The sequence below is a fragment of the Kosakonia sp. H7A genome (genome assembly GCF_003028445.1).
Classification (GTDB): domain Bacteria; phylum Pseudomonadota; class Gammaproteobacteria; order Enterobacterales; family Enterobacteriaceae; genus Kosakonia; species Kosakonia radicincitans.
Genome location: NZ_PYTZ01000005.1, coordinates 282813 through 325487 on the forward strand (window position 1 = coordinate 282813; position 42675 = coordinate 325487).

General features: G+C 53.7%; 39 protein-coding genes, 1 tRNA gene and 2 rRNA genes (1 of these 42 cut by a window edge). 24 read left to right on the forward strand and 18 right to left on the reverse strand.

Features of this window, described 5'->3' with window-relative positions:
* On the reverse strand, positions 1–854 hold the 5' portion of the coding sequence (gene zapE, locus CWM66_RS18470) for a cell division protein ZapE (RefSeq protein ID WP_107147038.1). It extends 274 nt beyond the left edge of the window; only the first 854 of its 1128 coding nucleotides appear in the window; it begins with the start codon at positions 852–854; its stop codon lies off the left edge, out of view.
* Positions 855–1044: 190 nt separating this feature from the next.
* On the opposite strand from zapE, the gene zapG reads away from it, so the two are divergent.
* From zapG to degS, 3 genes are all read left to right on the forward strand, one after another.
* On the forward strand, positions 1045–1443 hold the full coding sequence (zapG, locus tag CWM66_RS18475) for a Z-ring associated protein ZapG (RefSeq protein WP_007369882.1): 399 nt from the start codon (positions 1045–1047) through the stop codon (positions 1441–1443).
* Between the two features lie 171 nt (positions 1444–1614).
* Complete coding sequence (gene degQ, locus CWM66_RS18480; RefSeq protein WP_007369881.1) at positions 1615–2988, forward strand: serine endoprotease DegQ; 1374 nt, start codon at positions 1615–1617, stop codon at positions 2986–2988.
* 87 nt (positions 2989–3075) lie between these two features.
* A complete protein-coding gene (gene degS, locus CWM66_RS18485) occupies positions 3076–4143 on the forward strand; it encodes an outer membrane-stress sensor serine endopeptidase DegS (RefSeq protein ID WP_007369880.1) in 1068 nt (355 codons plus the stop codon).
* A gap of 56 nt (positions 4144–4199) precedes the next feature.
* On the opposite strand, the gene mdh is transcribed toward degS, so the two are convergent.
* Entirely contained in the window at positions 4200–5138 is a 939-nt protein-coding gene (gene mdh / locus CWM66_RS18490) for a malate dehydrogenase (protein WP_007369879.1), read from the reverse strand.
* A 408-nt stretch (positions 5139–5546) separates the two neighbouring features.
* Between mdh and argR the strand changes: the two genes are divergently transcribed.
* The 3 genes from argR to yhcN (CWM66_RS18505) all read left to right on the forward strand — a co-directional run bounded on the left by argR (position 5547) and on the right by yhcN (CWM66_RS18505) (position 7021).
* Positions 5547–6017, forward strand: a complete 471-nt coding sequence (gene argR, locus CWM66_RS18495) for a transcriptional regulator ArgR (RefSeq protein ID WP_007369877.1) — start codon at positions 5547–5549, stop codon at positions 6015–6017.
* A 378-nt stretch (positions 6018–6395) separates the two neighbouring features.
* Entirely contained in the window at positions 6396–6659 is a 264-nt protein-coding gene (gene yhcN, locus CWM66_RS18500; protein WP_007369876.1) for a peroxide/acid stress response protein YhcN, read from the forward strand.
* Between the two features lie 98 nt (positions 6660–6757).
* Positions 6758–7021 carry a peroxide/acid stress response protein YhcN gene (gene yhcN, locus CWM66_RS18505; protein ID WP_035887996.1) on the forward strand — a complete coding sequence of 88 codons (264 nt, stop codon included), beginning with the start codon at positions 6758–6760 and terminating at the stop codon, positions 7019–7021.
* A gap of 57 nt (positions 7022–7078) precedes the next feature.
* Here yhcN (CWM66_RS18505) and CWM66_RS18510 read toward each other — a convergent pair whose 3' ends face one another.
* The 5 genes from CWM66_RS18510 to aaeX all read right to left on the reverse strand — a co-directional run bounded on the left by CWM66_RS18510 (position 7079) and on the right by aaeX (position 12047).
* Entirely contained in the window at positions 7079–7348 is a 270-nt protein-coding gene (locus CWM66_RS18510) for a barstar family protein (protein WP_007369874.1), read from the reverse strand.
* A 45-nt stretch (positions 7349–7393) separates the two neighbouring features.
* Positions 7394–8848 carry an NAD-dependent succinate-semialdehyde dehydrogenase gene (locus CWM66_RS18515; protein WP_072439294.1) on the reverse strand — a complete coding sequence of 485 codons (1455 nt, stop codon included), beginning with the start codon at positions 8846–8848 and terminating at the stop codon, positions 7394–7396.
* Positions 8849–8930: 82 nt separating this feature from the next.
* Positions 8931–10898, reverse strand: coding sequence for a p-hydroxybenzoic acid efflux pump subunit AaeB (aaeB, locus tag CWM66_RS18520; protein WP_007369872.1), 1968 nt, complete (start codon positions 10896–10898; stop codon positions 8931–8933).
* A 5-nt stretch (positions 10899–10903) separates the two neighbouring features.
* On the reverse strand, positions 10904–11836 hold the full coding sequence (gene aaeA, locus CWM66_RS18525) for a p-hydroxybenzoic acid efflux pump subunit AaeA (RefSeq protein ID WP_007369871.1): 933 nt from the start codon (positions 11834–11836) through the stop codon (positions 10904–10906).
* Between the two features lie 7 nt (positions 11837–11843).
* The gene (gene aaeX / locus CWM66_RS18530; RefSeq protein ID WP_007369870.1) at positions 11844–12047 is read right to left on the reverse strand and encodes a p-hydroxybenzoic acid efflux pump operon protein AaeX; all 204 of its coding nucleotides are present in this window, start codon (positions 12045–12047) and stop codon (positions 11844–11846) included.
* A 175-nt stretch (positions 12048–12222) separates the two neighbouring features.
* Here aaeX and aaeR point away from each other — a divergent pair, with 175 nt between their 5' ends.
* A complete protein-coding gene (gene aaeR, locus CWM66_RS18535) occupies positions 12223–13146 on the forward strand; it encodes an HTH-type transcriptional activator AaeR (protein ID WP_007369869.1) in 924 nt (307 codons plus the stop codon).
* A 39-nt stretch (positions 13147–13185) separates the two neighbouring features.
* On the opposite strand, the gene tldD is transcribed toward aaeR, so the two are convergent.
* From tldD to csrD, 8 genes are all read right to left on the reverse strand, one after another.
* Positions 13186–14631 (reverse strand): metalloprotease TldD, encoded by a 1446-nt coding sequence (tldD, locus tag CWM66_RS18540; protein WP_007369868.1) that lies wholly within the window; start codon positions 14629–14631, stop codon positions 13186–13188.
* A gap of 84 nt (positions 14632–14715) precedes the next feature.
* On the reverse strand, positions 14716–18528 hold the full coding sequence (gene yhdP / locus CWM66_RS18545) for an AsmA2 domain-containing protein YhdP (RefSeq protein WP_107147039.1): 3813 nt from the start codon (positions 18526–18528) through the stop codon (positions 14716–14718).
* Positions 18529–18582: 54 nt separating this feature from the next.
* Entirely contained in the window at positions 18583–20052 is a 1470-nt protein-coding gene (rng, locus tag CWM66_RS18550; protein WP_007369866.1) for a ribonuclease G, read from the reverse strand.
* The gene (locus tag CWM66_RS18555; protein ID WP_007369865.1) at positions 20042–20635 is read right to left on the reverse strand and encodes a nucleoside triphosphate pyrophosphatase; all 594 of its coding nucleotides are present in this window, start codon (positions 20633–20635) and stop codon (positions 20042–20044) included. The genes rng and CWM66_RS18555 overlap by 11 nt, the downstream gene beginning before the upstream one ends.
* An 8-nt stretch (positions 20636–20643) precedes the next feature.
* Complete coding sequence (gene mreD, locus CWM66_RS18560) at positions 20644–21132, reverse strand: rod shape-determining protein MreD (RefSeq protein WP_007369864.1); 489 nt, start codon at positions 21130–21132, stop codon at positions 20644–20646.
* The gene (gene mreC, locus CWM66_RS18565) at positions 21132–22130 is read right to left on the reverse strand and encodes a rod shape-determining protein MreC (RefSeq protein ID WP_007369863.1); all 999 of its coding nucleotides are present in this window, start codon (positions 22128–22130) and stop codon (positions 21132–21134) included. Before mreC ends, mreD begins: the two co-directional genes overlap by 1 nt.
* Positions 22131–22194: 64 nt before the next feature.
* A complete protein-coding gene (mreB, locus tag CWM66_RS18570; RefSeq protein ID WP_006818047.1) occupies positions 22195–23238 on the reverse strand; it encodes a rod shape-determining protein MreB in 1044 nt (347 codons plus the stop codon).
* Between the two features lie 307 nt (positions 23239–23545).
* On the reverse strand, positions 23546–25489 hold the full coding sequence (gene csrD, locus CWM66_RS18580; RefSeq protein ID WP_090397658.1) for an RNase E specificity factor CsrD: 1944 nt from the start codon (positions 25487–25489) through the stop codon (positions 23546–23548).
* A gap of 291 nt (positions 25490–25780) precedes the next feature.
* On the opposite strand from csrD, the gene msrP reads away from it, so the two are divergent.
* The 17 genes from msrP to CWM66_RS18670 all read left to right on the forward strand — a co-directional run bounded on the left by msrP (position 25781) and on the right by CWM66_RS18670 (position 42103).
* The gene (gene msrP / locus CWM66_RS18585; protein ID WP_007369861.1) at positions 25781–26779 is read left to right on the forward strand and encodes a protein-methionine-sulfoxide reductase catalytic subunit MsrP; all 999 of its coding nucleotides are present in this window, start codon (positions 25781–25783) and stop codon (positions 26777–26779) included.
* Positions 26780–27379: a protein-methionine-sulfoxide reductase heme-binding subunit MsrQ gene (gene msrQ, locus CWM66_RS18590; RefSeq protein ID WP_007369860.1), complete on the forward strand. Its 600-nt coding sequence runs from the start codon at positions 26780–26782 to the stop codon at positions 27377–27379.
* A gap of 234 nt (positions 27380–27613) precedes the next feature.
* Positions 27614–28066 (forward strand): type II 3-dehydroquinate dehydratase, encoded by a 453-nt coding sequence (aroQ, locus tag CWM66_RS18595; RefSeq protein WP_007369859.1) that lies wholly within the window; start codon positions 27614–27616, stop codon positions 28064–28066.
* 21 nt (positions 28067–28087) lie between these two features.
* Positions 28088–28549, forward strand: a complete 462-nt coding sequence (gene accB / locus CWM66_RS18605; protein WP_107147040.1) for an acetyl-CoA carboxylase biotin carboxyl carrier protein — start codon at positions 28088–28090, stop codon at positions 28547–28549.
* Positions 28550–28559: 10 nt separating this feature from the next.
* Positions 28560–29909, forward strand: coding sequence for an acetyl-CoA carboxylase biotin carboxylase subunit (accC, locus tag CWM66_RS18610; protein WP_035888007.1), 1350 nt, complete (start codon positions 28560–28562; stop codon positions 29907–29909).
* Between the two features lie 108 nt (positions 29910–30017).
* Positions 30018–30260 carry a YhdT family protein gene (locus tag CWM66_RS18615; protein WP_007369856.1) on the forward strand — a complete coding sequence of 81 codons (243 nt, stop codon included), beginning with the start codon at positions 30018–30020 and terminating at the stop codon, positions 30258–30260.
* Positions 30250–31701, forward strand: coding sequence for a sodium/pantothenate symporter (gene panF / locus CWM66_RS18620; protein ID WP_072439290.1), 1452 nt, complete (start codon positions 30250–30252; stop codon positions 31699–31701). The genes CWM66_RS18615 and panF overlap by 11 nt, the downstream gene beginning before the upstream one ends.
* Positions 31702–31712: 11 nt before the next feature.
* Positions 31713–32594, forward strand: coding sequence for a 50S ribosomal protein L11 methyltransferase (prmA, locus tag CWM66_RS18625; RefSeq protein ID WP_007369854.1), 882 nt, complete (start codon positions 31713–31715; stop codon positions 32592–32594).
* A 454-nt stretch (positions 32595–33048) separates the two neighbouring features.
* On the forward strand, positions 33049–34014 hold the full coding sequence (dusB, locus tag CWM66_RS18630) for a tRNA dihydrouridine synthase DusB (protein ID WP_035888013.1): 966 nt from the start codon (positions 33049–33051) through the stop codon (positions 34012–34014).
* 25 nt (positions 34015–34039) lie between these two features.
* Entirely contained in the window at positions 34040–34336 is a 297-nt protein-coding gene (gene fis, locus CWM66_RS18635) for a DNA-binding transcriptional regulator Fis (protein WP_000462905.1), read from the forward strand.
* A 163-nt stretch (positions 34337–34499) separates the two neighbouring features.
* Positions 34500–34661: a DUF2556 family protein gene (locus tag CWM66_RS18640; protein WP_107147041.1), complete on the forward strand. Its 162-nt coding sequence runs from the start codon at positions 34500–34502 to the stop codon at positions 34659–34661.
* A 164-nt stretch (positions 34662–34825) separates the two neighbouring features.
* On the forward strand, positions 34826–36904 hold the full coding sequence (locus tag CWM66_RS18645) for a bifunctional diguanylate cyclase/phosphodiesterase (protein WP_079517285.1): 2079 nt from the start codon (positions 34826–34828) through the stop codon (positions 36902–36904).
* Between the two features lie 341 nt (positions 36905–37245).
* Positions 37246–37467, forward strand: a complete 222-nt coding sequence (locus CWM66_RS18650) for a hypothetical protein (RefSeq protein WP_035888016.1) — start codon at positions 37246–37248, stop codon at positions 37465–37467.
* Between the two features lie 476 nt (positions 37468–37943).
* Entirely contained in the window at positions 37944–38969 is a 1026-nt protein-coding gene (locus CWM66_RS18655; protein WP_007369848.1) for an amino acid ABC transporter substrate-binding protein, read from the forward strand.
* Between the two features lie 72 nt (positions 38970–39041).
* On the forward strand, positions 39042–40223 hold the full coding sequence (locus CWM66_RS18660; RefSeq protein ID WP_035888020.1) for an amino acid ABC transporter permease: 1182 nt from the start codon (positions 39042–39044) through the stop codon (positions 40221–40223).
* A 9-nt stretch (positions 40224–40232) separates the two neighbouring features.
* Positions 40233–41336 carry an amino acid ABC transporter permease gene (locus tag CWM66_RS18665; protein ID WP_043956345.1) on the forward strand — a complete coding sequence of 368 codons (1104 nt, stop codon included), beginning with the start codon at positions 40233–40235 and terminating at the stop codon, positions 41334–41336.
* A gap of 8 nt (positions 41337–41344) precedes the next feature.
* Positions 41345–42103 carry an amino acid ABC transporter ATP-binding protein gene (locus CWM66_RS18670; protein ID WP_007369845.1) on the forward strand — a complete coding sequence of 253 codons (759 nt, stop codon included), beginning with the start codon at positions 41345–41347 and terminating at the stop codon, positions 42101–42103.
* A 207-nt stretch (positions 42104–42310) separates the two neighbouring features.
* Here the strand turns inward: CWM66_RS18670 and rrf (CWM66_RS18675) are convergent.
* The 3 genes from rrf (CWM66_RS18675) to rrf (CWM66_RS18685) all read right to left on the reverse strand — a co-directional run bounded on the left by rrf (CWM66_RS18675) (position 42311) and on the right by rrf (CWM66_RS18685) (position 42670).
* Positions 42311–42426 (reverse strand): 5S ribosomal RNA (rrf, locus tag CWM66_RS18675).
* Positions 42427–42464: 38 nt separating this feature from the next.
* Positions 42465–42540 (reverse strand) — tRNA-Thr (locus CWM66_RS18680).
* Between the two features lie 14 nt (positions 42541–42554).
* Positions 42555–42670 (reverse strand): 5S ribosomal RNA (gene rrf / locus CWM66_RS18685).
* Positions 42671–42675 lie beyond the last annotated feature (5 nt).

Here is a 42675-nt window from a genome sequence, read left to right on the forward strand (position 1 = left end):
CTGCGCGCATCGACGCAGAGCGTGGCAAACGACACTGCCAGCGTCTGGTTTTCCACACCCAGCGTCGGCAGCGCACGGTGATTAATCTCCAGTTGTGGCGCATGCTCACGCTTTGCGCCCGCCAGCGCTAACCACAACGTCTCCATTTGCCGCGCGGTCTCGCTATCCAGTGGAGTCAGCCATAAGTGCGCCTGGGTTAATGTGCGCAGACGATAATCGACGCCCGCATCGACATTCATCACATCGCAAAACTGCTTGATGGCATCGATAGCAGGTAAAAAGCGCGAACGCTGCAAGCCGTTGCGGTAGAGCTCATCCGGCGGAATATTCGACGTCGCCACCAGCGTGATACCACGGGCGAACAGCGCTTTCATTAGCCCGCCCAGCAGCATGGCGTCGGTAATATCCGAAACGAAAAATTCATCGAAGCACAGCACATCGGTTTCAGCTTTGAAGCGATCGGCAACAATTTCCAGCGGATCGCTATGCCCCTGAAGTGAAGTCAGTTCTTCGTGCACGCGCAGCATAAAACGGTGAAAGTGCAGACGTTGTTTACGCTCACCCGGCAGGCTCTGATAGAACATGTCCATCAGCCAGGTTTTGCCACGGCCAACGCCGCCCCACATATAAAGACCGCGCACTGGCGCGCTTTCACGCGGTTCTCGTTTTCCCAGCAGTTTGCCGAACTTCGCCAGCAAACCACCGTTTGTCGGTGCACTGTTGTCGCTGCGGGTAATAAGTTCTTGATAGATATGTTCCAGCCGCTGAACGGCTTCTTTTTGCACATCATCCGGCTGATGGCTCCCCTCGTTGAGGGCGCTGTTGTATCGCGATGTCGGGGTAAGGCTTTGCATGGTGTTATGGTTGTTCCTTGAAAATCGATCCGCCCCCACAGGGTTGACGAAAAAAAGGCCGTTCTACACTACGCGATGATTTGTCAGGATTCCACTTCTACACCAGAAGCGGTTATAGTGGCACTATCAGGCGCAGGCAAGGAGCTTGCAGCCCACACCCTACGGAATCACAAAATAACGGGAGAAGTACATGACCTGGGAATACGCGCTAATCGGGTTGGTTGTCGGCATTATCATTGGTGCCGTGGGTATGCGTTTCGGAAACCGTAAATTGCGCCAGCAACAGGCCTTGCAGTATGAGCTGGAAAAAAACAAAGCGGAACTGGAAGAGTATCGCGAAGAACTGGTGAGCCATTTTGCCCGCAGCGCGGAACTGCTGGATAACATGGCGCATGATTATCGCCAACTGTATCAACACATGGCGAAAAGCTCGTCCAACTTGCTGCCGGAAATGTCGGCAGAAGAGAATCCGTTCCGCAACCGTCTGGCCGAATCTGAAGCCAGTAACGATCAGGCGCCGGTGCAGATCCCGCGTGATTATTCTGATGGCGCTTCCGGCCTGCTGCGCGGCGGCGCAAGCCGTAAATAATTCCGCCCTGTCATCTGTTTTTTTCGGGCGCGTTCCCCGCGCCCACCCCATCTTCCGCATCATAGCTATTATTTAGTCATTCACCTCATTGTTACCCGGTTGAAATTTCAATAACATCAAACTGTTTTGGGGCGTCATTCCTTTCACTTCAGGTTACGAGAGCCAGCATCAATGAAGAAACCAACCCTGCTGTTGAGTGCATTTGCGTTAAGTGTCGGGTTAACTCTCTCGGCACCGTTTCAGGCGATGGCCGCCATGCCATCACAAGTGCCCGGTCAGGGCGCGTTGCCAAGCCTTGCGCCCGTGCTGGAAAAGGTACTGCCTGCGGTGGTTAGCGTGCAGGTAGAGGGGACAACGACACAAGGTCAGAAAGTTCCGGAAGAGCTTAAGAAGTTTTTCGGCGACGATGTGCCGGATCAACCGCAGCAACCGCAACCTTTTGAAGGGCTGGGCTCCGGGGTGATCATTGACGCCGCGAAAGGCTACGTGCTGACAAACAATCATGTGATCAATCAGGCGCAAAAAATCAGCGTGCAGTTGAACGATGGTCGCGAGTTCGATGCCAAGCTGATCGGCGGTGATGATCAGAGTGATATTGCTCTGCTGCAATTACAGAACGCCAGCAATCTGACGCAAATTGCGATTGCCGACTCCGATAAACTGCGCGTCGGCGACTTTGTCATTGCCGTAGGTAACCCGTTCGGCCTTGGGCAGACAGCCACTTCCGGGATTGTTTCCGCGCTGGGCCGCAGCGGCCTGAATCTGGAAGGGCTGGAAAACTTTATCCAGACGGATGCCTCAATTAACCGTGGTAACTCCGGCGGCGCGCTGCTTAATCTCAATGGCGAGCTTATCGGCATTAATACTGCTATCCTCGCACCAGGCGGCGGTAGTGTAGGGATTGGCTTCGCCATTCCGAGCAATATGGCACAAACCCTCTCCAGGCAATTGATTCAGTTTGGCGAGATCAAACGCGGTCTGTTGGGCATCAAAGGCACGGAAATGAGTGCGGATATCGCCAAAGCCTTTAACCTTAACGTCCAGCGCGGCGCCTTTGTCAGCGAAGTGCTGCCTAACTCCGGCTCGGCAAAAGCCGGGATCAAATCCGGTGATGTTATCGTCAGTCTGAACGGTAAGCCGCTGAACAGCTTTGCCGAACTGCGTTCACGTATTGCCACGACGGAACCCGGCGCGAAAGTGAAGCTCGGCCTGCTGCGCGATGGCAAGCCGCTGGAGGTGGAAGTCACGCTGGATAAAAGCACGTCTTCGTCCGCCAGCGCCGATCTGATTTCACCGTCATTGCAGGGTGCAGAACTGAGCGACAGCCAGCTCAAAGATGGCACCAAAGGCATCGCGATAAATAATGTCGAAAAAGGCAGCGCCGCCGCGCAGGCCGGTCTGCATAAAGATGATGTGATCATTGGCATCAACCGTGAGCGCGTTCAGTCGATCGCTGAAATGCGTAAATTGCTGGAAACGAAACCTTCGGTAATGGCGCTGCATATCGTGCGCGGCAACGACAGCATCTATCTGCTGTTGCGCTAGGTCCCTCACTCTCCGGACATCATCATGTGATGTCCGGAGAACTCATGTTATGCTGCTGCCGTTCTTCCTTTTAGCGATAATCCCATCATGTATGTGAAGATTTTACGTTCAGTTGCAATCGGTTTGGTTGTGGGTGGCCTGATCATCGTCGCCATGCCTTCGCTGCGCAAAAACATCCCACTTAGCGCTCCCCAGCTTGAAAGCGCTGACGAAACGCCAGCCAGCTATAACCCGGCTGTACGCCGCGCAGCGCCGGCGGTGGTCAACGTCTATAACCGCAGCCTGAATAGCTCCACTCATGATCGTCTGGAGATCCGTACGCTTGGTTCCGGCGTGATTATGGATCAGCGTGGCTACATCATTACCAACAAGCACGTCATCAATGATGCGGACCAGATTATCGTCGCCCTGCAGGATGGCCGGGTGTTTGAAGCATTGCTGGTTGGCTCGGATTCCCTGACCGACTTAGCGGTGCTGAAAATCAACGCAACCGGCGGTCTGCCGGTGATCCCCATCAATACGAAACGCACGCCACATATCGGCGATGTGGTGCTGGCAATCGGAAACCCGTACAACCTTGGTCAAACGACAACGCAGGGGATTATCAGCGCTACCGGGCGTATCGGCCTGAACCCGAGCGGACGGCAGAACTTTTTGCAGACCGATGCTTCTATCAACCACGGGAACTCCGGCGGCGCACTGGTCAACTCACTGGGCGAGCTGATGGGCATCAACACGTTGTCATTTGATAAGAGCAACGACGGCGAAACACCGGAAGGCATCGGTTTTGCCATCCCTTTCCAGCTGGCCACCAAGATTATGGATAAGCTGATCCGCGATGGTCGGGTGATCCGGGGTTACATTGGTATCGGCGGGCGAGAAATTGCGCCTCTGCATTCGCAAGGTGGCGGTATCGACCCAATTCAGGGGATTGTCGTTAACGAAGTTTCGCCTGGCGGTCCTGCCGCGCGTGCCGGGATTCAGGTCAATGACGTTATCACCTCCGTCAATGGTAAAGCGGCCGTTTCCGCGCTTGAAACTATGGATCAGGTCGCCGAGATCCGCCCGGGTTCCGTCATTCCGGTTGAAGTGATGCGTGACGATAAGAAACTGACCCTGCAAGTCACCATCGAAGAGTATCCGGCAACTAACTGATTGCCATAAAAAAACCGGAGCACAGGCTCCGGTTTTTTTATGGCGGCGATAACACGTTAGCGGTTAACGAAATCCACGCCCAGTTGAATATCTTTTTTCAGCGTGTCCAGCATACCTTCCAGCGACTGTTGTTCATAAGCGCTAAGCTTGCCGATAGCATGGCGCTCTTCAATGCCGTTTTTCCCCAGCAGCAGCGGCTGTGAGAAGAAGCGCGCATATTCGCCATCGCCTTCAACATAGGCGCATTCAACCACGCCTTTCTCGCCTTGCAGCGCACGAACCAGCGACAAACCAAAACGCGCAGCGGCCTGCCCCATCGAGAGCGTAGCCGAACCGCCACCCGCCTTCGCTTCCACCACTTCAGTACCAGCATTCTGAATGCGTTTTGTCAGTTCTGCGACTTCTTGCTCGCTAAAGCTGACGCCCGGTACCTGCGACAGCAGCGGCAGAATGGTAACGCCGGAATGGCCACCAATCACCGGCACTTCGATATCGCCCGGTGATTTATGTTTCAGTTCGGCAACAAAAGTATTGGAGCGAATAATGTCCAGCGTAGTGACGCCAAACAGTTTGTTCTTGTCGTAGACACCCGCTTTTTTCAGCACTTCCGCCGCAATGGCGACGGTGGTATTAACCGGGTTAGTAATGACGCCAATACAGGCTTTCGGCGCGGTTTTCGCCACCTGGGTGACCAGGTTTTTCACAATGCCCGCGTTGACGTTAAACAGGTCGGAACGATCCATACCCGGTTTACGCGCCACGCCAGCGGAAATCAGTACGACATCGGCCCCTTCCAGCGCAGGAGTCGCATCATCGCCGGAGAAACCTTTAATGCTCACATCAGTTGGAATATGGCTGAGATCAACAGCAACCCCGGGGGTTACAGGAGCAATATCATAGAGAGAGAGTTCTGAACCAGAAGGCAGTTGTGTTTTCAGTAGTAGGGCTAGCGCCTGACCGATACCGCCGGCCGCGCCGAGGACTGCGACTTTCATCCTAAACTCCTTATTATGGTTAGCTAAATATCTTGTTACTCCGTTGCGGCGACCTTAATTCACCCTGATAATTATGGCAATGCATGCGCAAAAATTCTGCAGCACACTCCACTTTAAGATCTTATAAGAAGGTAAATACGTCGTCAGATCGGCAAACTAAGCAACTAACACTGAGAGTTTATAATATAGCTGCGATATCCACCAAAATAACATCAACTTTATAACATTTAATTTACTTTTTAATGTTATTTGCGACGTAAGACACATGTGCCTGTCCTTCAGCGCAGGATTTGGTAAACTCCGCGCCTTTCAGCATACATTTCAGAATTTCCCAGACGAGATTGTTTGCATAAAAATTCATTAATATGCATAATAATGTTGTTTTCACGGCCATATTACGGGTGACTTATGCGAAGCTCGGCAAAACAAGAAGAATTAGTTAAAGCGTTTAAGGCGCTTCTTAAAGAAGAGAAATTCAGTTCTCAGGGAGAAATTGTCCAGGCTTTACAAGATGAAGGCTTCGACAATATCAATCAGTCTAAAGTCTCCCGCATGCTGACCAAATTCGGTGCGGTGCGTACGCGCAACGCAAAAATGGAGATGGTCTACTGCCTGCCGATTGAACTGGGCGTCCCGACAACCTCCAGCCCGCTGAAGAACCTGGTGCTGGATATCGATTACAACGATGCCGTTGTGGTGATTCACACCAGCCCGGGCGCAGCGCAGCTTATTGCACGCCTGCTGGATTCCCTGGGTAAAGCAGAAGGTATCCTCGGCACCATTGCTGGTGACGATACGATTTTTACCACCCCAGCCAGAGGTTTCACCGTTAAAGATCTCTACGAAGCGATCCTCGTGTTGTTCGAGCAGGAACTCTGATATCACTTCCCCCCGCTTCGATTGCGGGGGAATGTTCTGCCGCCTCCCCCTTCGTTCACGACTTTTCACTCACATTAATTTAACAGTTAGTGCGATTTCCTGTTTCAAACCCCCGGCGCAGTGAATGCCATCGCACAAAAAATCAAATTCAAATATCTATATGATTTTCTTAGATATCACCAATCATTTTTTAATCGCATCCAGGTTTTTTATGCTTTCTTGTTATAAAAAATGATTTCAGAGAGGCCTAATTACCATAGAAACAATTAGCATGGTATTAATTTTTTCTGTGACTAGTGTATACTTGGTTTTGTGATGAGGGTCACGAAACAAGGCCCCAATGAATTGAAGTAAAAGAATACGACGAGGTGAAGAATCATGAATATCAAATCAACTGTTGCAACACTCGGCATTCTCTCAGCACTGTCATTTGGCGCTTTTGCTGCCGATTCCATCAGCGCAGACCAGGCGCAATCACGCCAGTCTCTGGGCACAGTATCCGTAGGATCTGTCGCCTCCTCTCCGATGGATATGCGTGCTGAACTGAACAAAAAAGCGGAAGAACAAGGTGCTTCTTCTTATCGCATTATCGAAGCACGTACCGGTGACAACTGGCACGCAACAGCCGAACTGTACAAATAAGTTTTACCGATAACCCTATGCCATCACTCAACGGCGCCAGGCACAAAAATAGCAGTTCAATCCTCCCTGCCGTTGAGACTCTCTTAAGGAGACAAACTATGAAACGCAATCTAATCATCGCATCCCTTGGCCTTGCATCCCTGATCTCTTTCGGCGCAAGCGCTGCAACGCTGGTTAACAGCGAACAAGCAAGCAACCTCCAACCTATGGGCAGTGTTTCTGTTTCACAGGTTGCCGGTGTACCGATGGATATTCGCCAGGAACTCTCTGCGAAAGCTGACCAGGCGGGCGCCAGCAGCTATCGCATCGTTGAAGCACGTACGGGTGACCACACCCACGTCACGGCGGAACTGTATAAATAAACCCTCGTCGTCTAGTCCGACGACTTGCCCCTGCCTGTCAGGGGCTTTTTTTTGCCTTTAACGCACATTAAAACGCAGCTCGCCTTCCAGCTCCTCTTCCGCTTCATCAAACAACAGGATCAATGCGCCAAAACGGCGGCGCTGTCGCTCCGGCAGATGAACAAACTCTATCTCCAGCGGCAAAGGTAATGCTCCCGCCATCACCGCGTCCCACAGTGAATCGAGATCGCGAATTTTGCCGCTTCCCAGCTCGAACTGGCGCGAGAACTCCCGGTAGAACGCGCCCTGATCGTCGATGTTTTTAAAATCGAAAGTGTAGGTATTCATTATTTCCGCCACCAGCCCAACAGGGCGGCATCCGCCGCCGACGCGTTATAATCCGCCGAGATGCAGGGTTTTCACCTCAAGAAACTCCTCCAGCCCCAGCACCGACCCTTCGCGACCGAGACCCGACTCTTTCACTCCGCCGAACGGCCCCAGTTCGGTGGATACTGCGCACTCGTTAATACCGATCATTCCACTCTCAATGGCCTGCGAAACGCGGAACACCCGCTGCAAGTTTTGCGTATAGAAGTAAGCAGCCAGGCCAAACGGCGTCGCATTCGCACGCTGGACGACTTCTTCCTCGCTGGTAAAGCGGAAACAGGCAGCAACCGGACCAAATGTCTCTTCCTGCGCCAGCTTCATGCCATCGCTACAATCGCCCAGTACGGTTGGTTGCCAGAAGTTACCGCCAAGGCTGTGCGCTTTACCACCAGCCAGCACTTTAGCGCCTTTGGCCACCGCATCTTCCACATGCTCACGCACTTTCTCGACGGCGGCCGGCTCAATCAACGGCCCCACTACCACGCCCTCTTCCAGACCATTTCCCACTTTCAATGCGCTTACCGCCGTACTCAGCTTTTGCGTGAAAGTATCGTAGACAGACTCATGAATATAGAAGCGGTTTACGCTAACGCATACCTGGCCAGCATTGCGGAATTTGTTAGCAATCGCCCCCTGAACTGCCGCATCGATGTCGGCATCTTCAAAGACGATATACGGCGCGTTGCCCCCCAGTTCCATCGACACTTTTTTCATGGTTTCGGCGGCGTTGCGAACCAGGGTTTTCCCTACCGCAGTCGAACCGGTGAAAGAGATCTTACGTACCTCGTGGCTGGCCATAATCGCATCGCTGATTTCTGCCGTGTTACCGGCAATAGCATTGAGCACACCATCCGGTACGCCCGCCTTCTTCGCCAGCGCCAACAAGGCAAACGCGCTGAGCGGGGTATTGTTCGCCGGTTTGATAACGCCGGTACACCCTGCCGCCAACGCAGGCCCCAGTTTACGGGTCAGCATTGCCATCGGGAAGTTCCACGGCGTGATGGCAGCCACCACGCCTACCGGTTCCCGGGTCGCCAGAATGCGCGACCCCGGCTTGATCGGCGGGATAATTTCACCGTTGGCGCGTTTTGCCTGTTCGGCAAACCACTGAATAAAGCTGGCGGCATACTCGACTTCCCCCTCAGCTTCTTTCAATGGTTTCCCCTGCTCGGTGGTCATTAAGCGCCCTAACCAGCTTTTATTTTCAATGATCAATTCATACCAACGATAGAGGATGGCGGAACGCTCTTTCGCGGTTTTCGCCCGCCAGCCCGGAAAAGCCCGACTCGCCGCAGCAATGGCATCTTCGGTCTCTTTTTTCCCTGCTTTCGCGACGCTGGCGATGACTTCACCGGTGGCCGGATTCAGAACGTCAAATGTGGTGTTCAGGGATTTCCAGACGCCATCCACCAGATAGCCGGTCTGAAAAAGTGGGTTGTCCTGCAATACCTGCGTTGTCATTTGTTCTCCCGATCGGTGTGTTATCAGCTTTCACAAAGTATAGCCATAAAAAAACCGACGCTTTTTAGCGTCGGTTCTCTGTTTAGTTGCTGGTCAGCGCATGCTGATATTTGTGAAGCATCCCGGTTAATCGCTGCACCGGTTCCGTCACCTGTGGCGGCGCATCCCAGATGCGCAGTTTCTCCTGGTAGATATCCAGCTCTTCCAGCAGTTGCGTAAAGTAGCGCCGTCGTTTGTTATCCGATCCAGCCGAAATCACTTGCGACGCGGTACGGCGTAACTGGCGATGAAAAGCGGAAAGATCATCGTTGATCGGCACCGGCGCATCGCGCAGACGCTGGTGGGCAATAATCAACGTTAATGCCAGACGAAACTTCGCCACGTCGCCGGGAAATTTGTTCAGCAGTAAAAACAGTTGCTGATACAGTGCGGGCAGATGGTTCTCTTTACGTCGCGCTGTATTGGTGGTCATTGCCGATACCGCCGCCGAAACAAACTGATTCAACAACGTACGCCCGGTGCGCGCCTGCGAGTTATCCCGCACCAGCAGCAGAACCACCATAGCCAGCACCACGCCCACTAACTGGCCAAGCGCATTGTCGAGAAACTGGCTGAATTTAAAGGTCATTGGGTTATCAAGCACCAGAATGTTGATGGTGCCCGCCAGCGTCGCCATCGATCCCAGACGGCGCTTCTGTACCTCAATGCCGATGAAAAAGGCCAGCACCGCCAGACTGATACAAAGCAGCAGCATGCTTTGTTGTGTCGAGGGAATAATCACCAGATAGAACAACGCCCCGATTGGTAGCGCCCACAGCATGCCGTAGATAAAGTCTTTCGCCACCATTTTTGGGTTCGGCAGACGCATCGCCAGCGAGGTAACGACGGCAATCATGACCATTGATCCACTGCCGGATGTCCAGCCGGTCCACAGCCAGAAAAGCGTACCCAGCATGCACGATAAAGTAGTGCGCCAGAAGTTAACCATTGCATGGTGACGTTCGGCGGATTCCGGTTTTACCACCACTTCGCCCTGCAGAACCTCTTCTTCAACCGCACTGATTTTGGCATTACCGATGACACCGCGTTTCAGCAGCAGGTAGCGTGTCGCCGCACCCACCCAACTATAGATGGTTACCGGCGTATCATGCTCACCGGTCCAGGCTAGCACCCGGCGCATGCGTTTCAACTGTTTATGCACATCCTGCACATTGTCGACGGGATCCGCGAACAATTCCCGGAAAGTATCAGTGACCAGTTCCGGGCGCGTATTCTGAATAAGGTAGGTTTCGCAAGCCTGAGTGATCAGCGTTAATGACAGCGTGTTGATGACTTTTAACCGCCGGTTAGCACGCCCCCAGCGGGAGGATTCAATCTTCAGGTTGCTGCGCATGCCTTCCAGCGCGGTGGTACGGCGCACCAGTGCAGCCCACGCTTGATCCACCTCTTCTCTATCGCCGTGCTTGATACACAATCGCATCAATTGATAGTGCGCCACCAGCAGAGCATCCAGTTCACGGTCAATCTCACGTTTGATCGAGCGGGGGGAAAACAGCAGATCGGCAACAATGGCACAGAGGATGCCGACGACGATTTCGCTACAACGCTCCACGGCATATTGCGGTGCCAACAGCGGCTCGGTCTGAATGGTAACGACGATGATTAACGCGGTATACCCGGCCAGCCCCCAGGCATAAGAGTTTTCAACCCGTACCAGCGAGGAGAGCCAGGTACAAAAACCGGCCCAGATACAACACACCATCAGCATCAGCAGCGGCGTGCGGATCAATACAATGATGATCGCCAGACCAGCAATACAGCCGATAAACGTCCCGACAATACGCAACATCCCGCGGTAACGGATAGCGCCGGAATAGGGCTCGCCACCGGCGGCAAACGCCGGGCCAGCCGCAACAATCGCAGCGGTCAGCACCGCCCAGCGCGGTGTTTCAAGCTGAAAGTGAAAACCGACAAACAGAGCCAGCACCACGGCAAAGGCCAGCTTGACGGCAAAGCGCAAATGCTGGCTGGCTATCGACAACAGCCCCATAGCGATTACCCCAGCTCACGCAGGCGGTGGGCCATTTTACGAAAGAAGGAGTCCTGGCTCTCGTCACGATCGGTTTTCCCGGTCACGACAACGGTCGCGGTAGTACCCGCAGGCCAGAGATTTCCCGGCTGTTTATCGAGGCGAATACGTACCGGTACGCGCTGGGCCAGACGCACCCATTCCAGATTGGAGTCGATGGTTGCCATCCCTTTGCTGTCGTTGCTGCTGCTGGAGTTGGTCACACCAGCGGCAATACTGTCTACCGTGCCTTTCAGCACCAGGTTACTGCCGAGCGGCGTGATCTCTGCCCGGTAGCCAGGACGAACGCCCTCGAGTTTGGTCTCTTCCATATAAGCCAGAATATAGAAGGAGTTCTGTTTTACCAGCGCCACAGCGGTGGAACCGCGGGTAATAAACTCACCGGCGTAAACATTCAGGTTGGTGACCCAGCCGTCAGCCGGCGCGCGGATGATAGTGCGCTCCAGATCGAGTTTCGCCAGGTCGCGGGCCGCTTGCGCTTTCGCAAGCTGATGCATCGCCGTTTGCAGTATGTTGTTCGCCTGGTCGATCTCTTCACGCGACATCGCCTGTACGCCTAATTGATTACGTCGACCGGCCTCACGGCGCTTCTCGTTTACCAGCGCGTCGTAATAAGCAACATCCGCTTCATCTTCTGCCAGCGCTTTCTGGTAGCGGGGCTGATCGATGGTGAACAGCACTTGTCCCTCTTTTACCAGTTGGTTGTCATGCACGTTGACCGAGGTCACCAGCCCGGTGACATCCGGCGCAATGGCAACCACATCCGCGCTGAAGCGCGCATCGCGCGTCCAGGGCGATTCGGTGTAATAGACCCAGGCACGGAAAATTGCGATGAACGCCAGGATAACCAGAATGACCGTAATAGCGGTACGGGAGATATTTCTTGTTAGTGTTTTCACTTCAACCTCAAACAAACAGACGCGACAGCAGGTAAAACAGGCAGCAGTACAGCGCAGTATTAAATAACGCGGGATGCCAGACGAAATCATAGATTCCTGTGGGGATCAGCACCCGTCGCACCAACCAGAAAATCGCCAGTGACAAAATCAATTCGAAAAAAATCGGTGGGAACGACAAACCGAACACCACGATTACGGGAAACAGACTCATGTTGACCTTGATTCGAGAACAAGCAGGTGAAATTGTTTTTACGTCACCGCAGGAATAGGACAGGCGTGCCAGGGCGAGAGTGACGTGGATATTCTTAAGAGATAGTATATTAACGTAACTGTTATGCTGTTATCTATATTGTGTGATCTAAATCACTTTTAAGTAAGAATGAATAATGGAACGACTAAAACGCATGTCGGTGTTTGCCAAAGTGGTGGAATTAGGTTCATTTACCGCCACCGCCCGACAGCTGGAAATGAGCGTTTCGTCCATCAGCCAGACGGTGGCGAAGCTGGAGGATGAATTACAGGTCAAGCTGCTAAACCGCAGCACACGCAGCCTGGGGCTGACCGAAGCCGGAAAAATTTACTATCAGGGGTGTCGTCGCATGCTGCATGAAGTGCAGGATGTTCACGAGCAACTTTACGCTTTCAACAACACGCCGATTGGTACGCTGCGCATTGGTAGTTCTTCAACCATGGCGCAAAATGTGCTGGCAAAAATGACGGCAGAGATGCTGAAAGAGCATCCAGGGTTGACTGTTAACCTGGTAACCGGCATCCCGGCGCCGGATCTGATCGCCGACGGGCTGGACGTGGTGATCCGCGTCGGCGCACTGCAGGATTCCAGCCTCTTCTCCCGCCGCCTCGGCGCGATGCCGATGGTGCTCTGCGCGGCGAAAAACTATCTTGCCCAATATGGCGTGCCGGAAAAACCCACCGACCTGGCAAATCATTCGTGGCTGGAATATAGCGTCCGTCCGGATAACGAATTTGAACTTATCGCGCCAGAAGGGATCTCAACGCGGCTGATCCCGCAGGGACGCTTTGTCACCAACGATCCGATGACGCTGACGCGCTGGCTGACCGCTGGTGCCGGGCTGGCCTATGTCCCGCTGATGTGGGTGATCGATGAGATCAACAGCGGCCAGTTGGAGATCCTGCTGCCGCGCTATCAGTCCGATCCGCGCCCGGTTTATGCGCTGTATACAGAAAAAGATAAGCTCCCGCTGAAAGTGCAGGTCTGTATTAACTACATGACGGAATATTTTATTGAAGTGGGAAAGGTGTATCAGGGAATGCAGGGGCGCAGTGCCTGAGCGGATAATCCTCTCCCCGCAGGGAGAGGATTTTAACGATTAAGCCGTACCGCCTACCGTCAGGTTATCTACTTTCAGCGTCGGTTGACCCACGCCAACCGGCAGGCTTTGTCCCTCTTTGCCGCATACGCCAACGCCGTTATCCAGCTTCAGATCGTTACCGACCATAGAGATCTGCTGCATGGCTTCTATCCCGGAGCCAATCAGCGTTGCGCCTTTCACCGCTTTGGTCACTTTACCTTTCTCAATCAGGTACGCTTCCGAGGTGGAGAAGACGAACTTGCCGGAGGTGATATCCACCTGGCCGCCACCGAAGTTTGGCGCGTAGATCCCGTAATCAACGGATTCGATAATCTCCTGCGGCGTCGATTTACCGGCCAGCATATAAGTGTTGGTCATGCGCGGCATCGGCAGATGAGCATAAGATTCACGGCGGCCGTTACCGGTCGGTTTCATGCCCATCAAACGCGCGTTCATCTTGTCCTGCATGTAGCCTTTCAGCACGCCATTTTCGATCAGCACATTGTATTGCCCCGGCGTGCCTTCATCGTCAATTGCCACTGAACCGCGACGATCGGCAATCGTGCCGTCATCAACCACCGTGCAAAGCTCTGAAGCCACCAGTTGGCCCATCTGACCGCTGAATACCGATGTGCCGCGACGGTTGAAGTCGCCTTCCAGGCCGTGACCGACCGCTTCGTGCAACAGCACGCCCGGCCAGCCCGCGCCCAGCACCACCGGCAGCGTGCCCGCAGGCGCCGCAACAGCAGACAGGTTCACCAGTGCCATGCGTACGGCCTCTTTCGCCCACGCATCTGCACGCACATCGCCATCAACGTCTTGCAGGAACCAGTCATAGCCGAAACGACCGCCACCACCGCTGGAACCGCGCTCGCGTTTGCCATCCTCTTCCACCTGCACGCTCACCGAGAGACGCACCAGCGGACGCACATCGGCGGCCAGCGTACCGTCGGTCGCCGCGACAAGAATCAATTCATAAACGCCGGTCAGGCTGGCAGTCACTTCCTGCACGCGCCTGTCGGCCGCGCGCGCCACTTTATCCACGCGGCGCAGAATATCCAGCTTCTCTTCGCGGCTCATGCTTTGCAGCGGATCAAGGCTGGTATAAAGCGCCGTATGTTCCACCGCGCCCAGCGTCTTCACTTTGCCGTCGCCATCTTCACGCACAATGGTACGCGCGGCCTGCGCGCTCTGCTCCAGTGCCAGCAGGCTTATCTGGTCGGCATAAGCAAAACCGGTTTTTTCACCGCTCACCGCGCGAACGCCCACGCCCTGATCGATATTGTAAGAGCCATCTTTAATGATGCTGTCTTCTAAAACCCAGGATTCGTGATAGCTCGACTGGAAATAGAGATCGCCATAATCAAGACGACGTGCGGTCAATTGACCGAGAATGGCAAACAGATCCTGATGACTCAGGCCATTCGCTGCCAGCAGTTGTTCACTCACCAGATTAAGACTCATCATTTTTTACTCATCGTTGCCGCCACATCGGGCAATAAAAAAAGCGATACAAGGAGCTTGAGGCAATTCGCCGATGCCGTCAAATCATTGCGTTTTGTCCGTGCGCGGCTGGCGCAGGACTTCGTTAATCTGCGGCTGATCGACCGGGCCAGTAATGCGGTAGCGCAGAATAGAGACTTTATTCCATAGCGGCCCCAGCACTTTACTGGCGGCAAACACTGCCGCGCCTACAATCGGGTTGACGGCGAAAGCGGCTGCCACACCTACGGTTGCCGAAATTTCCGGTGCCACGACCGCTTCAACATCCAGCTCGCGACGCACCAGATCGACCGAACCTTTCATCGCGATATCCGCTTCCAGCCCGTCCACCAGCGTATCGTCGCTGTGCAGCACGCCATCTTTGATCCATGCGGTGCTGCGGATCGAATCAAACCAGAACCCTTCACTGCTGAAGGTATCGCTAAAATCGAAGCGCAGTTTGCGCAGCAGCGCGTCGACGCTGAACAGGCGCAATACCTGACCCGCATGACCGGTGCTGATATCGGTGATCTGCCCTTTCCCCAGCCGCGTACGCAGAATGCCGTTCAGCGACTCTTCCTGCGGCTGCCACGGCGGGCTGCGCCAGTGCAGGTCATAGTTGATATCAAAAGAGGAGCCACGTACCGGCGTCGGCACGCCAAAGAAACTCATCGCCGAATCGAGCTTCTCGCCGCGCAGCACGCCTTTCAGCGATGTGCGTTCCGCTCCTTCCCGGTTCACCCATTCGCCGTCTGCCGTCAGACGCGCGGTGCCGCTGTCCACCAGGCCGTTTGCCAGCGTCATCGTATCGCCATTGATCGTGAAATCACCGTCGATGCGCCCATATTTTTGCCCCCACAGCCAGCATTCAGCACAGCGCAACTGCAAATCCGGCCAGCCGGTAAAATCAATACGGGTTTTGCCACGCAACAACGTCGACGGCGACGAAATATCATCATCATTCGGCTGCGTATTCGCCGGATTGTAATAGAGGTAACGGATGGCCGCCTGCCACGGCGCATTATCGCGCAGCGTCAACGTACCACTAATTTCCCGTGCCTGCGCCTCAATGGTTGAGCCGGAAAGCTGCGGCTGCGAGACGATACTCAGGTTATTCCACTGCTGCCCGCCCAGCGTCAACGCTGGCGTGCGTAACGTGATGCTGGACGGGAAGCTCGTTGAATTACTGACATTATTCGCCACGCCCTGGCGGAACAGCGCCAGCCACTGCGCGCCGTTCATCGCGGGGAGATTTAGCTCCAGCCCGGCCTGCTCCGGCAATGGCGGAAGGGTGCGGCTATCCGACGCCCAGATCCCACGATCGAGAGTGAGTTTGTTGTTAAGCAGCCAACGGCTGTTGAAGTGATTATTGCTACCGGCGTTGCCGGTCAGCGTAAAGCTACGCAGATCGCCATCCACTTTCAGTTTTACCGGCAGCGCTTTACCTGCGGCTTTATCCAGCGGCGGCGGCAAGGTGCTGGCGATGTTACTCAGATCGCCATCAATATTGACCTTGTAAGTCGCACCGCCACGATGCGGCAGCTCAATACCAACATCCCCTTTCCACGCCACGCTGCCGCCGAGCGCAGACTCAAGTTGAGCGGGTAATACGCCCGTGTGCGCTGGCTGCCAGTTGCCGTTGAGATTGACCGCAACCTGGTACGCTTTATCGCCTTCGGTGGTGGAAAAATCGAGGTTCAGCGGTTGATTAAACCAGCTCGCCTGTAACGGCTCGCTCTTCAGGGTGCCATTATCAAAACTGAATTTGCCGCTGAGGTTTTTCAGCGTGCTGTTGAGCGGCTTAATAAACAGGCTGTTGTTACGCAACGCCACATCGCCTTTGGCGACAGTCATCTCGCCATCCAGCGGAATATCAAGATGTAAGCGAGCGCTTACGTCGCCATCAAGTTGCAGTTCATCCAGCGCGCTGGCCAGCGTATCGTGTAGCGGCGTCTCTTTGAAATAGGGGCCAACGGCTTTGCCCGGGCCGTTAATATCGGCATCGATCAGCAGCTTCTCTTTTTCATAATCCGGAATAACCGCGGTCAGATTGCTGGCGGTCACGCCGCCGAGGGCCGCCTTATCGCTTTTCATCCACAGACCGTCATTGAGGAAATCCAGCTCGATATCCAGATTTTGCAGCGCTGGCCAGTCAGGTTGAAAAGCAAAGGTCGCATTACGCAGTGGCACCAGTACTTCAAACTGACCTTCATTGTGCTTATAGGGGAATAAGTGCGGGTTACCGCCGTACACCAGCGTGGCATCCTGCGCCTGCCCGCCTTTAATGGCGGCGCTGAGATACGACACCAGCGCTTTGCCCATCAGGTTTTGCGGGAAGTAGCGCCAGGACTGCCCGGCGTCGGAAACATTGATCCCCGCCAGAATGCCAAGCCAGGGTTCATCATCCTGCGGCTGGAGATAACGGAAACCACCGTGCGCATGTAACGCGTTCGCCTGCACATCAATGTTATGCCCATCAAGCTGGAAGCCATGTTCGTTCTTCTGCCAGTTCAGCGTGGCATCCGCTTTCTCAATCTCCAGCGGTGCCGGGAACACACCGACGTACGGCATTTTCGCCTGCATCACTGTGCCCGTTAAGCGCCCGTCAGCGAGGCTGCCTTCCAGCTTGCCGCTGAAATGTTCAACGCCCGGCAACAACTGCCACTGTTTCCAGCGGATATCTTTCCACTGTGCCTGGAAACGCGTTTTGTCGGCTGCCTGCAACGGGATATCCAGCGCCAGTTGCTCCAGCGAACCTTCCGGCTGCATAGTGCGCCAGATGTCGTACAGGGACGGCGAGATCTTCTGCGCAATCGGCAGCAGCCCTTCCAGCCCGCTCAACTCAAGGTTGTTGGCGCGAACGCGCAATTCATCGCTGCGAACGCCGTTCACCCCGCCCGCTTCCTGCGCCGGAACCCAGGCGAAACTCAGAGCGCCCTGCGGCCATGCGCGGTCATCAATAGCGATACGTGTTACCGGTACATCAAACTGCCAGCCTTGCTGTTGACGGGAAACATGGACGGTCAGGTTATCGACCGTCAAATGGTGGGTGGTAGCCTGCTCTCCCTGCCAGCTTGCGCCGCCTTTTTTCAGCCACGCATCGCCGCTTTCCACCACGCCTTTATTCAGCGTCATCCAGCCCTCAAGGCTAAAACGGGCAGAATCGAGCGCCACGTTGTCCTGCATCCATGTGCCGAGCCACGGTTTAACATCGATATCATCGGCTTGCAGCCAGACACGACCATTATTCAGCAGCCCGTTGTCGTCGCGGAGATCCATCCGAACCTGCATCACGCCGTGCTGCCCGGTCAGACTCGAGAGACTGACTTGCCCCTCAGCGCGGTGACGATCGTTGCCATTAAGCCAGGTAAGCTGCGGGATCGCCAGTTCGGCGCGTTGGCCGGAAAGCGTCAGAAAACTGACGCGGCTGTCGCGAAGATCGAAATGATCGAACTGGCGTAAGAAGAGATCGCTGATGCGATCGCTGGCAATCGGCTCACCGTTGTCATTCCGTTGCAGCGGGGTATTGGTGCGCGCGACCAGTTGATAAAAGGTGAGGTTACGGAACTGCCAGCGCAGGTGCAGCAGGCTCTGCCAGACATCCAGCGCCAGCGTCACGCGCTTAACAGAAAGATCGCCGCCGTCATTCAGGCGGGCTTTGATATCGCGCACTTCCAGCTCTGGGCCGAAATTCTCCCAGCGCGCCTGCAACTGGCTGGCCGAAACCGGAATACCGGTTTGCGCCGTGATGCGCGTCAGGATCTCCTCGCGCCAGTTATCCAGGTGCGGCAACACCAGGCGCAAACCGCTCACCAGCAGCGCCGCGATAACAATCAGCGTCGCCCCTGTAAGCAGCAATATCCCCGGCAGTCGCCTCACGCCTCTCTCCTTGTCAACCCAATCAGACCCGCTTGTGTCGCAGCACGCTGCGTATTACATCATGACTACGTCAAACTGCTCCTGATTATAGAGCGGCTCGATTTGCACTTTTACCTGCTTGCCGACAAAGATTTCCACCTCGGCCAGCGCGTGCGACTCTTCGCCTTTCAGGGTTTCCGCTACCGCAGGTGAAGCATAGACCAGGAAGCGATCGGAATCGTAGGCATGGTGGACGCGAACAATCTCGCGCATGATCTCATAGCACACGGTTTCCACGGTTTTCACCGTTCCCCGGCCATGACAGGTGGGACATTCGTTGCACAGGACGTGCTCCACGCTCTCGCGCGTGCGTTTGCGGGTCATCTCTACCAGCCCAAGCTGGGAAAAACCGTTAATACTGGTTTTCACCCGATCTTTGCTCAACGCCTGCTCCAGCGAATGCAGCACGCGGCGGCGGTGATCCTCATTATTCATATCAATAAAATCAATAATGATAATGCCGCCAAGGTTACGTAACCGTAGCTGGCGGGCGATCGCCTGAGTGGCTTCAATATTGGTGTTGAAGATGGTGTCATCAAGGTTGCGATGGCCGACAAATGCGCCGGTATTAATATCGACAGTGGTCATCGCTTCGGTTTGATCGATGATCAGATAGCCGCCCGATTTCAGTTCAACCTTACGCTCCAGCGCGCGCTGAATTTCGTTTTCCACATCGTAGAGATCGAAGATCGGCTGGCGGCCGCTGTAATGTTCCAGTTTGCTGGTCATTTCCGGAATGTATTCGGCCGTGAATTCAAGCAGTGCCTCAAAAGTCAGCCGTGAATCAACGCGGATACGATCCAGATGCGCGTCGGCAAAATCGCGCAGTACGCGCTGCGCCAGCGCCAGTTCTCCGTAGAGCTTGCAGCGCGTCTGCTGGCGCTTCTTGCGCTCCATCACTTTCGTCCAGACACGCTTCAGATAAGCGGCATCAGACGCGAGATCCTCTTCGCACACGCCTTCGGCGGCAGTACGAATAATAAAACCGCCCTGCTCATCGCAGTAGCTGGCCACTACCTGCTTCAGGCGCTCACGCTCGGCTTCACTTTCAATACGCTGGGAAACGCCAACGTGCGCCGCACCCGGCATAAACACCAGATAGCGGGACGGCAGCGTAATATCTGTGGTAAGGCGCGCGCCTTTGGTACCGAGAGGATCTTTGACCACCTGCACCATCAGATCCTGCCCCTGGCGAACCAGTTCGGAGATATCGCGAACGGTGAAGTTTTTCTGTTCTTCTCCGGCGACGCATTCGGTGTGCGGCATAATGTCGGAGGCGTGTAGAAACGCCGCCTTTTCCAGACCAATATCTACAAAAGCCGCCTGCATACCCGGAAGTACCCTGCTGACCCGACCTTTGTAGATATTGCCTACTATCCCGCGCCGTGCTTCGCGCTCGATGTGAATTTCCTGAAGAATACCGCCGTCAATATAGGCGACGCGTGTTTCCGATGGTGTAACGTTGACCAACAATTCAGCCGTCATGATTATCTCTTCCTTCACGCAGTGCGTTAAAATTGCTCAGCAATTCCCAGGTTTCCACCAGCGGTAAACCCACAACGGCATGATAACTACCGTTAATTTTCCTGACGAAACACCCACCCAGCCCCTGAATGCCGTACGCGCCGGCTTTATCCAGCGGTTCTTTGCTTTCGACGTAGGCGGCAATATCCTTTTCTGATAACACTCTGAAGGTCACTTCTGTTTCTACCAGACAATCGAGCAGGTGCTGGCGATCGGCCAACGCCACAGCAGTCATGACCTGGTGTGTTTGCCCGGAAAGCAGACGTAACATACTGGCAGCATGCGAGGAGTCTTTCGGTTTTTCAAGCACTTCACCATTAAATATCACAATCGTGTCCGCGCCTAACACCGGCAGATCGCGCGGTGCCATCGCTACGCCCGCCAGTGCCTTCTCACGCGCAAGGCGCAGAACGTACTGCCGCGCGCTCTCCTGCGGCTGGCGTTGTTCTTCAATTCCCGGAACGATACGTTCAAAAGCCACACCCAATTGGGTGAGCAGTTCCTGACGACGGGGGGAGCCGGAAGCGAGCCAGATATCTGTCATAACAACCTTTATTGCACCGCAAACTGCTGGCGGATCTTACGCATTAACAGGAAGAGCCACGGCCAGAGCACGCCATTTACGAGGCTGCTCCAGAAAATGTCGGGCTTGAACGAAACGTTGATGACCAGGAACTCAGCCCAGAAAACAATCACTTCGGTCGCCAGCGACAACAACATTACCACCAGCGCCTGTTGCCAGAGCGCCAGATTACGGAATAACTGAAATTTCAGTGCAACCAGATAGGCGACAATGCTTAATGACAACGCACGAACGCCAAGGGTGGATCCGCTAATAAGATCCAGTATGGCACCCATAGCGAAACCCGTACCGACATTTACGCGGTGCGGGAGCGCCAGGATCCAGTAAAGCAGAATAAGCAGAACCCAGTTTGGCCGGTAAACAAGAATGTCATCCGGCCAGGGCATGATTTGAAGCAACAGAGCAATGAAAAACGAGAGCCAGATAACCCAGCGCCCCTGGCTACGGTAACTTGCCACTATTGCCCTCCCGGAGAGAGTTGCGGCGGCGGCTGTGTAATACCGGTTGCCGGAGCAGGCATCGGCGCAGGCGGCCCCATCACATCAGGTGAAGGCAGAACCTGCGGCATCATTTGCAGCAGACGTTCATTCGCCACACGGTGCACATCTTCCGGCGTCCGTGGATTGGTGCCGTTACGATCCGCCCCCCACAGCAGCAACAGATAACGTAAACGTTGCAGGCCTGCCGTCGGACGCGCCTGAATCACCGTGTACGCACGCTGCGTATCCAGTTTCACCGATGAAACAACAGCAACCGGATATCCTTCAGGGAAACGACCGCCAAGACCGGAGGTAACCAGCACATCGCCCACGCGAATATCGGTGTTCGCGGGCAGGTGTTCCAGTTGCAGATCATCGGTACAGCCGTTGCCGGCGGCAATTACACGGATGTCGTTACGCAGAACCTGAATCGGCAGCGCATGCGTCGCATCGCAAATCAGCAGCACGCGGCTGGTCAGTTTCGCCACCGCGACTACCTGACCGACGACGCCTTTGTCGCTGATCACTGGTTGGCCTTCGTAAACGCCGTTCGCGCTGCCTTTGTCGATCACCACCTGATCGCTGTACGGATCGTTCACCGTCGAGATCACCTGGGTCACCATTTTCTGCTCATCCTGACGCAGCGGCGATCCCAGCAGTTCACGCAGGCGCGCATTCTCCTGTTTGTACTGCCCTAACATCAGCAGTTCGCTGTTTTTCAGCAGCAGTTCCTGACGCAATGCCCGGTTTTCAAGCTCGAGTTGATCGCGCGATGCCAGCGTTTGTGACACGCTGTCGAGTAATTCACGGGGACCGTTGGAAATAAAATAGAAGGGACTGACGGCAGTATCCATGTACGTTCTGATCTGGCTGAACGTACCGAGGCGGCTGTCGGCGATGATGACTCCAAGCGCCACCAAAACCGCCAGAAAAAGGCGAATCTGTAGCGACGGGCCACGGCTAAAAATTGGCTTCATAGGCTTTGCGTATTCTCAGGCCAGACAGAACCGGAGCGGAATATCACTCCGGTTCTGACGCGGACTATTCTTCGCTGAACAAGTCGCCGCCGTGCATGTCGATCATTTCCAGCGCCTTGCCGCCACCACGCGCTACACAGGTCAGTGGATCTTCTGCAACCACAACAGGAATACCGGTCTCTTCCATCAGCAGGCGATCGAGGTTACGCAGCAGCGCGCCACCACCGGTCAATACCATGCCGCGTTCGGAGATGTCGGAAGCCAGTTCCGGCGGGCACTGTTCCAGGGCAACCATCACGGCGCTGACGATACCGGTCAGCGGTTCCTGCAGCGCTTCGAGGATTTCGTTAGAATTCAGAGTAAAGCCGCGCGGTACGCCTTCAGCCAGGTTACGACCACGCACTTCGATTTCACGCACTTCGTCGCCCGGGTAAGCGGAGCCGATTTCGTGTTTGATACGTTCAGCGGTCGCTTCACCAATCAGGGAGCCGTAGTTACGACGGACATAATTAATGATCGCTTCGTCGAAGCGATCGCCGCCAATACGCACAGAAGAGGAGTAAACCACGCCGTTAAGAGAGATAACCGCAACTTCCGTGGTACCACCACCGATATCCACAACCATAGAGCCGGTCGCTTCAGATACCGGCAAGCCTGCGCCGATTGCGGCCGCCATCGGTTCTTCAATCAGGAACACTTCACGCGCGCCTGCGCCCTGTGCGGATTCACGAATCGCGCGGCGTTCAACCTGGGTCGCGCCAACTGGCACACAAACCAGCACACGCGGGCTTGGACGCATAAAACTGTTGCTGTGCACTTGTTTAATAAAGTGCTGCAACATTTTTTCGGTCACGAAGAAGTCAGCAATAACGCCATCTTTCATCGGGCGAATCGCTGCGATGTTGCCCGGTGTACGCCCAAGCATCTGTTTCGCTTCATGACCTACTGCGGCCACACTTTTCGGTGAACCGGCACGATCCTGACGAATGGCCACCACGGACGGCTCATTCAATACGATGCCTTGTCCTTTTACATAAATCAGGGTATTCGCGGTACCCAGGTCAATGGACAGGTCATTGGAAAACATGCCACGAAATTTTTTCAACATACTAAGGGATAATCCTGAAAGCTGGGGCGGATACAAAATCCGCTTACTTTACCAACCACACGCAGCAGCGACAAGGCGTAAGAATCATCTGCTACGGTGAAAATTAGTGCAGTTTGTTTCCTTTGTTGCAAAACGACACGACTTCAGCCGGAAGCAGAAAAAACTCTTCTGTTCCAGCGTATTGCTTTTGCGTTATTTCAAAGGTCAAACCGGCTTTGTATTACTGTCACAATCCGGCGGGCAGGCAAGCACACCCCCAAAAATGGCAGCGCGCATTATTCTACGTGAAAACGACTCAAACAGCAGTTCAAACCGAGTATCTTTGCGAATATTTTTTCACATTGGTATCGAGCGGTTGAGAAGACGCGAAAAAATCGCCCTGTCCCCCGACAACGCCCCGATCCACCAGCGTCTGCCATTCAGCCCGCGCGCGAACGCCTGTCGCGAAAACGCGTGTCCGTGTGCCTTTGCACGCCTCCACAAGACTCTGAACCAGCAACTGATTTTCGGTACGCTTTTCAATGTTCCTGACCAGTCCCGGATGCAGCTTTAATAACTCCACATCCAACACTTTAATCCAACTGGTGCTCACCAACGTCAGACCCGCCTGCACCACCGCTACGCGCGCGCCCAGAGCGTTAATTAATCGCACCACCGACTGTAACCGGCTGATATGTTGACAAACATCAGCCTCAGCAAGTTCAAAAATAATCCGTTTGCGTTGAGATTTTTCGCATTCCATTAATGTGTCGCGCAGCCAGCGTTGAAAACGCGGGCGTACCAGAGACTGAACTGTCACCTGCATCGCCAAATTCTCTTCCGGCCAGAAACCCAGGAAGGGAATAAGACGGGTGATCTGCTGGCGGTCATACTCTTCAGAGAGACCAAACTGGAGCACCATCGGCATATATTCTTCGGCGATCACCTCCTGTTCACCGTCGAAAATACGACACATCAGCTCCCGGTGATGCACCAGTCCGTCGCGATTAACCGCGGGTTTCTGATAAACACGCGGCCCGCCCCGGCTCAGCATCTGCTCTATCAGCGTCCGCCAGCGCACATTGCCACGCCCTTGCTCGGGCAATGAATCATCATAAACCGACCAGCTGTTACCGCCCTGCAATACCGCATTACGCGCCGCAGCTTCCGCATGCTCCATCACTTGTTCCGTTGACTGGCCGCTACGCCATGCACAAACGCCAATGTGCATAATATCTTCGCGGTTCTGCGCCTTATTGTGCGGCAGCCCATCGACAGATTTCAGGATCTGCCCGGCGATACTTTCCGCTTCCTTTAATGTCCGGTGCGGCAACAGCACGGCAAAATCGCTGCGGTGATAACGTGCGAGCAGCGCGCCAGGGTAACGCATAATAAAAGTAGAAAGTAAGTTGATGAGGGTGAAGAAATACTCTTCCGCCGCCGTAGTCAGCCCCCAGCTTTCGCGCATAAGATCAAAATCCGGCAGGCGGATCATCATCACCACGCCGTGCGAACCGACTTTTTCCTGATCTTCCAGCAGTGTCGCCAGTTGATTATCAAAAAACAGACGGTTATTCAGGCCGGTACGCGTATCTTGCGCCGCATAAGAGCGGATCAGCGTATCCATCCGGCTGCGCTGATCGCTGGCAAACTGGATATCGGTCAGCAGCACATCCAGCGCACTGCTGGTGCGTGATGGCCACTCGTAGATGCTGCCGCGAACCTGCGGGCCTCGCTCACCATTAAGGATCCGCGTCGCTCGCCCTTCCAGCAGTTCTTGTCCGGAAAGCTGACGACGCAGCCAGCGCACAGCAAGAAAGATAATGACGATCATAAAACCGATCGCGAGAGTCAGCGGCGCCGTATTGACCAGCGAACGAAAGTAGTTGGCCATCGGATCCTGGTAGATAAGCGAAATCGTGAGGCCGGGGTTTTTCAGCCCCGAAACGGACAGTTCACGGGTCTGCAAACTACTGCCTGCCGGACGGTAGCTACCATTGCGCGCATAGCTGAGCAGGGTTTTCTTCCCCTGCTTGATCTCAACTTTAATGATATCCAGCGGCACCATCAGCTCATCAAGCTGAGGCGAAAGCTGGTTGACAGGTGTAGAAATCAGTCGGGTATCCACAACCGCTGCGACCGCCGCCACGCGGTTAGCCACCTTGTTTTGTATGGCATTATAAAAGCTCAGTGAGCAGCCGATCAGCGTGACGAAAATCGCCAACGCGGTCAGCAGTGTCACAAAAGCGGAAAATTTCGTCGTTAATCGCATCCCTGTGTTAACTCCGTTGTATTAAAGAACAAGACGATATCGACCCGGAGCTTGTTAAAAAGTAAGCACTAACTTTCAAATCTAACCGCGATATGGAATAGTCAGGAGTAAAGTTAGAAAAATCCGAGGCCGTTTTTACCCCTGCGAGTATAGTCCTCATAAATATTTTTCCAATCAGCAATCATATGGATGATTGTTTCGGCAAATGATCCCAATGTTTGGTAACACACTCCCACTCGCGCTATCGCATCGCTTACACCATGCTTATTAACAAAATTCGCGGAGGATGCAATGAAGAAAAAACTGACTGAAGCCGACGTAACCGCTGAATCCGTATTTATGTTACAGCGCCGTCAGGTGCTAAAAATGCTCGGTATTGGCGCGACAACGCTAAGTTTGTCGCCGATGGCGCAAGCGGATCTGCTGGATTGGTTTAAAGGTCATGACCGTCCGAAAGCGCCAGCAGGAAAACCCCTCGACTTCAGCCAGCCGGCGCAGTGGCAAGCCAAGCTTGAGTTGACACCGGAAGATAAAGTTACTGGCTACAATAACTTTTATGAATTTGGCCTGGATAAAGCCGATCCCGCCGCTAACGCCGGGGGGATGAAAACCGATCCCTGGACACTGACCATTGATGGTGAAGTGGCGAAACCATTAACCCTCGATCACGCAGCGCTGACGTCGCGCTTCCCGCTGGAAGAGCGTATTTACCGCATGCGCTGCGTCGAGGCGTGGTCAATGGTCGTGCCGTGGATTGGTTTCCCGCTGCATAAGCTGCTGGCGCTGGTCGAACCCACCAGCAACGCCAAGTATGTCGCTTTCGAAACCCGTTACGCGCCGGAGGAGATGCCGGGGCAAAAAGATCGGTTTATCGGCGGCGGGTTGAAATACCCCTATGTCGAAGCACTCCGTATAGATGAAGCAATGCATCCGTTAACGCTGCTGACGGTGGGTGTCTACGGCAAAGCGCTACCGCCGCAAAATGGCGCGCCGATTCGGCTGACCGTACCGTGGAAGTACGGTTTTAAAGGCATTAAATCGATTGTCAGCATTAAGCTCACCAGTAAACGGCCCCCCACCACGTGGAACCTCGCCGCGCCGGACGAATATGGTTTTTACGCTAACGTGAATCCACATGTGGATCACCCGCGCTGGTCGCAGGCAACGGAGCGCTTTATTGGTTCCGGCGGCGCGCTGGATGTAAAACGCCAGCCAACATTACTGTTTAACGGCTACGCTGAGGAAGTGGCTTCGCTTTATCACGGGCTGGATCTACGGGAGAATTTTTAAGTGCGTTTAACGGCAAAACAGGTTACCTGGCTTAAAGTCGCGTTACATCTTGCGGGACTACTGCCTTTTCTCTGGCTGTTCTGGGCGGCAAATCAGGGCTACTTCAGCGCCGATCCAGCGAAAGATATTCAGCATTTTACCGGCAGAATGGCGCTGAAATTCCTGCTGGCGACGCTATTGGTGACACCGCTGGCGCGCTATGCAAAACAACCTTTATTGATCCGCACGCGGCGACTGCTCGGGCTTTGGTGTTTTGCCTGGGCGACGCTTCATTTGACCAGCTATACGTTGCTGGAGCTGGGCATCAATAATCTGGCGCTGCTCGGCCAGGAGCTGACCACGCGTCCTTATTTAACGCTGGGAGCCGTAAGCTGGCTGATCTTGCTGGCGCTGGCGGCCACATCAACGCAGTGGGCGCAGCGCAAAATGGGCAAGCGCTGGCAACAATTACATAACTTCGTCTATCTGGTGGCGATCCTCGCTCCGATTCACTATCTCTGGTCCGTAAAGATTCTTTCCCCGCAACCGCTCCTGTACGCCGCTGCCGCGATCGCGCTTTTAGCATGGCGTTACAAGAAGTTCCGCCAATGGTGGCGTTAATGCAGCAATCTGTGCAGTTTCCCGCAAATCTATTATCAACCGCGTCCATATGTTAGCCGGGTGGTTAATAATCTTCCCTGATAAGACCAGTATTTAGCTGCCAAATGCTACGAAATCGTTATAATGTGCGACCTTGGTTTTCACGGCAGGGTTTTCGGACTTTAACAACGTGACAACCACGCAACGAAGGTATATTTTGTTTTTTACCGGAAAATTGCAGGAGATAGCAGCACAATGGCGGACAAATTGCGTATTTTGCTTTTGAACGGCCCCAATCTGAATATGCTGGGAACCCGTGAACCAAAAACCTATGGTTCGCTTACCCTGCAGCAGATTGTTAACCGTTTAACAAATGAAGCGGAAGCGCTAAACGTCACGCTCACGCATTTTCAGTCGAACGCCGAGTTTGCGTTGATCGACCGTATTCATCAGGCAAAAGACACTGCGGACTTCATCCTGATCAATCCGGCCGCTTTTACGCATACCAGCGTCGCGATTCGTGATGCGCTGCTGGCGGTGGATATCCCGTTTATTGAGATCCATCTGAGTAATGTCCATGCGCGCGAGCCATTCAGACATCACTCTTATCTCTCCGATATCGCTGTCGGCGTTATCTGTGGATTAGGCGCCGATGGTTATACATACGCTTTACAGACGGCGGTAAAACGCCTGTCACAAACACACTAAACAAGAGTACGGAACCCACTCATGGATATTCGTAAGATTAAAAAACTGATCGAGCTGGTTGAAGAATCAGGCATCTCCGAACTGGAAATTTCTGAAGGCGAAGAGTCTGTTCGCATCAGCCGCAGCGCGCCGAATGTCGGCTATCCGATGATGCAGCAGGCTTATGCTGCGCCGGTAGCTCAGCCTATGGCAGCCGCTGTCTCACCAGCCGCAACCGCTACGGAAGCACCTGCCGCAGCAGAAATCAGTGGCCACATCGTACGTTCCCCGATGGTTGGAACCTTCTATCGCACCCCGAGCCCGGACGCGAAAGCGTTTATCGAAATCGGCCAGAAAGTCAACGTGGGCGACACCCTGTGCATCGTTGAAGCCATGAAAATGATGAACCAGATCGAAGCGGATAAAGCAGGCGTGGTGAAAGCCATTCTGGTGGAAAGTGGCCAACCGGTTGAATTTGACGAGCCGCTGGTCGTCATCGAGTAACGAGGCGCACATGCTGGATAAAATTGTTATCGCTAACCGCGGCGAGATCGCACTGCGTATTCTTCGTGCCTGCAAAGAGCTGGGCATCAAGACTGTCGCCGTGCACTCCACTGCGGATCGCGATTTAAAACACGTACTGCTGGCGGACGAAACGGTCTGTATCGGTCCGGCACCGTCCGTGAAAAGCTATCTGAACATCCCGGCGATCATCTCTGCTGCCGAAATCACCGGCGCCGTGGCGATTCACCCGGGTTACGGCTTCCTTTCAGAGAATGCCAACTTTGCTGAGCAGGTTGAACGCTCCGGCTTTATCTTTATCGGCCCGAAAGCCGACACCATTCGCCTGATGGGCGACAAAGTGTCCGCGATTACCGCCATGAAGAAAGCCGGCGTACCGACCGTTCCGGGTTCTGACGGCCCGCTGGGCGATGATAATGACGCTAACCGCGCGCATGCCAAACGCATCGGTTATCCGGTCATTATCAAAGCCTCCGGCGGCGGCGGCGGTCGCGGTATGCGCGTTGTGCGCAAAGATGCCGACCTGGCGCAGTCCATCGCCATGACCCGTGCGGAAGCGAAAGCCGCTTTCAACAACGACATGGTGTACATGGAAAAATACCTGGAAAATCCTCGCCACGTCGAGATCCAGGTGCTGGCAGACGGCCAGGGCAATGCCATCTATCTGGCCGAGCGCGACTGCTCCATGCAGCGCCGCCACCAGAAAGTGGTCGAAGAAGCGCCGGCACCGGGCATTACCCCGGAACTGCGTCGCTATATCGGCGAACGCTGCGCCAAAGCCTGTGTCGATATCGGTTATCGCGGAGCGGGTACGTTCGAGTTCCTGTTTGAAAACGGCGAGTTCTACTTCATTGAAATGAACACCCGTATTCAGGTTGAGCACCCGGTTACTGAGATGATCACCGGTGTTGACCTGATCAAAGAACAGCTGCGCATTGCTGCCGGTCAGCCGCTCTCCATCAAGCAGGATGAAGTTGTGGTCAGAGGCCATGCGGTGGAATGCCGTATTAACGCCGAAGATCCGAACACCTTCCTGCCAAGCCCGGGTAAAATTACGCGCTTCCACGCGCCGGGTGGTTTTGGCGTTCGCTGGGAATCGCACATCTACGCTGGCTATACCGTGCCGCCGTATTACGATTCCATGATCGGCAAACTGATCTGCTACGGCGAGAGCCGCGATGTGGCGATTGCGCGCATGAAGAATGCACTGCAGGAGCTGATTATCGACGGTATCAAAACCAACGTGGAGTTGCAGACCCGCATCATGAACGACGAGAATTTCCAGCACGGTGGCACCAATATCCACTACCTGGAGAAAAAACTCGGCTTGCAGGAAAAATAATCTGCAATCATCGCAAAGGGCCGGATTTTCCGGCCTTTTTTCTTTTTCTCTCCCCTCATCTTTTCCATAGGGTACAATCCCCGCTTTCTTCATCCACAAGGGAAAAAAATGGACAACCGTTTTGTTCAGGCCCACAAAGAAGCCCGCTGGGCACTGTGGCTGACCCTTCTCTATCTTGCTGCATGGTTAGTGTGCGCTTACCTACCTGGTACGGAGCAGGGATTTACCGGGCTGCCGCGCTGGTTTGAGCTGGCCTGCCTGTTAACGCCGCTGGTCTTTGTGTTGCTGTGCTGGGCCATGGTGCGCTTTATCTTCCGTGATATTCCGCTGGAGGATAACGATGCAGAGTGAAATTATCGCCGTACTGGTTATCTACCTGATCGTAGTATTCGGTCTCTCCTTTTATGCTATGCGCCAGCGCAGCAAAGGCACGTTCCTGAGTGAATACTTCCTCGGCAGTCGTTCGATGGGCGGTTTTGTGCTGGCTATGACGCTGACGGCAACCTATGTCAGCGCCAGTTCATTTATCGGCGGACCGGGCGCAGCCTATAAATTTGGCCTCGGCTGGGTGTTGCTGGCGATGATCCAGGTGCCAACCATCTGGCTCTCTTTGGGTATCCTCGGCAAAAAGTTCGCTATCCTGGCGCGCCGTTACAATGCGATTACCCTGAACGACATGCTGATGGCGCGCTACCAGAACCGTGCGGTTGTGTGGATCGCCAGCCTTAGCCTGCTGGTTGCCTTTGTCGGCGCCATCGCCGTGCAATTTATCGGCGGCGCGCGTCTGCTGGAAACCGCCGCCGGGATCAAGTACGAATCCGGCCTGCTGATCTTTGGCATCACCATTGCGCTATACACCGCATTTGGCGGTTTTCGCGCCAGCGTACTCAACGATACGATGCAAGGGATGGTGATGTTGATTGGCACGCTGGTGCTGCTCGTCGGCGTGATCCATGCCGCTGGCGGGCTGCACAGTGCGGTAGAAACGCTGCAACAGATCGATCCACAACTGGTAAGCCCGCACGGCGCTCACGATATCCTTTCGCCTGCATTTATGACCTCATTCTGGGTGCTGGTCTGTTTTGGTGTTATTGGCTTGCCGCACACCGCCGTTCGCTGTATTTCCTATAAAGACAGCAAATCGGTTCATCGCGGCATTATTATCGGCACTATTGTCATCGCGCTGTTAATGCTGGGAATGCATCTCGCTGGCGCACTCGGCCGCGCCGTGTTACCGCATCTTTCGGTACCCGATCAGGTGATCCCGACACTGATGGTCGAGGTCTTACCGCCCTGGGCTGCCGGGTTGTTTCTTGCTGCGCCAATGGCCGCGATCATGTCGAACGTCAATGCGCATTTGTTGCAGGCTTCGGCCACAATCATCAAAGATCTGTGGTTAAGCGCCCAGCCGACTAAAATTCGTCATGAACCGCGTTTAAAACGCATCTCCACCGTGACAACCCTGATACTCGGCGTACTGATGATGCTGGCGGCATGGCGTCCACCAGAGATGATTATCTGGTTAAACCTGCTGGCGTTTGGCGGTCTGGAAGCGGTATTCCTGTGGCCGCTGGTTTTGGGGTTGTACTGGGAGCGGGCGAATGCTGCTGGCGCATTGAGCGCCATGGTCACGGGCGGCGTACTGTATGCCGTTCTCGCCACGTTTAATATTCAGTACCTGGGCTTTCATCCGATTGTGCCTTCGTTGCTGTTAAGTTTGCTGGCCTTCGTCGTCGGGAACCGTTTTGGTCAACCGGCGCCGCAGGCTCCGACTGTTTCTGTTAATGAATAAAGAGTTACGACATGCCATGGATCCAACTGAAACTGAACACCACCGGCGCAAATGCTGAAGATCTGAGCGATGCTTTGATGGAAGCGGGTGCGGTATCCATCACGTTCCAGGATACGCACGACACGCCCGTGTTTGAACCATTGCCGGGCGAAACTCGCTTGTGGGGCGATACCGACGTTATCGGCCTGTTTGACGCCGAAACAGAGATGGCCGATGTGGTCGCCCAGCTTGCGCTGCACCCACTGCTGGGTGAAGGCTTCGCCCATAAAATCGAGCAGCTGGAAGATAAAGACTGGGAACGCGAATGGATGGATAACTTCCACCCGATGCGCTTTGGCGAGCGGCTATGGATCTGCCCAAGCTGGCGCGATGTACCGGACGAAAACGCGGTCAACGTGATGCTCGACCCGGGCCTGGCATTCGGCACCGGCACCCATCCAACGACGGCGCTGTGCCTGCAATGGCTGGACAGCCTCGATCTGAGCGGCAAGACAGTGATCGACTTTGGCTGCGGTTCGGGGATCCTGGCGATCGCGGCGCTGAAACTGGGCGCTGCAAAGGCGATCGGCATTGATATCGATCCGCAGGCGATCCAGGCAAGCCGCGACAACGCCGAACGTAACGGCGTCTCCGATCGTCTGGATCTCTATCTGCCCAATGACCAGCCAGAGGTGATGAAAGCGGATGTCGTGGTCGCTAATATCCTGGCTGGCCCTCTGCGCGAACTGGCGCCATTAATCAGCGTACTGCCCGTAGAGGGCGGCCTGCTGGGGCTTTCTGGTATCCTCGCCAGCCAGGCGGAAAGCGTCTGCGAGGCTTACGCCGATCTCTTCACGCTCGATCCGGTGGTCGAGAAAGAGGAGTGGTGCCGTATCACTGGCCAGAAGAAATAGGACTTAAGCGTGGCCTGCGGGCCACGTTTTTTATCTCCCCTCTCCTTTATCTGTCGTCAAAACATCCTTTGACAATTTTCCCATCGCAATCCGGACACTTTTCACGCTCATCATCGCCGCTAAAGCCGATGTGTGGCGGCCTGGCCACGAAAAAACATCGGCATAAAAATGCGAGCAGGTTCGCAAAACCCGCTTTTTTCTGCTGTAAAAAACAGCAATTCTGCCGCTGATGGCCTGGTAAAAAACGATAACTCGCGCGAATTTATTAGTTACGTGAAATTTTTATCTTAATCATAACGCCATGAAATATATAATTTAATTCCAGAATCACTCTGGCGGACTGGCGATTCCTTGATCTACAACAGAGGATTGCTCAAAGTTTGGCCTTTCATCTCGTGCAAAAAATGCGTAATATACGCCGCCTTGCAGTCACAGTATGGTCATTTCTTAACTCATGCGTATCGGACATCACCAGCTCAGAAATCGCCTGATCGCAGCGCCCATGGCTGGCATTACTGACAGACCATTCCGGACGTTGTGCTACGAGATGGGAGCAGGTTTGACCGTATCCGAGATGATGTCGTCTAACCCGCAAGTGTGGGAAAGCGACAAATCCCGACTGCGGATGGTGCACATTGATGAACCCGGTATTCGCACCGTGCAAATTGCAGGGAGCGATCCGGATGAAATGGCGGAAGCCGCACGCATTAACGTGGAAAGCGGCGCCCAGATTATTGATATCAATATGGGTTGCCCGGCGAAAAAGGTGAATCGCAAGCTGGCAGGCTCGGCTCTGTTGCAGTACCCGGATCTGGTGAAGTCTATCCTGACCTCGGTAGTGAATGCAGTAGATGTGCCTGTTACGCTGAAGATTCGCACAGGCTGGGCTCCGGAACACCGTAACTGCGTAGAAATTGCCCAACTGGCTGAAGAATGTGGTATTCAGGCTCTGACCATTCATGGACGCACCCGCGCCTGTTTGTTCAACGGAGAAGCTGAGTACAACAGTATTCGGGCAGTTAAGCAGAAAGTTTCCATTCCGGTTATCGCGAATGGCGACATTACTGACCCGCTAAAAGCCAGAGCTGTGCTCGACTATACAGGGGCGGATGCCCTGATGATAGGCCGCGCAGCTCAGGGAAGACCCTGGATCTTCCGGGAAATCCAGCACTATCTGGACACTGGGGAGCTGCTGGCCCCGCTGCCTTTGGCAGAGGTTAAGCGCTTGCTTTGCGCGCATGTTCGGGAACTGCATGACTTTTATGGCCAGGCAAAAGGTTACCGAATCGCACGTAAACACGTCTCCTGGTATCTTCAGGAGCACGCTCCGAATGACCAGTTTCGGCGCACATTCAACGCCATTGAGGATGCCAGCGAACAGCTGGAGGCGTTGGAGGCATACTTCGAAAATTTTGCGTAAACAGAAATAAAGAGCTGACAGAACTATGTTCGAACAACGCGTAAATTCTGACGTACTGACCGTTTCTACCGTTAACTCTCAGGATCAGGTAACCCAAAAACCGCTCCGTGACTCGGTAAAACAGGCACTGAAGAACTATTTTGCTCAACTGAATGGTCAGGATGTTAATGACCTGTATGAGCTGGTACTGGCTGAAGTAGAACAGCCACTGTTGGACATGGTGATGCAATACACCCGTGGTAATCAGACCCGCGCGGCGCTGATGATGGGCATCAACCGCGGCACGCTGCGTAAAAAACTGAAAAAATACGGCATGAACTGATTCTGAATCAGTAAGTTGTATTGATAAAAAGGCGCTAACCGGCATGGGGAAGCGCCTTTTTTATTGCCTGAAATGACGCTAAAAACGCCGCTTTCCCTCTCTTTGCACGGTTGCGGATTCGTGTATATTTTCAGCCAATGGTTGCAAGAAAGGGAGATATGGAATGATTCGCAAATATTGGTGGCTGGTCGTTTTCGCCCTCTCAATCCTTGCGCTGGATGGCTTAATCATGCACTGGGTGGAGTACATCACCGCCGAGGTCGATAAATGCCGCAACATGAATTCCGTCAACCCTCTCAAACTGGTGAATTGCGATAATCTGTAAGTGATTGCTTGTAGCGAAAATTCGCGAACATGCTGCTATCCCCTGTATATATCGGGGATTTAAATCATTTTGCGTCATCCTTAGTCGATGATAATGTCTCAGCCCTTTTCGCCCGTACGACCGTAGTAATACGTAACGATCTTAGTGAATGAGTTGATGACATCATGCTGGTTAGCCAATACGACTATATCCTTGTTGTTGTTTCTTTTATTGTCGCCATTCTGGCCTCTTACACCGCCCTGAATATGGCCGGACGCGTCACCTCCAGTAGCGGAACTGCGTCCTGGGTCTGGTTAAGCGGCGGCGGCGTGGCGATGGGGATCGGCATCTGGGCGATGCATTTTATTGGCATGCTGGCTATGAACATTTCGATGAGCATGCTGTATGACCCCTTTCTGACTGCCCTTTCGATGGTTATCGCCATCGGCTCATCACTGTTCGCCCTTTGGCTCGTCAGCGGCTCGCAACTTCATCTCCAGCGCCTGATACCCGGCGCCATTATTATGGGGTTGGGAATTGTCGCTATGCATTACACTGGCATGGCTGCATTACAGGTTTCGCCTGCTATCGTCTGGAATATGAACTGGGTCGCGCTGTCGGTGGTGATTGCCCTGGCGGCATCCTTCGCTGCATTGTGGCTCACTTTCCGTCTGCGTCATGAAGGCGCTCAAGTAGCGCTGATGCGCTTTGGCGCGGCGATCCTGATGGGGATTGCCATTGCCGGAATGCACTATACCGGCATGATGGCGGCGCAATTTCCTCCACAGCATGCAGCAGGGCACCACGGATTCAACAACAACTGGCTGGTCATTCTGGTCAGTATGATGGCGTTCTCTGTACTCGGTATTACTCTGCTGGTCTCAATGTTCGATGCACGTTTACAGGTGCGGACTTCCCTGCTGGCGGCTTCACTGGCGGCGGCTAACCGCGAGCTGGCGCGTCTGGCTCTGCATGATACGCTGACCCGTCTGCCAAACCGCGTATTGCTGGAAGACCGCCTTGAACAAGCGATCAATAAAGCCAGGCGCGAAGGATCTTTCTTTGCGCTGATGTTTATGGATCTGGATGGTTTCAAAACCGTAAATGATGCCTGGGGCCATGATGTTGGCGATAAGCTTCTGGTGGCGGTTACCGATCGTCTGAGGCAACCGCTGAAAGGGCAATATACGCTGGCGCGTATCGGCGGCGATGAGTTTGTTCTGCTGGCGGAAGTCAATGCCCCGGATGAAGCAGCAACGCTTGCCAATGCGCTGGTCCGTGCAATCGATAAACCCTTCAACATCGATCCTTACGATGTGATCGTCACGCTGAGTGTCGGGATTGCCCTCTATCCGCACGATGGTAAAAACGAGCGCGAGCTGATGTTTAACGCCGATGCGGCGATGTATCACACCAAACATATGGGGCGTAACGGCTATCACTTCTTCCAGCCTTCAATGAATACGCTAGCGCAAACCCAACTGCAACTGCTCAATGATTTGTGGTTAGCACTGGAACGCCAGGAGTTTCGCCTGGTTTACCAGCCGAAATTTAAAGCACCGTCCGGGCCGGTCATTGGTTTTGAAGCCCTATTGCGCTGGCATCATCCTTTTCAGGGGGTTCTGTCGCCGGAGGTGTTTCTTCCGCTGGCGGAGAAAACCGGCCTGATTATTCCGCTAGGTAACTGGGTGGTGGATGAAGCCTGTCGGCAGCTTAGCGAATGGCGCAAACAGGGCCATCTGGAGTGGTCGATTGCCGTTAATCTTTCCACCATGCAATTCGAGCAAAATGGGCTAGTGCAGACCATTTTGGACGCACTGAAAAAGCATGATGTTCCGCCAGAAAAGCTGATTCTTGAGGTGACAGAAACCACCGCTATGAGCAATCCTGATGAGAGCGTGCGTGTATTAACCGAGTTAACGAATGCGGGCGTGCAGGCATCGATTGATGATTTCGGCACCGGTTACTCCAGCCTGCTTTATTTGAAGCGTCTACCGGCTTGCGAGTTAAAAATCGATCGCGCCTTTGTTCGGGAACTATGTAAAGAAGGCGAAGATGCCACGATTGTTTCGGCGATCGTCGCGCTGGCCAAAACGCTGAACCTGAAAGTTGTGGCGGAAGGGGTGGAAACGGAAGAACAACAGGCTTTTCTCACTGAACTGGGCTGCAACACGCTGCAAGGTTATTTATTAGGGAAACCAGTAAGTGCGGAATCCATTACCGCTTATGGTAATAAACTTAGCCCGACGGACACCTTTTCCTGAAAATAATTAAGCAGTTAAATCCAGGCGCTTAACGGCGCTTTTATTTTACCTGACCGATAAACTGAATTATTATTCGTATCCAGTTAATTTCACAATGCCGCGCCGGTTGGCCATTAATCAATACGTTGTAGTTGAACAGGCGCTATTTTTATTCTCTGCTTCATCTTTTCTGCATTTTCTATTCCTGAGCGCACTTTTCCCTCCATGATGTTTACACTGCACATACTTTGAGATTATTGCACCAGGGAATCGCCGTTACCGGATGGTAAAATAATCAATATCGACTCAGTAGAGATATACGGGTATTGATATCGGGAGTTGTGTTTATTCGAGGTAACATTATGAAAAATTTCATCGCTGTAGCATTACTGACAACACTGCTTGCCGGTTGTGCTCATGATTCTCCTTGCGTGCCGGTGTATGACGATCAGGGTCGCCTGGTACATACCAATACCTGCATGAAAGGGACAACTCAGGATAACTGGGAAACTGCCGGAGCGATTGCGGGCGGCGCAGCGGCGCTGGCTGGTCTGACGCTCGGCATCGTGGCATTGACCCGATAAATTATCAAAAGCGCGGCTTACCGCGCTTTTGCTTTATTGTGGTGCACTCTTTTTCCCGCCAGTAAATGTCCAGCATTTCATATCTGTCGTTATTCAAAAATAAATGATTAACCGCCGCGTATTAATATCCTGTTTTTCTATCTCTCCCCTTTCTTCGTGAGCTGATTCACAAACGCAGCCATTCACTATATTGCTTATATTCACCTGCGAAACCTGTCTGTTAATAAAAAGTAATTTCTGTGATTTTTTTGCTCCATTTTGTGGCGCAGGTTGTAGTTTTGCACCACGACGGGGCGCTGGTTTTATTTTTTCCTGTCTACACTCTCAATATTGCGTATACGCCCCTTTCAAACACGTCATTCGCAATATTGGCATTCCCTTTGCTTAAGAGAGAATGGCCATAGCCACAGACAGGTTTCAGGCGTTTCCCGGACGCCTTTATATAACGATAAATTTTTCGCCACACAGGATACATTATGAAAAAGATGATGATCGCCAGCCTGGTCGCTGCCGGTGCGCTGTTTGCTCTTGCAAATCAGGCGCATGCGGGCACAACGCTGGATGCCGTTAAAAAGAAAGGTTTTGTACAATGCGGTATCAGCGACGGCCTGCCTGGCTTCTCCTACGCGGACGCGAGCGGTAAATTCACCGGTATCGACGTAGACGTTTGCCGTGGCGTCGCCGCCGCCGTTTTCGGTGACGACAGCAAAGTGAAATATACCCCGCTGACCGCGAAAGAGCGTTTTACCGCTTTGCAGTCCGGCGAAGTGGATATTCTTTCCCGTAATACCACCTGGACTTCTTCCCGCGACGGCGGCATGGGGCTGTCATTTACTGGCGTAACTTATTACGACGGTATCGGCTTCCTGACCCATAACAAAGCGGGTCTGAAAAGTGCTAAAGAGCTGGATGGCGCAACCGTTTGTATTCAGGCCGGTACCGATACCGAGCTGAACGTGGCGGATTACTTCAAGTCCAACAACATGAAATATACCCCGGTAACCTTCGATCGTTCTGACGAATCGGCAAAAGCGCTGGAGTCAGGCCGTTGCGATACGCTGGCTTCCGACCAGTCTCAGTTGTACGCGCTGCGTATCAAACTGAGCAACCCGACTGAGTGGATCGTCCTGCCGGAAGTGATTTCTAAAGAGCCGCTGGGTCCGGTTGTTCGCCGTGGCGACGACGACTGGTTTGCCATCGTGCGCTGGACGCTGTTCGCGATGCTGAACGCCGAAGAGATGGGCGTTAACTCGAAGAACGTTGATCAGAAAGCCGCAAACCCGGCGACACCGGATATGGCTCACCTGCTCGGCAAAGAAGGCGACTTTGGTAAAGATCTGAAGCTTGATAATAAATGGGCTTACAACATCATCAAGAAAGTCGGTAACTATTCCGAAATCTTTGAACGTAACGTAGGTTCTGAAAGCCCGCTGAAAATCAAACGTGGCCAGAACAACCTCTGGAATAACGGCGGTATCCAGTACGCTCCGCCAGTGCGTTAATTCGCAAGTGCTGTAACGGGCACCACCTCGCGTGGTGCCCAGCCCAGAGTCATGGTTACTGAGGTTTTTGCTATGTCCCATCGCCGCCCAACCGTGAAAGGCTCCTTCTCCCTTTCTAACCCTGCGGTTCGTGCCTGGCTGTTTCAAATCCTTGCGATTGTCGCCGTGGTCGTTATCGCAATCTATTTGGTACACAACACGGTTACTAACCTGAACAATCGCGGGATCACCTCCGGCTTTGCGTTCCTCGATCGCGCCGCTGGTTTCGGAATTGTTCAACACTTGATTGATTATGAGCAGGGCGACACCTATGGACGTGTGTTCCTTGTCGGTTTACTTAACACCCTGCTGGTCTCGGCATTGTGTATTGTATTCGCCTCTTTCCTCGGCTTCTTCCTTGGTCTGGCGCGCCTGTCGGAAAACTGGTTACTGCGAAAACTGTCGACGATTTATATCGAAACCTTTCGCAATATCCCGCCGCTGCTGCAAATCTTTTTTTGGTACTTTGCCGTACTGCGTAACTTGCCCGGCCCACGCCAGGCGGTTAATGCAATGGATTTGCTGTTTTTAAGCAACCGTGGCCTCTATATTCCTTCGCCACAAATTGGCGAAGGTCTGCTGGCCTTTGCTGCCGCTGTTATCGTGGCAGTGATCATTTCTGTCGGTCTGTTTCGTTTTAATAAAGCCCATCAGATCAAGACCGGTCAGTTGCGTCGTACCTGGCCGGTTGCGCTGGGGTTGATTATTGCGCTACCGCTGCTGACACACTGGGTTTTCGGCGCAGCATTGCATTGGGAGATTCCGCAACTGCGCGGTTTTAACTTCCAGGGCGGAATGGTGCTGATCCCGGAACTTGCCGCGCTGACGCTTGCGTTATCCGTTTATACCTCCGCGTTTATCGCTGAGATTATCCGTTCAGGCATTCAGTCCGTTCCTCATGGTCAGCATGAGGCCGCGCGTTCTTTGGGATTGCCGAATCCGGTGACGCTGCGCCAGGTCATTATCCCTCAGGCATTGCGCGTCATTATTCCGCCACTGACCAGCCAGTACCTGAACATTGCGAAAAACTCCTCTCTGGCGGCCGCTATCGGCTATCCGGATATGGTGTCACTCTTCGCGGGAACAGTGCTGAATCAGACCGGTCAGGCCATTGAAACCATCGCTATCACTATGTCTGTTTATCTGCTTATCAGTCTGTCGATCTCACTACTGATGAACATTTATAACCGTCGCATTGCACTGATTGAGCGCTAAGGAATTACGATGACAAAAGCTATTCTGTCTCCCTCTGCGCGCCAGACACCTGCAAGAAGCAATGGCGCGGTGTTGTGGGTACGAAAAAATCTGTTCTCCAGTTGGTCTAACTCACTGCTAACGATCGTTTGCCTGTGGCTGATGTGGGAACTGATCCCACCGCTGCTGGAGTGGGCGTTTTTTCAGGCGAACTGGGTGGGCTCAACCCGGGCGGACTGTACAAAAGCGGGCGCCTGTTGGGTATTTATTCATGAGCGTTTTGGCCAGTTTATGTATGGCCTTTACCCGCATGAACAGCGCTGGCGTATTAATCTGGCGCTGATTATTGGCCTGCTCTCGATTGTGCCGATGTTCTGGAAAGCTCTACCACATCGTGGCCGCTACATTGCCTGCTGGGCTGTTATCTACCCGATCGTTGTCTGGTGGTTAATGTTTGGCGGCTTTCTGGGACTGGATCGCGTTGAAACCCGCCAGTGGGGCGGTCTGACGTTGACGCTGATTATCGCTTCTGTCGGTATTGCCGGTGCGCTGCCGCTGGGCATTTTACTGGCGCTGGGGCGTCGTTCAAAAATGCCAGTCGTGCGTATTTTGTCAGTAGTGTTTATTGAGTTCTGGCGCGGTGTGCCGCTGATCACCGTTCTGTTTATGTCCTCGGTCATGCTACCGCTGTTTATGTCGGAAGGAACCAGCATTGATAAGCTGATTCGCGCGCTGGTCGGCGTGATCCTGTTCCAGTCTGCTTATGTGGCGGAAGTGGTGCGCGGCGGTTTGCAGGCGCTACCGAAAGGCCAGTACGAAGCCGCGGAATCTCTGGCGCTGGGCTACTGGAAAACACAGGGGCTGGTGATTCTGCCGCAGGCGCTGAAGCTGGTGATCCCGGGCCTGGTGAACACCATTATTGCGCTGTTTAAAGATACCAGCCTGGTGATCATCATCGGCCTGTTCGATCTTTTCAGCAGCGTGCAGCAGGCTACAGTCGATCCGGCCTGGCTCGGTATGTCGACCGAGGGCTATGTTTTCGCCGCATTAGTTTATTGGGTTTTCTGTTTTAGCATGTCGCGCTACAGCCAGCATCTGGAAAAGCGCTTTAACACCGGGCGTACACCGCACTGAGGAACACCATGAGTAATATGATTATGCAACCTGCCGACGCGATGATTACGCTCGATAATGTGAACAAGTGGTACGGGCAGTTCCATGTCCTGAAAGACATCAATCTGAACGTTAAGCAGGGTGAACGTATTGTACTCTGCGGCCCTTCCGGTTCAGGGAAATCAACGACTATCCGTTGTATCAACCATCTGGAAGAGCATCAGCAGGGCCGTATCGTTGTTGATGGTATCGAGCTGAACGAAGATATCCGCAATATTGAAAAGGTTCGCCAGGAAGTGGGCATGGTTTTCCAGCACTTCAATCTGTTTCCGCATCTCACCGTGTTACAGAACTGTACGCTGGCACCAATTTGGGTGCGCAAAATGCCGAAGAAAGAAGCTGAAGCGCTGGCAATGCACTATCTTGAGCGCGTGCGTATTGCCGAGCATGCGCACAAATTCCCCGGACAGATTTCGGGTGGTCAGCAGCAGCGTGTGGCGATTGCCCGCTCGCTCTGCATGAAGCCAAAGATCATGCTATTTGATGAACCCACGTCAGCGCTGGATCCGGAAATGGTGAAAGAAGTGCTGGATACGATGATTGGCCTGGCGCAATCTGGTATGACGATGCTGTGCGTAACCCATGAAATGGGCTTTGCCCGCACCGTCGCTGATCGTGTGATCTTTATGGATCGCGGTGAGATTGTTGAGCAGGCGCCACCTGAAGAGTTCTTTGCGAACCCGAAATCAGAACGTACCCGCGCTTTCCTGTCGCAAGTTATCCACTAATCGTTATCGCCGTATTTCAGGGCCACCTACGGGTGGCCTTTTTTATCGCTCGCGTTCTAATGTTATGGTGTTTTACGAGAGGTCGTTGCAGCGCAACGTTCAACATCTCCCCGACGATTTATCCTCATCAGGAGATGATGTTTATGGGTAAACAGCAGATAAAACAAAAGGCCCCGTCTTTCGACAGGGCCTTTTGTTTTGTTTGATGCCTGGCAGTTCCCTACTCTCGCATGGGGAGACCCCACACTACCATCGGCGCTACGGCGTTTCACTTCTGAGTTCGGCATGGGGTCAGGTGGGACCACCGCGCTACTGCCGCCAGGCAAATTCTTTCTAAGTGCCGAACTTTAACCGCTATAACTGGTGCTGATACCCAGAGTCGAACTGGGGACCTCACCCTTACCAAGGGTGCGCTCTACCAACTGAGCCATATCAGCACGCTAAATTTGATGCCTGGCAGTTCCCTACTCTCGCATGGGGAGACCCCACACTACCATCGGCGCTACGGCGTTTCACTTCTGAGTTCGGCATGGGGTCAGGTGGGACCACCGCGCTAGTGCCGCCAGGCAAAT

What these genes read in the sequence shown, in the direction of transcription:
- CWM66_RS18640 (WP_107147041.1), top strand. Translation starts at nt 34,500, where the DNA reads ATGATTCGCAAATATTGGTGGCTGGTCGTTTTCGCCCTCTCAATCCTT.
- tldD (WP_007369868.1), bottom strand. Translation starts at nt 14,631, where the DNA reads ATGAGTCTTAATCTGGTGAGTGAACAACTGCTGGCAGCGAATGGCCTG.
- dusB (WP_035888013.1), top strand. Translation starts at nt 33,049, where the DNA reads ATGCGTATCGGACATCACCAGCTCAGAAATCGCCTGATCGCAGCGCCC.
- panF (WP_072439290.1), top strand. Translation starts at nt 30,250, where the DNA reads ATGCAGAGTGAAATTATCGCCGTACTGGTTATCTACCTGATCGTAGTA.
- mreB (WP_006818047.1), bottom strand. Translation starts at nt 23,238, where the DNA reads ATGTTGAAAAAATTTCGTGGCATGTTTTCCAATGACCTGTCCATTGAC.
- zapG (WP_007369882.1), top strand. Translation starts at nt 1,045, where the DNA reads ATGACCTGGGAATACGCGCTAATCGGGTTGGTTGTCGGCATTATCATT.
- CWM66_RS18650 (WP_035888016.1), top strand. Translation starts at nt 37,246, where the DNA reads ATGAAAAATTTCATCGCTGTAGCATTACTGACAACACTGCTTGCCGGT.
- CWM66_RS18670 (WP_007369845.1), top strand. Translation starts at nt 41,345, where the DNA reads ATGAGTAATATGATTATGCAACCTGCCGACGCGATGATTACGCTCGAT.
- csrD (WP_090397658.1), bottom strand. Translation starts at nt 25,489, where the DNA reads ATGCGATTAACGACGAAATTTTCCGCTTTTGTGACACTGCTGACCGCG.
- aaeB (WP_007369872.1), bottom strand. Translation starts at nt 10,898, where the DNA reads ATGGGGCTGTTGTCGATAGCCAGCCAGCATTTGCGCTTTGCCGTCAAG.
- prmA (WP_007369854.1), top strand. Translation starts at nt 31,713, where the DNA reads ATGCCATGGATCCAACTGAAACTGAACACCACCGGCGCAAATGCTGAA.
- CWM66_RS18515 (WP_072439294.1), bottom strand. Translation starts at nt 8,848, where the DNA reads ATGACAACGCAGGTATTGCAGGACAACCCACTTTTTCAGACCGGCTAT.
- yhcN (WP_007369876.1), top strand. Translation starts at nt 6,396, where the DNA reads ATGAATATCAAATCAACTGTTGCAACACTCGGCATTCTCTCAGCACTG.
- aaeR (WP_007369869.1), top strand. Translation starts at nt 12,223, where the DNA reads ATGGAACGACTAAAACGCATGTCGGTGTTTGCCAAAGTGGTGGAATTA.
- msrP (WP_007369861.1), top strand. Translation starts at nt 25,781, where the DNA reads ATGAAGAAAAAACTGACTGAAGCCGACGTAACCGCTGAATCCGTATTT.
- aroQ (WP_007369859.1), top strand. Translation starts at nt 27,614, where the DNA reads ATGGCGGACAAATTGCGTATTTTGCTTTTGAACGGCCCCAATCTGAAT.
- fis (WP_000462905.1), top strand. Translation starts at nt 34,040, where the DNA reads ATGTTCGAACAACGCGTAAATTCTGACGTACTGACCGTTTCTACCGTT.
- argR (WP_007369877.1), top strand. Translation starts at nt 5,547, where the DNA reads ATGCGAAGCTCGGCAAAACAAGAAGAATTAGTTAAAGCGTTTAAGGCG.
- accB (WP_107147040.1), top strand. Translation starts at nt 28,088, where the DNA reads ATGGATATTCGTAAGATTAAAAAACTGATCGAGCTGGTTGAAGAATCA.
- CWM66_RS18555 (WP_007369865.1), bottom strand. Translation starts at nt 20,635, where the DNA reads ATGACAGATATCTGGCTCGCTTCCGGCTCCCCCCGTCGTCAGGAACTG.
- CWM66_RS18615 (WP_007369856.1), top strand. Translation starts at nt 30,018, where the DNA reads ATGGACAACCGTTTTGTTCAGGCCCACAAAGAAGCCCGCTGGGCACTG.
- degQ (WP_007369881.1), top strand. Translation starts at nt 1,615, where the DNA reads ATGAAGAAACCAACCCTGCTGTTGAGTGCATTTGCGTTAAGTGTCGGG.
- CWM66_RS18510 (WP_007369874.1), bottom strand. Translation starts at nt 7,348, where the DNA reads ATGAATACCTACACTTTCGATTTTAAAAACATCGACGATCAGGGCGCG.
- aaeX (WP_007369870.1), bottom strand. Translation starts at nt 12,047, where the DNA reads ATGAGTCTGTTTCCCGTAATCGTGGTGTTCGGTTTGTCGTTCCCACCG.
- yhcN (WP_035887996.1), top strand. Translation starts at nt 6,758, where the DNA reads ATGAAACGCAATCTAATCATCGCATCCCTTGGCCTTGCATCCCTGATC.
- mreC (WP_007369863.1), bottom strand. Translation starts at nt 22,130, where the DNA reads ATGAAGCCAATTTTTAGCCGTGGCCCGTCGCTACAGATTCGCCTTTTT.
- mdh (WP_007369879.1), bottom strand. Translation starts at nt 5,138, where the DNA reads ATGAAAGTCGCAGTCCTCGGCGCGGCCGGCGGTATCGGTCAGGCGCTA.
- CWM66_RS18655 (WP_007369848.1), top strand. Translation starts at nt 37,944, where the DNA reads ATGAAAAAGATGATGATCGCCAGCCTGGTCGCTGCCGGTGCGCTGTTT.
- rng (WP_007369866.1), bottom strand. Translation starts at nt 20,052, where the DNA reads ATGACGGCTGAATTGTTGGTCAACGTTACACCATCGGAAACACGCGTC.
- degS (WP_007369880.1), top strand. Translation starts at nt 3,076, where the DNA reads ATGTATGTGAAGATTTTACGTTCAGTTGCAATCGGTTTGGTTGTGGGT.
- accC (WP_035888007.1), top strand. Translation starts at nt 28,560, where the DNA reads ATGCTGGATAAAATTGTTATCGCTAACCGCGGCGAGATCGCACTGCGT.
- CWM66_RS18645 (WP_079517285.1), top strand. Translation starts at nt 34,826, where the DNA reads ATGCTGGTTAGCCAATACGACTATATCCTTGTTGTTGTTTCTTTTATT.
- CWM66_RS18660 (WP_035888020.1), top strand. Translation starts at nt 39,042, where the DNA reads ATGTCCCATCGCCGCCCAACCGTGAAAGGCTCCTTCTCCCTTTCTAAC.
- CWM66_RS18665 (WP_043956345.1), top strand. Translation starts at nt 40,233, where the DNA reads ATGACAAAAGCTATTCTGTCTCCCTCTGCGCGCCAGACACCTGCAAGA.